Source organism: Neorhizobium sp. NCHU2750, assembly GCF_003597675.1.
Classification (GTDB): domain Bacteria; phylum Pseudomonadota; class Alphaproteobacteria; order Rhizobiales; family Rhizobiaceae; genus Neorhizobium.
Map to the genome: position 1 here is coordinate 2,657,838 of NZ_CP030827.1, position 55,630 is coordinate 2,713,467.

The window sequence follows — 55,630 nt, forward strand, 5'->3', positions numbered from 1 at the left end:
AAATAAGGCATGGCAGCGCGGCAGCGGATCATCCCGATCCGGCGGGATTATAACCGCTGGGTGGCGAACCAGACACTGGAAGACTATGCCCTGCGCTTCACCGCCAAAAGTGCGCGCCGGTTCTCCTCAAGCCGCATCTCGCAGACGGCGATCGGCGCCATCTCCTTCCTGGCACTGGAAGCGATCGGCGGGGCGATCACCCTCTCCTACGGCACGACCAATGCCTTTTTCGCCATCATCGCCGCAGCGGTCGCCATGCTCGTCGTCGGCCTGCCGATCAGCCGCTATGCCATCCGCCACGGCGTCGATATCGACCTTCTCACCCGAGGCGCCTCCTTCGGCTATATCGGCTCGACCATCACCTCGCTGATCTATGCGAGCTTCACCTTCATGCTGTTTGCCATCGAGGCCTCGATCATGACCGGGGCGCTCCAGATGGCTTTCGGCATACCGCTATGGATCGGCTACATCATCAGCGCCGTGGTGGTCATCCCGCTGGTCATCTATGGCGTGCAGCTGATCTCGCGCTTCCAGCTTCTGACCCAGCCCTTCTGGATCGTCCTCAACGTCCTGCCCTTCGTCTTCATTGCCATGCTAGACTGGCAGAAATTCGATCTCTGGCGGGCCTTTGCCGGTGTCGGCCATTCCAATGCCCAGGTGGGCGGGGCCGCCCCCTTCAATCTCGTCGAGTTCGGCGCCGCCTCCGCCGTCATCCTGGCGCTGATGCCGCAGATCGGCGAACAGGTCGACTTCCTCCGCTTCCTGCCGCCGGAAGGTCTGCGCAAGTGGCGTCATAAGCTCACCGTCTTTCTCGCTGGCCCCGGCTGGGTGGTCGTCGGCGTACCGAAACTGCTCGCCGGCTCGTTCCTCGCGGTACTGACGCTGTCGACCGGCGTGCCGATGAAGGATGCAGGCGACCCGGCACACATGTATTTCGCCGCCTTCGGCTACATGATCCCGAACGACAAGGCGGCACTGCTGCTGATGGCGGCCTTCGTCGTCGTCTCGCAGTTGAAGATCAACGTGATGAACGCCTATGCCGGCTCGCTCGCATGGTCGAACTTCTTCTCGCGCCTGACCCACAGCCATCCGGGTCGCGTCGTCTGGCTGGTCTTCAACGTGGCGATCGCCCTGCTGTTGATGGAACTCGGCATCTACCGGCTGCTGGAGGAAACCCTCGGCATCTTCTCGATCGTCGCGATGAGCTGGCTCTGCACCATCTCGGCGGATCTCTTCATCAACAAGCCGCTCGGCCTGTCGCCTCCCGGCATCGAATTCAAGCGCGCCCATCTCTATGACGTCAATCCGGTCGGGCTGGGTGCCATGTTCGGCGCGACGGCGATCGCGCTAGCCGCCCATTTCGGCCTGTTCGGCCAATTGATGGCCTCGCTCGCCACCTATGTCACGCTGAGCTCCTTCCTCATTTCGCCGGCCATCGCCTTCGCCACGAGAGGCCGCTACTATCTCGCCCGCAAACCCCGCAAAAGCTGGAAAAACCTCGGCTCGATCACCTGTTCGGTCTGCGAACATCCGTTCGAACACGAGGACATGGCATGGTGTCCCGCCTATGCCGCGCCGATCTGCTCGCTCTGCTGCTCGCTGGATAGTCGCTGCCATGACATGTGCAAGCCGAATGCAAGGCTGAACACCCAGGTCGGCACGGTGGCGCGCTCCTTCCTGCCGGAACACGTGATCGCCAAGCTGACGAGCAGGCTCGGGCGCTATGCGATGACGGCCGTGCTGTCGATTTCCGCGATCGGCGCCATCCTCTCCTTCATCGCCTTCCAGGTGGGCCAGGCGGCCCCCGCCAATGCCGATGTCATCTACGGCACGATCCTGATCGTCTTCTTCGTCTTCGCCATCATCACCGGCATTTTCTCGTGGTTCTATGTGCTGGCCCATGACAGCCGGGTCGTCGCGGAAGAGGAGTCGTCGCGCCAGAACACCCTTCTGTTGAAGGAAATCGCCGCCCACAAAAAGACCGACACCGCCCTGCAAAAGGCCAAGGAAACCGCCGAAGCCGCCAACCGGGCCAAGAGCCGCTATGTCGTCGGCCTTTCCCACGAACTGCGCACGCCGCTCAATGCCGTACTCGGCTACGCCCAGATCCTCGAGCGCGACGACACCATCCCCGCCCCACGCCATTCGGCAATCAAGGTCATCAAGCGGTCTGCCGACCACTTGTCCGGCCTGATCGACGGGCTGCTCGATATTTCCAAGATCGAGGCCGGCCGCTTGCAGGTCTATTCCAACGAAATCAACATCCAGGATTTTCTCGACCAGATCGTCGAGATGTTCTCGCTTCAGGCGCAGGCCAAGGGACTGGAATTCGAGCATGTACGCGCGAGCCTTTTGCCGAATTACGTGCGCACCGATGAGAAGCGCCTACGCCAGATCCTCGTCAACCTGCTCTCCAACGCCATCAAGTTCACCGATGAAGGCAAGGTACGCTTCGAGGTGGCCTATCGCAGCCAGGTCGCCACCTTCACCGTTTCCGATACCGGCCGCGGCATCGCCGAAAAGGATCTCGCCCGTATCTACGAGCCCTTCCAGCGCGGCGAGGCGGAAACGATCAAGCCTATGCCGGGCCTCGGCCTCGGCCTCACCATCACACAGCTCCTGACCAACACGCTGGGCGGCGAGATCTCGGCAAAAAGCATCAAGGACGAAGGCTCTACCTTCCGCGTACGGCTGATGCTGTCTGCCGTCGAGCGGCCGAACACGACGCCTGCCGCCGAGCGCAAGATCGTCTCCTATACCGGCCCGCGCCGCACGGTGGTCGTCGTCGACGACAACCAGGATCATCGCGAACTGATGCGCGAAGTGCTTTCCCCGATGGATTTCGTCGTTCTGACCGCCGATGGCGGACCGGAATGCCTGACGCTGATCGAGGGCATAAAGCCCGATATCTTCCTCATCGACATCTCCATGCCCGGAATGAATGGCTGGCAGCTCGTTACCCGCCTGCGCGAACAAGGACAGGCGGCCCCGATCATCATGCTCTCGGCCAATCTGGGTGACGGCGCCACCGCCGACATGTCCGGCGAAGGCCATAATGATGCGCTGTCGAAGCCGGTGAACCTGAGACGGCTCGCCGACAAGCTTGCCTCCCATCTGGCACTGACCTGGATCTACGAGGACGAAGCGCCGCCACCGGCAGCACCCGCGGCAAAACAGCCGCTGAAAAGTCCGGGGACGAACCACCTGCAGGACTTGCTGCGGCTGGGCGAGATCGGCTACGTGCGGGGCATAGAAGCAAAGCTTGCCGACCTTGCCGCCGACGAGGCCCACCGCCCCTTCGCCGACGAGCTCGGCCACTACGTCAAGGCCTTCGACATGGCCGGCTACATGAAATTCCTCGAACGGCTGGACAGGGAAGAGACGAGCGATGGCTGAGAGCGCAACGCCCCGCGACATCGTCCTTCTGGTCGATGACAGCCCCGAGGCGCTCGGTTTTCTGACCGAAGCACTCGAGCAGTCCGGCTTTTCCGTGCTGATCGCCACATCGGGACAGGCGGCGCTGAATATCGTCGACAAGATCACCCCCGACCTCATCCTGCTCGATGCCGTCATGCCCGGCATGGACGGGTTCGAAACCTGCCGCCGCCTGAAGACCAATGCCGGCGTGGCACAGGTGCCGGTGATTTTCATGACCGGCCTGACCGAGACCGAACATGTCGTCAATGCGTTGGGATCGGGCGGCGTCGACTACCTGACGAAGCCGATCAATATCGACGAATTGCGTGCCCGTATCCGGGTTCATCTCGCCAATGCGCGCTCGGCCCAGAGCGCCCGCGTCGCGCTCGATGCCGCCGGCCGCCACCTGCTTGCCGTGCGTGCCGATGGCAGCATCCAGTGGTCGACCCCGCAGGCGACCCGCCTGATCAACGCAGCGACCAATCGCGACGACGGGCTTGAACTCGTCACCGCCCGCGTCGCAACCTGGATGTCGGAACGCGGCCGGCCGGGCTTTTCGCGCGAGGCGGCATTCTCGCTTGCCGACGGCGACGAGAGAGGCCTGCAGCTTTCCTATCTCGGCGGCATCGGCGCCGACGAATTCCTGTTTCGCCTCACCGCCAGCAGCCGCCGCCCGGATGCCGAGGTTCTGCGTCAGCATTTTCCGCTGACGACACGGGAATCCGAAGTGCTGCTCTGGATTGCCAAGGGCAAGGCCAACCGCGATATCGGCGAAATTCTCGGCCTGTCGGCCCGCACGGTGAACAAGCATCTCGAGCAGATCTATGTGAAACTCGGCGTCGAAAACCGCGCCTCCGCCGCCGTTCGCGCCGCCCATGTGCTTCGCGGCGACGACTGAGAGCACCATGCGCAGCGCCGGTCACATCTGCCCCATGAGACCGGCGGCATGATGCAGTTGCGCAACATGAAAATGCGCGCTTGAATTACATTCACCAATTAGAATATAGTCATGCTGCAGTGCAATCTGGCATAGGTTGCGAGCGCAAGGCGAAGCAGTTAGGGGTCGATGCATCCAAAGGTTTGCACTAGATGACTTCAGACACGAAAAGCCCCTCCCTCGTCTCCCTCCTCGGCTTGGTCAAGACGCTGAAACGCGACGATGACGGCCCGAGCTTTTCGCCGGCCGAAAAGGCTGCACGCGTTTCAGCCCTGCTGAATCGACTGGTCAATTACCCGCACCCGCCTATCATGGCTCACGGCGCGCCGATGACCTTGAGCGCCGAAGAAAGATAACGCGCAGCCAGCTCGTTCCCCTCACGCTGGGCAAGTTCAAGCGCCGACCGGCAATAGCCGGCCAGCGGATTGTCCAATGCGGCAAGTTCGGACGATGATACTTCCATGATCGTTCCGTTGTAGATGAACGGCACGCCGGCCGCGTCCTTGAGGCAGCGCCCGACCGAAATCACCTCCACCGGCCCTCGCCCACCGTGGTTGATCGAATATTGCTGCCGATAGAGCGAGCCACTGGTGATCGCGCTGTGAATGGAAGCCGCGACACGGGCGCGGTCATCGACGGAGATCTTCTCGATCAATGACAGGATCGGCATCCCGGCCGCCATTTCGGCCGGACCGACATCGAAAAGCGTGGCAAGCGGCGCATCGCCGTAAACCCTGTCATTCGCAAGGTCCCAACTGTAGAACGCCATGCCGGAAGACAGAAATGCAGCGCCGAGTTCCGTATTCAGGGGAAACATGCGAATCCTTCTCGGAAAATATCTACACCCCTTATTTTAGAACATGCTAACTACGTAAATTACTGTTTCTGACCTGTTATCTTTTGGGGCTTCGATCGCCACCCTCGTCCCGAATTGACATGAGGGGAGCATTCTGGCCCAGCCGGCCTCTACATCGCGTGGCCGCGATCCATCTGAAACCGGATCGTACCGCCGCGCAAGGCTCCCTTGCCCCACATCCGGCCCCTTCCACTGTGCCGAAACGAAAGAAGCCCGGCAATGCCGGGCTTCCTCGTCTGAACTTCGGAGAGAAGAGATCAGCCTTCCTTCGGGAAGTAGCTGTACTGGCCGTCCGGGCCCTTCTTCCATTCGTACATGATGTAGCCCGGCAGCTTCGGGTCGCCCTTGGCGTCGAAGCCCATGTCGCCGAGAACGGTCTTGAACGGACCCTTTTCGTGCAGTGCCTTGGCAACGGCCTGCGCGTCGTCGGCGCTGCCTGCGGCCTTGATGCCGGCTGCGATGACCTGAACGGCTGCATAGGAATACAGCGTGTAGGCTTCCGGGTTGAAGCCAGCAGCCTTGAACTTGGCAACCAGATCCTTGTTGGCCGGGTTCAGCGTCGGGTCGGGACCGAAGGTGTTGAGCGTGCCTGCGACGGCATCGCCGGCGATCGAGGCGAGTTCGTTGGAGACGATACCGTCACCCGAAACGAGCGTTGCCTTGAGGCCCTGGTCCTTTGCCTGACGGATGATCAGGCCGGCTTCGGTGTGCAGACCGCCCCAGTAGATGATCGAGACGCCAGCCTGCTTCATCTTGGCGATGAGAGCCGAGAAGTCCTTGTCGCCGACATTGACGGCTTCGCGCATGACTTCCTTCTTGCCGGCAGCAGCGTAAGCCTTGGCGGTTTCATCAGCGAGACCCTGACCGTAAGGCGTCTTGTCGTCGATGATGGCAACCTTCGCATCGGCGAAATGGTCGGCCAGATACTTGCCGGCAACGCCACCCTGCTGGTCGTCACGGCCGCAGGTACGGAACGTGTTCCACAGGCCGGCATCGGTGAAGACCGGGTTGGTTGCAGCAGGCGTGACTTCGAGGATGCCGTTTTCGGCATAGACCTGCGATGCCGGGATCGAAACGCCCGAGTTGAAGTGGCCGACCACATACTTGACGCCGTCAGCAACGAACTTGTTGGCAACCGAAATACCCTGCTTCGGGTCCGACACGTCGTCGCCGAGTTCGATCGTCAGCTTTTCGCCGTTGACACCGCCGGCAGCGTTGATGTCAGCGATTGCCTGTTCAGCACCCTTCTGCAGCTGTGCACCGAAAGCAGCGTTCGGGCCCGTCAGCGGACCGCCGACGGCAATGATGATGTCGGCGCGCGCGACGCCGCTGAAGGCAACGATGGCCGTCAGCGCAACCGCGGAAAGAAGAGACTTCTTCATGGATTTACTCCCAATCTAAAGGTGAGCTGATTGTTGGAACCGTACGCAATACCCACCACCACTGCGCCGGAAACTGTTCCACTCCGGGTTTTCTTAATTGGCCCCGATATTTGTAATCTGATTGCAGATTTCTGCAGGTGTCAATCTTTCTTCTTCCACGAGAAGGCCGAGGCCGGCTCGTAGAGCCAATAGTAACTTTGCACCATTTGTTTCGTACGACGGATGCGGTATCCGGCGGTCGAAAAGATCAACAGGAAAACGAAATCGATCACGTAATAGAAAAGGCTGAGGAACGGCCCCTCGAACAGCGCGAAATGCAGAAACCGCATCCCGACGGCGAGCAGCAGCGTATAGACGATCACGGTCGGGTACTCAGCCCACCCGTCTGCCGCAGACTTTCCCGACCGCCAGGCGGTCCACAAGCCTGCGATGAACACCAGCGCCCGAAGGACGTTGTGCACTCCGTCGCCGCCTTCAAAAAACAAACCCTGCATGTCAGCGTCTCCCGGAAAGGTCGATCAGAGGCGTTATGGTCGAAAGGGCGCGGGTCAATGCCGTCCCCCCTCGAGATAGGCCGCCCGGACTTCCGGGTTCGACAGAAGCTCCTTGCCGGAACCCGACATCGTCACCTTGCCGTTGACCATGACATAGGCCCGGTCGGAGAGCTTGAGCGCGGCAAAGGCGTTCTGCTCGACGAGGAAGACGGTAAGCCCCTCTTCCTTGTTGAGCTTCTTGATCGCCTCGAAAATGCCCTTGACGATCAACGGCGCCAGACCGAGCGACGGCTCGTCCAGGAGAAGCAGTTTCGGACGCGCCATCAGCGCGCGGCCGATCGACAGCATCTGCTGTTCGCCGCCCGAAAGCGTGCCGCCGCGCTGGGCCTGCCGCTCCTTGAGCCGCGGGAACATCGCAAACACCTTCTCGACGTCCTCCTTGAAATATTTCAGGTTGTCGAGATTGGCACCCATCTGCAGGTTTTCCAGCACCGTCATGCGCGGGAAGATGCGCCGGCCTTCGGGTGACTGGGCGATGCGCTTTCGCGCGATCATGTGCATGGGCAGCTTGGTAATGTCTTCGCCATCGAAGATCACCTGTCCGACGCGCGCCTGCGGGCTGCCGCAGATCGTCATCATCAGCGTCGACTTTCCGGCACCGTTGGCACCGATAAGTGAGACGATCTCACCGCGATTGACCTCGACATCCACACCGGAAAGAGCCCGGATATTGCCGTAATAGGTCTCGACGCCCTGCACTTTCAGAAGAGTTTCAGCGGCCATTATGCGGCTCCCCCATCGGTTGAACCGGTGCCGGCGGCCCCTTCGTCAAGCTGTTCCTCAATTTCTTCAAGCTCTTCGTCCTCGACGCCGAGATAGGCTGCAATCACCTTCGGGTCGTTCTTCACATGATCCGGCGTGCCATCGGAAATCTTCTGGCCATATTCCAGCACCACGACGTGATCGGAAATTTCCATGACGACGGACATGTCGTGCTCGATCAAGAGCAGCGACGTGCCTTCGTCGCGGATGCCGCGCAACAGCGTGTTGAGCGTCAGCGATTCTTTCGGGTTGAGACCGGCCGCAGGTTCGTCGAGGCAGAGAAGCTCCGGCCCCGTGCACATGGCGCGCGCAATCTCCAGACGACGCTGTGCGCCGTAGGAAAGATCGCCCGCCGGATCGTCGGCGCGATCGATAAGATCGGCCTTCTCCAGCCAGTAGCGGGCCTTCTCGATCGATTCCGTCACCGCCTTCTTGTAGCCCGGTGCTCCGAGCAGGCCGAGGATCGTATATCCGGACGCCCGCATCAGCGCGTTGTGCTGCGCCACCAGCAGGTTTTCCAGCACGGTCAGGCCCGAAAACAACCGGATGTTCTGGAAAGTACGCGCCACGCCGGCCTTCTTGTTGATCTCGAAATCCTTGAGGCGTTCGAGCAGCAGCGTGTTGCCGTTCTTCCGGTTCAGCGTGATCATGCCCATCGTCGGCTTGTAGAAGCCGGTGATGCAGTTGAACACCGTCGTCTTGCCGGCACCGTTCGGGCCGATCAGCGCAGTGATCTCGCCGCGCTTGGCTTCGAAGGAGAAGTCGTTGATGGCCATGAGGCCGCCGAACTTCATCGACAGGTGGTCGACCCTGAGGATCGTATCTGTGCCTGCGGCACTGTTCATGGAGGTCATTGTATTCGTACCCGGAGCCATCAGCCGTGGCCCTCCTTGGTAAAGCTTCCGGATACGGCCCTGCGCTCCTTGAGGAAGGCCGTGGGTTCACGAGAGCCGACGAAACCGCGCGGCTTGAACAGCATCACGATGACCATGGCCAGCCCGAACAGCAGCATGCGGTAGAGTTCCGGGGTGAAGTCCGGTCCGAAGATGATCTTCAGGAACGACATGTCACGCAGGAGTTCCGTACCGCCGACCATGACGACCGCGGCAATCGCAATGCCCGTCAGCGAGCCCATACCGCCGAGGACGACGATGGCGAGGATGACCGCAGATTCAAGGAACACGAAGCTTTCCGGCGACACGAAACCCTGGCGGGCGGCGAAGAACGAGCCGGCAAAACCGCCGAACATCGCACCGGTCGCAAACGCGGTAAGCTTGGTGGCGACCGTGTTGATGCCGAGAGAGCGGCAAGCGATCTCGTCTTCGCGCAGCGCTTCCCAGGCCCGGCCGATCGGCATGCGGCGCAGCCGGATCGTCACATAGGCCGTCAGCATGCACAGCGCCAGGATGACGTAGAACAGGAAGACCTTGTAATAGACCGACGACATGGGCAGGCCGAAGGCCTTGGCGAAATTGTTGGATGCACCGACATCGAAGGACCAGAGGCCGAAGACGGATGCCTTGGCGATGCCGGAAATACCGAACGTGCCCTTGGTGACGACCGTCCAGTTGATCAGCACCAGCCGGATGATTTCACCGAAGGCGAGCGTCACGATGGCGAGATAGTCGCCGCGCAACCTCAGGACCGGGAAGCCGAGCATGATGCCCCAGAGCGCTGCGAAAATACCCGACAGCGGCAGGAGGATCCAGAAGGACAGGCCGAGATAGGACGACAGCAGCGCGTAGGAATAGGCACCGACCGCGTAGAAGGCGACATAGCCGAGGTCGAGCAGGCCGGCGAGACCGACGACGATATTCAGTCCCCAGGCCAGCATCACGTAGATGAGGATCTGGATACCGAAATTGTCGACATATTTCAGCGAGCCCTGCTTGCCGACGATCATCATCGCCAGGAACGGATAGACGAGCAGGAAAACCAGCGCGATCTTGAGGAAGTGCCTGTGGAAGAAGCTCTTCTTGTCGGAAATCTCCAACACGCCGCTCTTGGCCTTGGCAAGCTTTCGGCGGTTGAGATGCGGGCCGATGACCGCGATCGTCAAGAACCGGCCGATGGCCGATACCGCCACGAACACGGCAAGCAGAACCCAGCGTGTGCGCCAGACCAGCGTGTTGTTGATGTCCTGATATGTCTCGATACCAACATAGAGCAGGAACATGAAGAAGGCGACGACACCGGCGATCACCGCTTCCTTGACGGCCTTGGCCATCAGGGAACCGTCATTGTTTACAGCAGGCTGAGCCATATCAGACCTTCTCCACTTCCGGACGACCGAGAATGCCGGTCGGCTTGAAGATCAGCACGATCGCAAGGATGGCGAAGGTCGCGACGTCCTTGTACTCGATCGAGAAATAGGCCGACCACAGACCTTCGATGAGGCCGATCAGCAGGCCGCCGATAACGGCACCCGGCAGAGAGCCGATACCGCCGAGAACGGCCGCGGTGAACGCCTTGACACCGGGAATGAAGCCATCGGTGAAGCTCGCGACACCATAATACATCAGGTACATGCCGCCGGCGACGGCTGCGAGTGCCGCACCCATGACGAAGGTGACCGAGATCGTCCGGTCGACGTCGATGCCGAGCAGCGCCGCCATCTTGCGGTCCTGTTCGGTGGCGCGCTGGGCGCGGCCAAGCGGCGTCCTATGGACGATATACCAGAAGGCGGCAAGCAGGACGGCGGTCACGACGAAGATGATGATCTGCTTCAGCGAGATCGTCAGCGCACCGAAATGATAGACATCGGTGACCAGCTGCGGGATCGGCTTGTTGCGCGGGCCCTGCGTGACCTGGATGAAGTTCGACAGCGCGATCGACATGCCGATCGCAGTGATCAGCGGCGCCAGACGGAACGATCCGCGCAGTGGCCGATAGGCGACACGCTCGATCGTCCAGTTCCACAGGCCGGTCACCAGCATGCCGACCAGAAGCATGACGAGCAGAAGCAGCGCCACCGGAATGCCGGCAAAGAAGGTGGTCAACACCAGAAAGACGATCAGGGCCGCGAAGCCGCCGAGCATGAAGATATCGCCATGGGCGAAGTTGATCATGCCGATAATGCCGTAGACCATCGTATAGCCAATAGCGATGAGGCCATAGATGGATCCAAGAGTCAGCCCGTTAAGGAGCTGCTGGACGAGATATTCCATATATTTTCCCCTAGGATGCGGTCCGTTCGGCCACATCGTTCTTTCGAAGTTCCTGATGGGATCTTCAATTTTTTTGATTCCTATCCGTTTCGTTAAAAATGTGAAGTGCAAAATTAATAGGCAGATCAATTTTCACGAGCTTTTGCTCGCGATGACGCAAATACGCTCAAGAATGCCAGAAATGCGGCATTACCGTCACAAAAATTGAGCGCCTGAAGTGTGGAAATCAGGATATTTCAACGACCGCTTTTCTATATAGTTTACAACTATCAAGAGCGCATCCGCGACCCGTTGGAATCGAACAGCGGCTGCGGCTGCAATCTGGCGGGACGCATTTCGCCCAAGATCTCGATCATCCATCCATCGGCGCGATCGGCGATCTCCTTCGGCACATAGCCCATCGCCACCGACACGCCCGACGCGTGGGCATAGCCGCCGGACGTGACCCATCCCTTCACCTCTCCATCGAGAGAGATCGGCTCATCGCCGATCACGTCGGCATCATGCGCATCGACGATCAGCGTGATGAGCCTGAGCGCACCGCCGCTCGCCTTCTCCCCGATGGCCGCCTGCTTGCCGATGAAATCCGCCTGTTTGCCATAGGCGACGAACCGGCCGAGCCCTGCCTCCTGAGGCCCATAGAGCGGCCGGTATTCCCGTGACCAGCTGCCGAACGATTTTTCCACGCGAAGCGCGTTGAGCGCCCGCAGGCCGAACAGCGAAATGCCGTATTCCTCCCCCGCCTGCATGATCGCCTCGAACAGATGACGCTGGTATTCCGGCTTCATCCAGATCTCGTAGCCGAGATCGCCGGTATAGCTGACGCGGCCGAGAATGACCGGTGCCATGCCGAGATCGATCTCCTTGACCGACATGAAGGGCATGGCTTCATCCGACAGGTCGAGATGGGTGAGTTTCTGCAGCACCGCCCGCGCATTCGGCCCGGCGACAGACAGACCGAGCAGGCCGAGATTGAGCGCATCGACCTCGACCGATCCGTCTTCCGGCAAATGCTGCTCGAACCAGCGCATGTGATAATCCTCGGCGATACCGGAGCCGATCAGCAGGAACTCGTCGTCCTCCAAAGTCGCCAGCGTGAAATCGCCGATCAGCTTGCCGGCCTCGTTCAGCATCGGCGCAAGCGCCATCCGCCCGACGGGCGGCACCTTGCCGGCCAGCATTCCGTCCAGCCAGTGGCGCGCCCCCTCCCCGGCGATCAGATATTTGGCAAACCCGGAAGTCTCCATCATCCCGACCGAGGCCCGCACGGCCTTTGCCTCGCGGCCGACATGGTCGAAATCGGTCGAACGACGCCACGAGAAGGCGTCTTCCACGCCTTCGGGCGCAAACCAGAGCGGCGTTTCCAGCCCGTAGGACGCGCCGAACACGGCACCGGCCGATTTCAGCCTGTCGTAGATCGGCGTCGTCAGAAGCGGCCGCGCGCCCGGCAGTTCCTCGTTCGGATAACGGATCGAGAACCGCCGCGAATAATTTTCCCGCACCTTGGCATTGGTATAGCCGAGCGTCGCATAATCGCCGTAGCGGCAGACATCCATGGCGAACACGTCAAAACCCGGATCGCCATTGATGATCCACTGCGCCAGCGCCAGCCCGACGCCGCCGCCCTGGGAAAACCCTGCCATGACGGCACAGGCCGACCAGAAATTCGTCATGCCCCGCACCGGGCCGACAAGCGGATTTCCATCCGGCGAGAAGGTGAAGGGGCCATTGATGATCGTCTTGATGCCGGCATTGTTGAAGGCCGGGAAATGCCTGAAACCCACTTCCAGCTCGCCGGAAATCCGCTCGATATCCTCGGCCAGAAGCTCATGGCCGAAGCTCCAGGGCGTCTCGATCGGCGACCACGGACGGCAGTCCTTCTCATAGGTGCCCATCAGCATGCCGTTGCGTTCCTGGCGGATATAGATCTCGCCGTCGAAATCGACGCAATGCATCAGCTCGCGGCCGCGCGTCCTGTTGAAGTCGATCACCTCCGGCATGTCCTCGGTGATCAGATACATGTGCTCCATGGCAAGCACCGGCAGTTCCAGCCCGACCATGCGGCCGACCTCGCGCGCCCAAAGGCCCGCCGCATTGACGACATGCTCGGCGCGGATCTCGCCCTTGTCGGTCATCACCCGCCACATCCCGTCCGGCAGCTGGATCAGCTCCTCGACCTTGGTGTGGAGATAGATCTCCGCCCCGTTCTTCTTCGCCGATTTCGCATAGGCATGCGTCGTGCCGTAAGGATCGAGATGGCCCTCATGCGGATCGAACACGGCACCGACGAATTCCTTCGGATCGATGAGCGGCATCATCTCATAGGCCTCGTCGACCGAGACGAGCCGCGCCTCGCCGCCGGCATATTTGCCCTTGGCGAGCAGCGACTTGAACCAGTCGAACCGTTCGTTGGTTGCCGCCAGCATCAGGCCGGACGTCATGTGCAGGCCGATATCCTGGCCGGAATAGGCCTCGATCTCCTTGTAGAGCTCGACCGTATATTTCTGCAGCTTGGCGACATTCGGATCGCCGTTGATCGTGTGCATGCCGCCCGCCGCATGCCAGGTGGAGCCGGAGGTGAGCTCCGAGCGCTCGACCAGAACCACATCAGTCCAGCCGAATTTCGTCAGGTGATAGAGGATGGAACATCCGACGACACCGCCGCCGATCACGACAACCCGGGCATGGCTCTTCATGCAACTTCTCCGCTCGAAATGACGAAAGATCAGGCGAGCCTAGAGTGTCTCGACAATGGTCAATAGCCTGTTCTGCGAACTGCGATTTGTCGTTTCCGACATAGCCAGTGTTCGTTTCGCGCCATTTCGATCAGACGCGTGAAACTTATTTTGCGGCCGTCCCGTATAGGAGTTCACAAGCGCCAACACACAATAGGACACAAGGGGCCACACCATGACGAACATAGTCAGTTTCGACGATCTGGTCGGCAATGTTCTGACCTCGGCCCGCGATTTTACGCCCAGACACGCGATAGAATTTGGCGTCATCCATGGATTTTGCCGTGATTTCGCCGAAACACAGGCGCCGGGCTACATCGATCTCCTGAGCCGGGTGGAAGGTTTGCAGGCCCTGCTGCCGGCGCTGGAAAGACGGCCCGACCTTGTGGTCCCGGCGACACCCGAAAAAGCCCTGTGGTACTTTGTGCGCAACGGCCTCTGAATCTAGACCTCCGAAAACGCCGCCGTCAGCGCAAACTCGCGACCCATCTCCATCATCTCCTCGAACAGCGATCCGCTGGAGGGAACGTGGCGAGACGATCCTGAACCGGTCGGCGCCGGCCCTCACCGGATTGACTCCCTCTCGTATCGGTGCATGATACCAACCGGGAGACGAGAACGTGATCCGATCGTTCAGGGACAAGCTTACGCAGTCGATATCGGATGGCTCGGTGCGGAAAGGCTTTCCGGCCGATCTCGTTCGGCGGGCTCAGCAGCTTCTGACGGTGCTGGACGTCGCAACCTCGATCGAGGATCTGCGATCTCCGCCGGGTAACCGGCTCGAAAAACTCGCGGGCGATAGGGAAGGACAGTATTCTGTCCGGATCAACAAACAATGGCGGATCTGTTTCCGCTGGACAGAAGCAGGGCCTGAACAGGTCGAAATCACGGACTATCATTAACGTGCCGCGCGGTTCAGCCGCTAGGAGTAAAATTCAAGAACTTATGAGGCCACGAAATGGCAACGACCGGACTACCGGCAATCCATCCCGGCGAGATCCTCAGGGATCTCTATCTTGAGCCATCGGACATGACGCCCTATGCGTTGGCCAAGAAGCTCAAAGTACCCCGTACCCGGATCGAACGTATTGTCGCCGAAAAGACCGGCATCACCCCCGATACCGCGCTCCGGCTGGCAAAATTCTTCAAGACCTCTCCGGAATTCTGGATGAACATGCAGTCGAGCTACGACCTTAAGAAACAGGCCTCCTTTCTCGAAGAGGAACTGGCAAACATCGAGGAATATGCGATGGCGGGCTGATTGCTCCGCCTCACACCTCCGAAAACGCCGCCGTCAGCGCAAACTCGCGGCCCATCTCCATTATTTCCTCGAACAGCGATCCGCAGAAGGAACGCGGAGCGGCGATCTCGAACGTGTCGGCATCCGTCCGCGCCAGATTGATCGCCACATGGCAGCAGGCCATGTTGGCGGACTGGCCGATCGCAAAGACGTCCGGATGAAGATCGACGGCGACGCATTTGGCGAGGATTTTTCTCACACTCGGACTGGAAATCCGGATGAGCAACCGGCCGTCGCTCTGGTCGATGGCGGAGGCGCCGGCGATCTCCAGCAGCAGGTTCTCGATGGCCGAGGCACTCGATGCCGTCGACACGACGAGCCATTCGCCCGGCGCGCAGTGTCTCAGCTGAACGCCCTCGACGGCAGACAGTGCTGCCTTGACGGCAGCCTCATGCCCCCGATGCGCCAGAACCGAAAAGATCGCCGGGCGGCGGAAGACGACAAGATGATTGGGATTGGCCTTGGTGCCGAAACCGGAAAGATGATCTTCCAGCACATGCCGGTGAAACAGCGTGAGCGACATGGCGGCCTACCCGTTGAGCTTCTGGTTGTTGGGATCGACAAACACCGGCGAGCAAACTTCCGCCAGCACTTCCTTGCCGCGCAGGCCATCCCACACGACGACCTTCTCGCCGTAGCGCTCGCGGCCCGATTTCAGCATCGCAAGCCCGATCATGTGGCCGAGCACCGGAGAATGGCAGACGGAGGAAACCCAACCCTGGTCATGCGCCATGGACGGGCTCACGCCTTCCTTCAGCAGATGCGCGCCGGCGGAAAATTCCTTGTCCGCCTCGACCGGCTTCAGCCCGATGAGCTGTGCCCGGTCGGCCGCTGTCAGGCCGAAGCGGCTTGAAAGACGCTTGCCGATGAAATCCGGCTTGCTCATCGCCATCATCCGGCCGAGCCCCAGATCGTCCGGCGTCGTGCGCCCGTCGATCTCGCTATGGGTGATGAACCCCTTTTCGATACGCAGCACGTTGAGCGCCTCGACGCCATAAGCGCAGATGCCGTGATCGCGTCCGGCCTCCATGATTGCATCCGCCACCGCCTCGCCATACCCGGCAGGCACGGCAAGCTCATAGGCGAGCTCGCCGGAAAACGAGATGCGGAACAGCCGCGCGCTGAGCCCGCCGCGCAGCTTCACCGTCTTGGCGCCAAGATGGGGGAAAGCGGCGTCGGAAATGTCGTCCTCGACAATCCGGCTCATGATCGCCCGCGCCTTCGGCCCGGCAAGCGACATCTGCGCCCACTGGTCAGTGACCGAAACGAAGCGGACATCCAGCTCTGGCCAGAAGGTCTGGCTGGCAAATTCCAGATGCGTCATCACCTCGGCCGCATAGGCGGTCGTCGTCGTCATGATATAATGGTTTTCGGACAGACGGCTGGTCGTGCCGTCGTCGAATACCATGCCGTCTTCGCGCAACATCAGCCCGTAGCGCGCCTTGCCGACCGGCAGCTTGAGGAAATTGTTGGAATAGATGCGGTTGAGGAATTCCGCCGCACCCGTACCGAAAATGTCGATCTTGCCGAGCGTCGAGACATCGCAGAGCCCGGCATTCTGGCGCACGTTCAGGACTTCGCGATCGACACTGTCGCGCCAGCCCTTCTCGCCTTCGCGGGCAAACCAGGCGGAACGATACCAGAGCCCCGCCTCGACAAAGGTGGCACCATTCTTCTTCGCCCATTCGTGCAGCGGCGAGGTCCTGACCGGTGCAGCATGCTCGCCACGGCCGGTTCCCGCCAACGCCCCGAAAGAGACCGGCGTGTAAAACGGCCGGAATGTCGTCGTGCCGATCTCGGCGGGTGACACCCCGCGCATGCCGGCAACGATGCCGACCGTGTTGACATTGCCGAGCTTGCCCTGGTCGGTCGCCATGCCGGCGGTCGTATAGCGCTTGGTATGCTCGATATGCCGAAACCCTTCACGCTGGGCGATGCCGAGATCGCTCACGTGAACGTCGTTCTGGAAATCGACAAAAGCCTTGTCCTTGGGCCCAGGCACATACCAGAGCGGTGCGAAAGCCGGATCATATTCGCCCTCGACCTCCGGAATGTTCATCTCATAACTGACAAGATCAAGATCGCGGACAAGCGCATTGGCCTTGGCTGCACCATCCTTCAGGCAGGCGGAAATCGTCGCCTCGCCCGCAGCCGAGCCCGCGGCAACGAAGGCCGCACCGACATCCGGCACCATGAAAGCCTGATGCTCGTCCGACCAGACCGGCTTGGAACCCCGCTGGCACATCAGATGCACGACCGGTGACCAGCCGCCCGACATGGCCAGCGCGTCGCAACTGATCTGCTCCTGGAAACCGGAACGCTCGGCAATCAGCGCCTCGATGCGCTTTGCACCCTTGGTCCCGACGACACCGCCATTGCGGATCACCCGGACACCTTCCGGCACGACATCTGCCGATGTCGCTCTCGCATCGATGATGGCCGTGACATCGACGCCCGCGGCAACGAGATCCGCCGCCGTGCGATAACCGGATCCGCCATTGGTGAACACCGCGACCTTGCCACCCACGGCCACGCCATAGCGGTTGGCATAGCTGCGCGCAGCACCCGCCGTCATCACGCCGGGCTTGTCGTTGCCGCCGAAGACGAGCGGCCTCTCCTCGGCACCGGAGGCGAGGATGGCGCGCCTGGCGGCAATGCGCCACAGCCGTTCGACGGGCAGGTCGGGAGATGGCGTGCCGACATGTTTCTGCACCCGTTCCACCGCGCCGAACACCATGTCGTCATACCAGCCGAACACGGTGGTGCGCGGCATCAGCGTGACATTGGGAAGCGTCGCCAGTTCATGGATCGTCGTTGCGGCAAAATCGCTCGCTGGAACGCCGCCGATCGAGGCGCTCTCCGACAGGATCGAGCCGCCGAGGCGAAATCCTTCATCCGCCAGAATGACGCGCGCGCCGGCGCGGGCCGCCGCAAGCGCCGCCATCAGGCCCGCGGGACCGGAGCCGATCACGAGCAGGTCGCAATGCGCCCAGGCCTTTTCATAGCGGTCGGGATCGGCCTGGTTCGCAAGCTTGCCCAAACCTGCCGCGCGGCGGATCACCGGCTCGTAGAGCTTTTCCCAGAACATCGCCGGCCACATGAAGGTCTTGTAGTAGAAGCCGGCACCGAGCAGCGGCGACATCAGGCTGTTGACCGCCCCGACATCGAAGGACAGCGACGGCCAGCGGTTCTGGCTGACAGCCGCAAGGCCATGATAAAGTTCGGCAACGGTGGCCCGCACATTGGGCTCGGCGCGAGAACCCGCACCGATGGTCACCAGCGCGTTGGGTTCGGAAGAACCGGCCGTCACCGGCCCGCGCGGGCGGTGATACTTGAAGCTGCGGCCCATCAGCATCTGGTCGTTGGCGAGAAGTGCCGAGGCGAGCGTATCGCCCTCGAAACCCTTGTAGCTCTTGCCATCGAAAGTGAAGGTCAGCGGCTGGGCGCGATTGACGCTGCCGGCGGATCCGGGATTTGACGTTCCAAGACGGTAGGACGTCATTCGCCCGCCTCCCCCTGCCGCAGCGACGCATCGGTCACGCCAAACACCTCGTGGGTCATGTTGTCCCGGTCGACCACCAGCCAGCGGCGGCAGCCGGCGGCGTGATGCCAATATTCCTGGTAGCGCCCTTTCGGATTGTCACGGACATAGACATAGTCCTGCCAGACGTCCTCGCCGGCCGCGGGCTCCGGTCGCCTCAGCGCGGCGCCGCGGATGGAAAACTCTTCCTTGGGTCTTGTCCCGCAATGCGGACAGGTGATCAGGCTTGCCATGTTTTATCTCAGGGAAGTTTTATCTCGGGGAAGATCAGCTTCAGTGAAGGTTCGGTTGCGGGCCTTTGCCGCCCTCGTCGATCATGTGGCCACGCTCGAAACGGTCGAGCCGCATGAAACGCGAGACGTGATGGCTCTCGTTCTTGGCAATCAGGTGCGCAAAGCAGAAGCCGGAGGCCGGCGTTGCCTTGAAGCCGCCGTAGCACCAGCCGCAATTCAGGTAGAGATTGTCGATCGAGGTGCGGTCGATGATCGGCGAACCGTCCATCGACATATCCATCACCCCGCCCCACGCGCGCAGCACCTTGGCCCGCGACAGGCCGGGGATCATCGACACGCCCTCCTCCATCGTATGTTCGACGGTGGCAAGATTGCCGCGCTGCGCATAGGAGGAATAGTAGTCGATATCGGCGCCGAACACCAAGCCGCCCTTGTCGGATTGCGAGATGTAGAAATGGCCGGCGCCATAGGTGATCACCTGGTCGATCACCGGCTTCAGCCCTTCCGAGACGAAGGCCTGCAGCACATGGGTCTCGATCGGCAGCGACAGATCCGCCATCCGCCCGACGGTGGTCGTGTTGCCGGCAGCCGCCAGCGCCAGCTTGTTACAGCCGATGAAGCCCTTCGTCGTCTCGACCCCGGTCACGACGCCATTCTCGCGGCGGATGCCGGTCACTTCGCAATGCTGGATGATATCGACCCCGCGGCTGTCGGCACCGCGGGCATAACCCCAGGCCACCGCGTCATGCCGCACCGTGCCGCCACGCTTCTGCAACAGCCCGCCCATGATCGGGAAGCGCGCATGGTCGAAATTGAGATAGGGTGCCAGCCGCCGCACCTGCTCGCGGTCGAGCAATTCGGCATCGACGCCATGCATGCGCATGCCGTTGCCACGCCGCGCATACTGGTCGCGCTGGCCATCGGAATGGAAAAGGTTCAGCACGCCGCGCTGCGACACCATGGCATTGTAGTTGAAGTCCTGCTCGAGGCCTTCCCACAGCTTCAGCGACAGTTCGTAGAAGGGATTATTGCCCTCCAGCATGTAATTCGAGCGGATGATCGTCGTGTTGCGGCCGACATTGCCGGAGCCGATATAGCCCTTCTCGATCACCGCGACATTGGTGATGCCGAATTCCTTGGCGAGATAATAGGCGGTCGAAAGACCATGCCCGCCGCCGCCGACAATGATCACGTCATAATGCGGCTTCGGCTCCGGCTCGCGCCATGCTGGCGTCCACAGCCGGTTGCCCGAAAGCGCCTGCTTGATGATTGAATATGCAGAATAACGCATCCATCCGTCCCGTTCATTGCCGCCCCACATTCGCATATGCGGGAGAAAGGACAAGCGCAATCAGGACATCCGCAGTCCCGTCCGCGACACGGTCTTGTTCGCCGTCAGCCGTTGCAAGGATGCGACGGGGATCATGGCAAAGATGGGGATCACGGGAAACAGCGATAGCCCGCGCCTGCAAGATGGAAACATGAAGGCCATTTCATCCCCGCGGTCTCAGGCGGCCTTACACTTCGGCAAACAGGATCACCGGAGACGACCATGAGCGACCAGACCGCAAATCTCGAAATGCCCTTCATCCTTCCCTCCCAGGCACAGAAACACGTGACCCATAACGAGGCATTGTTGCTGCTCGACGCGGTGGTGCAATTGTCCATAGCGGCGGAAATGGCCGCTCCACCCGCCTCGCCGGTGGCCGGCCAACGCTTCCTTCTTGCGGCAAGCCCTTCCGGCGCGTGGACCGGCCATGCCGGCGAAATCGCCATCTGGCAGGACGGCACCTGGGCCTTCGTCGAGCCGAAGACCGGCTGGCAGGCCTGGTTCGAGACAGGCGACAAGCTGAAGGTCTTCGACGGCGCCTCCTGGCAGGATGTCTCCATGCCGGAAAACGCCAGCGCCACAACGCTCGGCATTTCCGCCTCGGCGGATGCCACCAACCGGCTCGCCGTTGCCTCCCCCGCCAGCCTCTTCACCCATGCCGGCAACGATCACCGCATGAAGGTCAACAAAGCCGCCGCCACCGACACCGCCTCGCTGCTCTTCCAGTCCGGCTGGACGGGCTATGCGGAAATGGGACTGGCCGGAAACACCGACTTCTCGATCAAGGTCAGCAACGGCACCGACTGGAAGACCGGGCTTGCGATCGACAGCGCCGGCCGGGTGACGCGCCCCAGCCAGCCGGTCGCCCGCGCCTATCGCAGCGGCACCACCTTCACCCCCACGGCCGGCCAGCAGAGCGGCGTGACCGACCTCGCTGTCAATCAGGGTGGTTTCTCCCTCGGGGCGGCAGCAGCAGGCGGCGGCAATGCTCTCGTGGTGCCGGCGACGGGCCTCTACCTTCTCGCACTGACGGTTTCCGTCACGACGGCGTCTGCCGCATACAGTGTGACACTTTCGCGCAATGGTAGTCAGACCTTGCTTTTCCTGAATGGCGCGACCGGTTCCGCCACCATCCTCTCGGCAACGGCCGTCGCGCAATTGCAACAAGGGGATACGCTGACTTTCATCCATTCGGGATCGGCCACGATCGGGCTTGGCCAAACAGGAACTAATCTTTCTGCGGCAATGATTTAGCGAAAAAACTTCAAAAAAAGATGCATCCGCTGTCTCATTACCGGACAGGCATGCGGCCGGGATGCCCCGTTTCGCATCTCGCCCCCTGCCCCGATCGCCTTGTTTCTCAGGGGCTTTGCCCACATTGCGGCGAAAAAATACGACCATTGCGGGTTAGGTCACATTTGAGGGGGCGATTTAGTCAAATGTTAAAACTGCCGGACTAGGCTCTCCGGCGTGGTCTTGTGTTGTGTAGAGAGTTCCAATGACCGAAATGATCCGTCCACGAGTTAAATATGTCATCGGCCCCGATGGCAGCCCGCTTACGATTGCGGACCTTCCGCCGGCCAATACGCGCCGCTGGGTCATCCGTCGTAAAGCAGAGGTTGTCGCGGCTGTTCGCGGTGGCCTGTTGAGCTTGGAGGAAGCCTGCGAGCGTTACACGCTCACCGTCGAAGAATTCCTGTCCTGGCAGGCGTCGATCAACGATCATGGCCTTGCCGGCCTGCGTACGACCCGCATCCAGCAATACCGCCACTAAGGCGCCTCTGGCGAAAAGCCGCCCTTTGCGGGTGCCGTGACCAGCGTTGCGGCATCCTTTATTTTATCCCTTTTCAGGCAGTCGCCCGTCTTTCGAAATCGCCTTTCGTTCAGAAACGCTCTCCTTTCAGAGTGGCCGTCTTTCCCAGTTTGACCACAGAGGGCAGGATGGCGGCGATCACGGCAGACGCCGCATAGCACCAGAAACCGGGAAGGGTTACCGCCTTCGCCAGTCCACTCGTCTTCGCCGCGAAGATGACCATCGCCACCAGCATGACATCCATCAGGGACCATCTGGCCAGGTGCGGCATCACGCGGCGCAGCATATCCGATCGCGATCCGTCCGCCACCAGTTCATAACCGAGAGCTGCAAGTTTCAGGATCGGAAAGACGATCGACAACAGGGCGACCGTGATTGCCAGTGCCACGCTGCCGTCACCCGCAAGCCCGCCGATCAATTGCCAGAGCGACGGTTCCTCGCTGAAGAAATACAGCCTCTCGAACCGCATGATCGGCAAAGCGACACCGAGTGCGAACAGCACCATCGCCGTGACGAGCAGTAAAAACGCAAGGATCCGGGCCAATCTCTCTCCCGCTTCAGGAACGTATCCGTTCGTTCAGATGTCAGCCGACATTGCCATGACCGTTTGCGACCCATAGCATGAAGCAAAACGGGATTGGAGACACGATGCAGATCGATCGCGAAACGACGGCATCCGGCGGAATATACATCGCCGACATCGAGGGCCATCGTGCCGAAATGACCTATTCCCGTGCCTCGCCGCATCTGATCATCATCGATCATACCGGCGTGCCGGACGCTCTGCGCGGCAAGGGCGTCGGTCAGGCCCTGGCGAATTTCGCGGTCGAAGACGCCCGCAGCGGCGGCTGGAAGATCATCCCGCTCTGCCCGTTCTTCAAGGCCCAGGCAATGCGCCACCCCGAATGGCAGGATGTCATCAACGGTTGACGCCCAAGAAGAGGTGGATCGAACCGGCGCAACCGTCCAGAAAATGGAAAAAGGGCGCCGCCCCTTGCGGGTCGCCCTCTTCACTCCCTCATGCGTAGCCTGCGCTCAGGCTCTGGCGCGCATTCCGCCGTCGCGTTCTTCCAGCGCCGATGCCTTCGCGAGTTCCGCTTCGGCTTCCTCCAGTGCCAGTTCGGCACTGTCCTGCTGGACCTTCAGTTCCCGGATCGAGACCTGCAGGTTGTCGGCACGCTGGCGCGCCGCCTTGGCAAACGTCGGATAGGCGAAATGTCCGGGATCGGTAATTCCCGACTTTTTCTCTTCGAGCGTGATCTGGTGTTCCAGTTCCTTCGCCATTCGCTCGAATTCTGCCATCATCATCTGCAACTGCTGCAGCTGGCGGCGCTTTTCGTTAACCTGAAATCCTTTCAGGCGAACAAGGCTGTCACGCGACTTCATACGCAATACTCCGTGGATACAAACACCCCGGCCCGCCATCCGACCTGTTACAGACCAGACCGAAAAACTTCCGCGACGTTAATAAATTTGACATCGCGTTAACCTTTCGTTTACGGGCATCATTAATGATAAAGACGATCGTTTAAGGGTCGGTAAATACCAAGTCCAAATCGGACAGCGGCAATGTGTCAGTCGCAAGAATCACTTAGCGAAATTTCCTCTTTCGCTGATTCAACATGGTGATGTCCAATCCTCGAAGGAAAACAGGCGGCTACTAATTTTGCTTAATGAATTGATGCACCTTGCCAAATCAGGTCACAGTTTGTTAACCAATTGGTGGCAGCTTCCAAATCAGGCACAGTCTGGATCCGTAACGAGTGAGGGGGCAAAAGGTAACCTTGCGCGGCGGTAAAGGGGAAAATTATGCGGGTTCTACTCATCGAAGATGACAGCGCGACAGCGCAGAGCATCGAGCTGATGCTGAAATCGGAAAGCTTCAACGTCTACACCACCGATCTCGGTGAAGAAGGCGTAGATCTTGGCAAGCTCTACGACTACGATATCATTCTACTTGACCTGAACCTTCCCGACATGTCGGGCTACGAGGTTTTGAGGACGCTTCGTCTCTCCAAGGTCAAGACACCGATCCTCATCCTGTCCGGCATGGCCGGCATCGAGGACAAGGTTCGCGGTCTCGGCTTCGGCGCCGACGACTACATGACCAAGCCCTTCCATAAGGACGAGCTGGTTGCCCGTATTCATGCGATCGTCCGCCGTTCGAAGGGCCATGCCCAGTCGATCATCATCACCGGCGAACTGATCGTCAACCTCGACGCCAAGACCGTCGAAGTCGGCGGCCAGCGCGTTCACCTGACGGGCAAGGAATACCAGATGCTGGAGCTTCTTTCGCTCCGCAAGGGTACCACGCTCACCAAGGAAATGTTCTTGAACCACCTTTACGGCGGCATGGACGAACCGGAATTGAAGATCATCGACGTCTTCATCTGTAAGCTTCGCAAGAAGCTCGCCAACGCAGCCGGCGGCGCCAACTACATCGAAACCGTCTGGGGCCGCGGCTATGTTCTGCGCGAGCCGGATGGTTCGGAATACGCCGAAACGGCTTGAGCCGCTTCGCTTATCCCCTTTGCCTTGAACCCGTCTGGCTCGCCAGGCGGGTTTTATTGTGCCCGCGGCATACAAACCCTGCCGACGAGCCAAACAAAAACGGCGACCGAGGCCGCCGTTGCATTCTTCATCGACAAGACAGTGCCCGCCCTCAGGCGGCTTCGGAATAGGGTGAAAAGACCGAGGTCAGGATCTTGCGGTCGAAAGGCTTCAGCAGAAACTCGTCGGCACCTGCCCGCTTGCCTGCCATCATCTTCTTCAGATCTGCCTCGATCACGCAGTAGAAGATCTTGACGCTTTTGCCATCCGGCAGCGCCCGCACCGCGGCAATCAGGTCCAGCGCGCCGTCGAGCGCGGCATCGACGATCAAGAAATGCGGAAGTTCGGTCTGGCAGCCGCGCAGCGCATCGTGGGAATCGCCTGCCTCGGCAATCAGGAAGCCGAGCTCGGACAAAATTCGCTTGCCGACCTTTCGCACGATATCGGAACTGTCGGCGATCATCAGACGCTGCATTGGCCACCCCCTTCTGCGACCATCTGGAGGGTCGACCCAGAAGATATAGACCGTCGCAGCTAACGAATCGTTACAGGCATACGCCGCATTGCAGGTTTCGCCGCAGTAGAAGCAGCCATCCGGCAGGCATATCCACCTGCCGGGAGTGCCGCACGGCTACCTAAATCAGGCAGTGACGATTTCTGCAATGAAGGTAATCTTGTCTTCCGAGACGACATGCTTGAGTTCCATGTCGCACTCCTCGGCCAGCAGCACGGTATAATAGGGCTGGATCGAATGTGCATCGACCGCTTCTTCCAGCGTGCCGCTGCAGATCTCGACGAATTTCGCCGGCACGCGCATCATCCGTCCCTTGACGACGATCTCGAACCTGGCGGCGCCTTCCGGATCGATCAGCGTCACGTCTACCGAACCACCGCGCGGAATGCCGGCATAGGCAACCAGGAACAGGTTGAGCAGCAGCTTGACGCGGTTCTTCGGAATGATCGCCCGCGGACCGCTCCAGGAAACCTCGGTCTTCTTTTCGGCGATGGCAAAGTCCTTGGCGGCCTTTTCAGCCTCGCCCGTATCGATTGAAGCGCCGACCGAGCCCGATGCACCGAAGGCAAGCCGGGCGAATTTCAGCCGCACCGAGGCATTGAGCGCCGAGGTGCGGATCAGGTCCAGCGCGTCGGCATCCGCCGCACCTTCGTCGAGCAGCTCAAGGCCGTTGTTGATCGCGCCGACGGGCGAGATGACATCATGGCAAACGCGGCTGCACAGGAGTGCCGCCAGATCTGGACCGCTGAGGGTGAGATTGGGATTCTTCGGCATGCGTTACTCCTGCTGCATCTGGGTGCTTGCCCGCTCTTTGCCACGCCAACATTGCGTGGGGATGGATCAATAAGGCCGGCATAATGACACCAGCTTTGGTAAACTGACGATTAATCCGCAATCGCGATCCCCCCGATTCCGATAGAATTGTCCCGTTTGGGACCGGCAAAAGCCACCCGACCGCATTCCCGTGACCGTCAAACTGCCACACGCGATGCCCGCGCAGCACAGAACACAACCACTGCGGCGAGCATGCAGGCGCCTCAACAAAGCCCTCTTCTGACGCGACACAATGCTTAAGGCAGATGCGGCAACATGACCGGCGAAGACCGCCAAAACGACACTTCGCGAGATTTCAATATAAATAAATTCAAATACTTGCGATCTAAAATGCTTAACCGCTTGTTAATATCATAGCGCCAGAATACATCGCCTGAAGCATGATGCTACGCCTATGGACGATTAAAAAACGGACCTGAACATGCGCCGCCACAAAATCTCCGCTCTGATCCTGAGCCTGAAAGCCCTCCTCGCCGTCATGGCGGCACTGTGGCTATCGACCGCGCCGGCCGCTGCACAGCAGCAGGGCGGCAACCAGTATTCGCTTCAGGAAATTGTCGATGCGGGCAACGGGTTCTTCGGCTCCACCAGCGGCGGTCTCGCCAAGGTGGTCGAAAACGCGTTCCAGAAATTCGGCCTGCCGAACGGCTACGTTCTCGGCCAGGAAGGCTCCGGCGCCTTCATCGCCGGCCTTACCTATGGTGAGGGCAAGCTCTATACCAAGAATGCCGGCCAGCACCCCTCCTACTGGCAGGGTCCCTCGCTCGGCATCGATTACGGTGGCCAGGGCACCCGCGTGATGATGCTCGTCTATGACCTGCCTTCGGTCGATTCGATCTATGCCCGTTTCGGCGGCGTTTCGGGCTCGGCTTTCGTCGTCGCTGGCGTCGGCATGACCGTGCTGCGCAACGAAAATGTCGTGCTGGTTCCGATCCGCACCGGCGTCGGCGCCCGCCTCGGCGTCAATATCGGCTACCTGAAACTGACCCGTTCGCCGACCTGGAACCCCTTCTGATCCGGTCGCTTTCAGCTCCCGGCGCAGAACGCCGGGAACTATCCTTCGGGGAGGCTCACGTGTCTCTGGCCGGAGGGCATGCTTGCCGCGTCCCCGCTCGCATGCTTAAACGTGCATTCCGGCATAATGACACCAAGACGGCCCGATCGTGATCGAATTTGCTCTGCTTTTTGGCCTTGGTTTTCTCAGCGCTCTCCTGCTCGCGATGCTGATCGCGCCGGCAATCCATAGACGCATCGTCGCCTTCACCGAAAACAGGATCAGGGCGACGGTGCCGATCAGCCCGCAGGAAGTACGCGCCCAGCGCGACATGGCCCGCGCAGTCTATGCCGCCGAAAACGCCCGCACCAAGCAGGAGCTGATCCACGAGAAGGATCGTACGGTTTCGCTCATTCTGCAGACCGAGAGCCTCAAGGAAGAGATCCGCAGGCTGACGGCCGACAATCTCGATCTGAAATCGCGCGCCGAAGGGCTGGATGTGACGGCGGTCGATCTGCGCTCGCAACTGCGCCAGGAAGACGGCTATATCGCCGACCTCAAGGCCGCACTCGATGCGACCGAGGAGCAGAAGATCGGCAAGGACCTCGATATCGAGCGCTTGCGGCAGGAACTGCAACTCGTATCCGCCAAGAGCGACAATGCCCGCATAGATCTGTCGACGCGCGAGACGGAAGTCGAGAACCTGAAATTCCGCGTCAGCGCCCTGCGCGAGGAACGCGACAATCTGCGCAAGGATATCCGCGTCCAGTCGACCCGTGCCAAGGACGCCGAGACGCGCCTCGCCCAGGAAGAATACCGGTCCACCAAACTGGAAGACAAGCTGACGCGCGAGGTTTCGCTGCGCACCGACAAGGAAACGGCGCTGGAGCGCCGCAACGAGGAGATTTCCCGCTTGCGCGAAAAGATGACCGTCACCCCGCCAAGCGAGCCGTCGCCGAATTCATCATCGAAGACGCCTGCTGCCGTGACGGCAGGGGCCGCCTCCAAGCCGGCACCTGCGAAAGCGCCCTCCGAGGCAGATATCGAGGCAAGGGCCTCGGCGCTGGCAGCGGATGCAAGGAACCGCGCCACCGCGCTCGCCGAGCGGATTGCCAACGGCAAGACCGTCACGAACGACGATGCGCTGCGCGAAGAGATGGCGACGATTGCCGCCGGCATGGTGGCGATGACGGCACTCAACGAAGGCCGTACCTCCCCGGTTCATGCGATGATCGCCGGCAAGCCCGCCGGGACAAAAGGCCAGAGCCTCGCCTCGCGCGTGCGCACGCTGCTCTCGACGACGGGTACTGCCGCCGATCGCTAACCCTGTCGGAGCACGGTGACTGCGGGCCGGGTTCAGATCCGGCCTTGCGCGCCGGCGATCTGGTAAAGCGCGATGCCCGTCGCTGTTGCGGCATTGAGGCTGTCGAGCCCCGGCACCTGGGCAATCGAGGCCGTCTCGATCCTGCCCATCAGCGCCTGCGGCAGGCCATTGCCCTCGCTGCCGGTCAGAAGCGCCATGCGTGGCGACGGCGGCACGTGGCGGATCTCCACCCGCCCGGCCGGTGAAAGGCCCCAGAGCGCAAACCCGCCCTCCACCAGAGCCGAGACCAGTTCCTGCACCGTGCCGCCCCGCGCATAGGGAACCTGCAGCACGGAACCGACGGAAACGCGCAGCGACTTGCGGTAAAGCGGATCGCAGGAGGTTTCGTCGAGCAGGATCGCATCGACGCCGAAGGCCGCGGCATTGCGGAAGATCGAGCCGACATTGTCATGGTTGGATATGCCAATCGCCGCCGCCACCAGCGCCCTTTCGGGCAGTGAGGCCAGAAGCTCTAAGGCCGACGGCTCCGCCGCCCGCCTGCCGATCGCCAGGATGCCGCGATGCAGGTGGAAGCCGACAATCCCGTCGAGCACCGCGCTGTCGGCGACATAGACCGGCACGTCTGGAGGAAACTCGGCGAGAATATCGGCAACGCCCGCCAGCCGGTTTTCGAGGATCAGGATCTTCTCGGCAGAAAACGCTCCGCCCCGCCGGTGTGCCGCCGCCAGCATGCGCAGGACCACGGTCCCTTCGGCGATGAAGCGGCCATAGCGGCCGACAAGGTCCCGTTCGCGGATAGAACGGAATTCCTCGATCCGCGGATCCTCCGCATCGACGATGCGGATCACCTCCATCAACGACCCTGACCGACAGTCACGTCGGCAACGATGCGCTGGACGGAGAGATCGAAGATATAGACCTTCGGCATGCCGTTCAGCGCGCCGTAGAACAGGATCTGGTTGCCCGAAAGCGAGACCTGCTGGATATCGAAACCGGGCGGCAGCGCCGCCGTTGCGGCCAGCGGGCCATCGGCGGGCACGGCATAACCAGCGGTGGTGGCCGTCGTTGCCGGTGCGGCGGGACGCAGGGAGATCTTGTAGACAATGGCAGCGATGACCGCCATAAAGCAGACCAAGAAGATCCCGCCCGAAATGAGCTGCAGGCGCACCATCTTCCGGCGGATTTTCTCCATTGCCGGATCAAGTGGCTGTTCCTGATCCTCGAAATCGGCCTGGGGCATGGACTGTCCTTGTACTGAACGGAATGATTGAATGAGCGAGACCATTAGCGAAGCCGGGCTGCCAAGGAAAGTCCTCAATGCGGGCGAGGACGATGGCGGCCGGCTGGACGCGTGGCTGACGGCACAACTGGATGGAGAACTGTCGCGCAGCCGGGTCAAGGCCTTGATAGAAGAAGGCGCGATCAGCATCAACGGCAAGATCGTCACGGAAGCCAAGAAGAAGGTCTCTCCCGGCGATGTGATCGAACTCGTCCTGCCCGAACCGGAAGACCCCGAACCCAAGGGCGAAAACATCCCGCTCGAAGTGCTTTACGAGGATGACGACCTGATCGTCATCGCCAAGCCCGCCGGCCTCGTCGTCCATCCCGGCGCCGGCAACTGGACCGGCACGCTGGTCAATGCGCTGATCTATCACTGCGGTGCAAGCCTGTCCGGCATTGGCGGCGTCAAGCGGCCCGGCATCGTCCACCGTCTCGATAAGGAGACGAGTGGCGTCATGGTCGCCGCCAAGAACGATATCGCCCATCGCCATCTCGCCGACCAGTTCGCCGACCACGGCCGATCGGGCGATCTGGAGCGCGCCTACCAGGCCGTCGTCTGGGGCCGCCCAAGCCATCTGCACGGCACGATCGATGCGCCGCTCGGCCGCTCCAGCGCCGACCGCACCAAGCGGGCGGTCAAGCGCGAGGATTCTGCCGATGCCCGCCATGCCGTGACCCACTACGAAGTGGTCGAACGTTTTCAGGAAACGCCCGACGCCACGGCGCTCGCATCCCTGATCGAATGCCGGCTCGAGACGGGCCGCACCCACCAGATCCGCGTCCACATGGCCCATGTCGGCAATCCGCTGATCGGTGATCCCGAATATGCCGGCGGCTTCAGGACCAAGGCCAATCGCCTGCCGGAACCGGCAAAGAGCGTCGTCGGCGCCTTTCCCCGCCAGGCGCTGCATGCCTTCCTGCTCGCCTTCGAACACCCCCGCACCGGCGAGATCATGGAATTCGAGGCGCCGATGCCCGACGACATGGACGCCCTGATCGAGGCGCTGCGGGGATAACCGTTACCGCATTGCCTCAGGCGCCGGCATCGCCGCAGACATTGCGGGAGGTCCGGTGGCCGGCGACGACATTGAGGCAGACGGCGGCAAACACGATCGTGCCGCCGACAAGGGCGTGAGCGTCGGGCGCTTCTCCGGCAAACAGAAAAACCCAGAGCGGCGCCAGTGGCGCCTCCAGCGAGCCGATCAGCACGCTCTCGACCGGCGGCAGCAGCCGCGAGCCGACCAACAGCATGAGAAAGCCCGCCGAGAAGCCGCAGACGCCGAACAGCAGGATCAGCACGACGTCATGCGCAGAAGCCAACAGCGGACTGGCGAAGGGCGCGATCATGACGGCGGCCATCACGGTCGGGAGGATCGTGCTCGGCAGCGCCGGCGTCTGCGGGTAGCGGCGCACCATCACCGTCCAGAGCCCGATCAGGCCCGTCATGGCGAGGGCGAGGAAATCGCCGGCCAGATCACCCCCACGCGTCCCCCCGCCCCCGCCATTCATCATCAACGCAATCCCCACAAGGGCAATTCCGCTTGCGAAGAGGGACATCGCATTCGGCCTTTCCTTCAGGACGACAAAGGCAAGCCCTGCCGCAACGAACGGGCAGAGTGCGAAGATGACCGACACATGCGCCACCGATGTCATGTAAAGCGCGTTGATGAACAGGATCATCGCCATCGCCGAGATGATCGAGATGAAGAAACCGACGCGGCCGAGGCGCAGGAATTCATCTATGCTGCGCCCGCGGGAGACGGTGAGAAGACAGGCCAGCAGAAACAACCCGCCGAAGAGGCCGCGCAGAAAGGTCAGCGTCGGCGCATCGACACCGACCAGCCGCGTCATCAGCCCGGCGGTGCTCAGCGCGACCGTCGCGGTCAGCACCATCAGCAGACCTTGAGCACGCGACGACAATGCCATGCCGGACCTCCTCCCGTTCAACCGATGCAGATCTAGCAAAACACTGCTGACAACAGGGCGTCAGCAGTGTTTTGCTACACTCGGAAAAGGGAGTGAGCGAAAGGGAGGAGGAGGAATGCCAAATTCGGGGCGCATGTTCGAGGTCGTGCAGCTGCTGCGGGCAAGCCGCCAGCCGATGACGGCCGAGGCGCTGGCGACCCGGCTGGAGGTGACCAAACGCACCATCTACCGCGATATCGCCGCCCTGCAGGCCGCCGGCATTCCAATCGATGGCGAAGCCGGGATCGGCTATGTCATGCGCCGCGGCTACGACCTGCCCCCTTTGATGTTCACCCCGGAGGAACTCGACGCGATCGCCGTGGGCCTGGCCCTCGTCGGCCGCACCGGCGACAAGAGCCTGACCATGGCCGGCGCCAATGCCTCTGCCAAGATCGCCGAGGTCATTGCGCCCGAAGCCTGCATGAGCGGTGACGATCCCTGGCTGTTTGCCTCCGCATGGCACGCCATCCCCGACCCGGTCATCGACACGCGCATCCTGCGCAGGGCGATCCGGCAGGAACGCAAGCTGCGGATGTCCTATCGCGACGGTACCGGCAAGGCGACGGACCGCACCATCCTGCCGCTCGCCCTCTCCTATTATATCGACGGCGTGATCCTGGCCGGCTATTGCGAGCTGCGGCAGGATTTCCGCCACTTCCGCCACGACCGCATTGTAAGCTGCGAACTGACGGATGACTGCTTTTCCAGCGTCGCGACGAAGCTGAGACAGCAATGGCGCCTGCTGCCGGACTTGTTTGCCGGCCCGCAGATACCTTGAACCACGCATGGCCCAATTGCCGTTTACCGTAGGTCGACACGATCCTTGCCCTCCGGCATTCAGGGCCATGCGGCCTGATCTTGTCCGGCTGCGCTTCAGACACTCAGCCCGACATCGGCCGGGGCCAGGCAGCATCTGCGATACTGTGCGCAGGAGGATTGCAAGAACTCAATAAAATAAAAACCGAGACCACAGGCCAAAAAATGCGACTGACTGTCATTTGTATTCGCACTTACCTCAGCTATTTTAATAATAAAGAAAGTTAATTACTCGAATTACGAAGTCGTATAATATCTATTTACCCGTATAAATCACCGACAAGACCAGGTAATCGCAAATTGATTTCTTCCATAGACTTGCTGCGCTGCAAAAACAGATCGGAAGAAGACAGGAAAAGACATGTAGCGCTGCTGCATGGCGGCCTGCAGGTGATCGGGATTTTCCCGCTTATCGGCCCTCGGTGCGAAGGCGCGCCGATATGAACGAGGATATCCGCAAATTCATCTTCAATGACCTGCAGACGATCGAGGGTTATATTGATCCTCCTGACGCCCTGGTGTTTCTTTCCCTCCTGCAGGCGCAGGAAAAGCACCGCCTGAAGGGCGGGGTGGCGGAGATCGGCGTCTTCTACGGACGCTCCTATTTCCTGTTTCGCAAGATCTGCCGCTCCGACGAGCGGATCCTCGCCATCGACCTCTTCGATCTCGAGCAGCAGGGCGGTGTCGCCGCGACGCAATACGACCGGTTTGTCGAGAACGGCGAGCGCCTCGGCCTTCCGGTCGACCCTGGCCTCGTCATCAGCGGCGACAGCACGAAACTGAGCCCCGGCGACATCACCGGAAAGATAGGCCGCACCCGCTTCTTCAGCATCGATGGCGGCCACATGCTGAACCATGTCTCCTCCGACAGCATGTTGGCGCTGAATACACTTGCCGGCCACGGGATCATCGTCTTCGATGACACGTTCAACCCGGCATGGCCGGAAGTGACGGTCGGCGTCGGTGATTTCCTGCGTGCGCGCCGCGATGAACTGGCCACTTTCTGCATGACCAAGTATAAGACCTATGTCTGCCGCAAGGAGTTTCACGGCTTCTACAGCCGCGTGATTTCCGGTGCCCGTGATCTTGCCGCCTTCGACCACGTGGAAACCGATTTCCTCGGCGCAAAAGCGATAAGATTGGACAATCCCATGGCCCGCCGCATGGTCTATGAACTGCTTGTCCGGCTTGGAATGCGCACGCTCTCTGAACGAGCCTATCGCAGATAGCGCAGGCCTGCCGAGATGAACAAAGCGTAATGATATAACGCCTTCGTGAGACCTTGAATCAAGGTTCCGCCGCACTTACCTGTTACACGCATTGGTGCGGGATCGGGAACGATCCGCGCCAATTTCGGTTCGCCTTGTAGCAAGGGACGTTTTACCAGAGGGAGCCGACAACGATCGGAAAGGGGTGCTTTATGGCCCGCAATACTTTGCCTTCCATTACCGCCGGTGAAGCCGGCCTCAATCGCTATCTCGATGAGATCCGCAAGTTTCCCATGCTGGAACCGCAGCAGGAATACATGCTTGCCAAGCGCTATGCCGAACATGGCGACCGGGATGCCGCCCATAAGCTGGTGACCAGCCACCTTCGTCTCGTGGCCAAGATCGCCATGGGTTATCGCGGCTACGGCCTGCCGATCGGCGAAGTGGTCTCCGAGGGCAATGTCGGCCTGATGCAGGCCGTCAAGAAATTCGATCCTGAACGCGGCTTCCGTCTGGCCACCTACGCCATGTGGTGGATCAAGGCCTCGATCCAGGAATATATCCTGCGCTCGTGGTCGCTGGTGAAGATGGGCACGACGGCCAACCAGAAGCGCCTGTTCTTCAACCTGCGTCGCCTCAAGGGCAAGATCCAGGCAATCGAAGATGGCGACCTGAAGCCCGACCAGGTGAAGGAGATCGCCACCAAGCTGAACGTCTCCGAGGAAGAGGTCGTGTCGATGAACCGCCGCCTTTCCGGCGACGCATCGCTCAACGCTCCGCTGCGCGCCGCCGAAGGCGAATCCGGCCAGTGGCAGGATTGGCTGGTGGATGACTCGGACAGCCAGGAAGACGTGCTGATCGAACAGGACGAACTCGATACCCGTCGGCGCATGCTGGCCAAGGCTTTGAGCGTGCTGAACGACCGCGAACGCCGCATCTTCGAGGCACGCCGCCTGACCGATGATCCGGTGACGCTCGAGGAACTGTCGTCGGAATTCGACATCAGCCGCGAACGTGTCCGCCAGATCGAAGTCCGCGCATTTGAAAAGGTGCAGGACGCGGTCCAGAAGGAAGCCCTCGCCCAGGCGCAGGCGCTTCGGGTCGTCGACGCCTAAGTGTCGAATATGTATCGCTAAATTAGAGGGACCGCGACGCTTGCGCCGCGGTCTTTTTTTGTCCGTTTCTGTCTCACTGATGCGACACATCCGGGAACTTTCAAATTCTGCGGAAACTGACTTGTATCAAGTTCGACATCCTTCGCTCCTACTACGGTGCTGTATCCCAGTCAGAGTCTAGAGGAGATGGACGGATGAAAGCAGCACGCTGGTACAGCGCCAAGGATATCCGCGTCGAGGAAGTCACCGAACCGAAGCCGACCGCGGGCCAGGTCAAGATCAAGGTCAAGTGGACCGGCATCTGCGGCAGCGACCTGCATGAATACGTGGCAGGCCCGATCTTCGTGCCGGTCAAGGCGCCCCATCCGGTCAGCCATGACATCGCACCGATCATCATGGGTCACGAATTCTCCGGTGAAGTGTCGGAAGTCGGTGAAGGTGTGGAGCGCGTCAAGCCGGGCGACCGCGTCGTCGTCGAGCCGATCCTCGCCTGCGGCAAGTGCGATGCCTGCCTGCATGGCAAATATAACCTCTGCGACAGCCTCGGCTTCCACGGCCTCTCCGGCGGAGGCGGCGGCTTTGCCACCTATACGACGGTCGGCGAGCGCTGGGTCCACAAGATGCCGGAAGGCCTGTCCTACGAACAGGGCGCCCTCGTCGAGCCGGCAGCCGTCGCCCTCCACGCCGTGCGCATTTCTAGCCTTAAGGCCGGCGGCACCGCAGCCGTCTTCGGCGCCGGCCCGATCGGCCTTCTCGTCGTCGAGGCGCTCAAAGTGGCCGGCGCCTCCGCCATCCATGTCGTCGAACTGTCACCGCAGCGCGGCGCCAAGGCGATCGAGCTCGGTGCCACCAGCGTCATCGACCCGTCGAAGGAGAACGCTGCCCAGCGCATCCGCGAACTGACGCCCGGCGGCGTCGACGTGACATTCGAAGTCACCGGCGTGCCTTCGGTCCTGCAGCAATGCATCGACGCGACCCGCTACGAGGGCGAGACGGTGATCGTCTCGATCTGGGAAAAGGAAGCCCCCTTCCAGCCCAATACGGTGGTGCTGAAGGAAAAGAGCCTGAAGGGCACGATTGCCTACCGGGATGTCTTCCCAGCCGTCATGAACCTGATGGTCCAGGGCTATTTCTCCGCCGACAAGCTGGTGACCAAGCGTATCGAGCTCGACGATATCGTGCCCCAGGGTTTTGACACGCTGGTGGCTGAAAAGAGCCAGATCAAGATCCTCGTCCGCTCCCCCGATTGATCCTCCCAAGATTGATCCTCCCAAGATCATGGAGCGAAGAGCCCGCGGCACCGCCGCGGGCTCTTTTTTTGTACCGTTTACCGGACGCCCGGCGGCAGGCCCTGCTGCCTGTCGGCCGACAGGATTTCCGAAAATGCCGAGCGGATAAGATCCAGGAACAGCAGCAGCAAAAGGCTCGCCCCCATTGCCGGCAACGCGACGCCGAGTGCGACGGCAACCACAGCCGTGACGATCTTCGCCGCCGCCGGCAGATAGGAGAAGGCCTTGAGCAGCGTGCGCGGCGAACCTCCGGCCTTCGGCCGACGCAGCCACCACATCCGGTAGCCATAGACGATCGAGGCCATCAGCCCGATGCCGAGCGCGGCCATGACGATCTGGTTTGCCACACCGAACAGCACCCCCATATGAGCATCGATACCCCAGCGGATCAGCTTGGCGATGATCGGAAAGGTGGCGAAATCGGCACGGCTCGTCACCTTCATGTCGGCGGGATTGATGGCGATCGTATCCACCTGCGTCGGCCAGCTGCGGTCATACTCACTGACGCGAAACGCCTGGTCGACCGTCCGTGGCGGCCTGATCTCCATCAGCGGCGAATTGATACCCGCCGCCCGCGCGGTCTCGGCCACCCTGTCGATCTCGGCCAGCACCTCGGCCTCCGGCTTTGGTGGCGCGCTCGGAGCCATCACCATGCTCATATGGTCGGCATGTTCGCCCAGCGGCTTCGGCGCCTCGCCCTTGCCGAGATCGATGGTCACCGAAGGCGTAATCCAGCCGACACCGTTGCGGAACTGGTCGATATTGTTGCCCGCCCAGCGCGACCAGGTGAGCCCCGTCACCGACAGGAACAGCAGGCCGATCGACAGCCATAGCCCGATCAGGCTGTGCAGCCGCCGCTGCGGCGAAGCCCTGCCTGCGGTTTTCGGCAAATGCCGCTGCCAGAACCACAGGCACAGACCACCGAGCACGGCGACCCACATCCACGAGGCGGCAAGCTCGCTGTAATTGCGACCGATATCGCCGAGCAGAAGCGTGCGGTGCAGATAGTCGAGGGTAGTGCGAAACGGCAGGACGCCACTCGTCCCGTAGGTGATCATCTCGCCCTGGACGGCAAGCGATGCCGGGTCGACGAACACGGTGCGGGTTTCGGATTCACCGAGCCCTGGCTCTGTGAACATGACCCGCGTCGTACGCCCTTCCGCCGTCGCCGGCCGGATGGCGAAGAAGCGTGGCCCTTGCCCGATGGCCGTGCGGGCAACCGCGATCTGTTCGGCCAGCGATCTGGCCGGCCCGGCCGCTTGCGCCACGAGTTGATCGCGATAGAGCCAGTTCTCGATCTGCGGTGTCAGCACGTAGAGCGTGCCGGTCAGTGCCGCGATGAAGATGAAGGGCGCAATGAAAAGCCCGACATAGAAATGCAGCCGGGTGATGAATTGACGAATGGCGGCAACGCCCGCTTCGGCATTTTTCGGCGCCGAGACGGAGGGGCTCTGCCCCCGGTCGTCTCCAGCTTGAGGCGCGCGTGATTGACGCGCCGGAGGCGCGGATGTGTGAAGGTTCATGATCTTCTCCAATAGACGACGGCCGGTGCGAGGCACCGGCGACAACAGTGACGTCAGCTTGGAAGAACAGGCGGCCCCCGTGCGCGGCGATGATCATCGAAATGCCTCGGTGGAACCGATGCGTCGCGCAGCACCTGCAGAAGCAGCGGGCGGGCGGCCGCCATGACGACAGGCAGAGGGGCCTTGGCGAGCAGGCCGATATGAACGGAAGCGTTGATCTGGCAGGATGTCAGGCAACAGTCATTGCCGCGTTCAGGATGTGGCGCATGACTGGCACCATGGGCTGTACCCCTGCTGTCGTCATCGCCATAGGCGTGAAGCCGATCGTCGTCATCCAGAAGCCGCGAGGAACCGTCGGAGGCACAGATGACCTGTCCGGACATCTCGGCAAGCGCCATCGCGCCGCTGCCAAAGCCGCCGACCAGCGCCTGCATGGCCATCAGCACGCCGATCAGGGCGGCCAGCGGGCCGCCGCATAACCCTTCGTCGATGAGCCGCCGGAACATACGCATGGTGGCAGTTCATCACGGTGAAACTGATGATTGTCAATGCGACAATCTTGCCGGATGCATTTTCAGCGTGCTGCCCTGCGACACCGGGACGGCACTAAAAAAGCCCGCAAACCATTGGCTTGCGGGCTTTCGGTATTGTCGCCTCAGCGGCGGTTAATTGCTCGACTTGGCAGGACCTGCCTGAGCCCATTCGCGCATTGCATCGTCGAAGGCCTTCTGGCCGTCCGGCCCCTTCTGCAGGGTCAGGAGCGCACGGCGGCCGTTGCGATAGGCGAGCGGAATGTCGATCCAGTTCCGCGTCTTCAACAGGTCCAGATTGGTCTTTTCAGCATCCGGGAAGTCGTTGAGGGCGATCATGTGAAAATCGTCAGTAATCTTCGCCGGAACCGCAACCAGGGCATTTCCGCGATCCTGCTCCGTCGATTTCATCGCGATCCTCAGCACGCTGTCGATCGCGCCGCCTTCAAAGTCCGGGGGAACAGCAAACACGATCTCGATCAGGTGGCTGGCCGGCAGCGATGGGTCGTTGTTGCGCTTCAGCGTCAGAAGAGCCGTCAGACCACGTCCCGGAACGGTGATGCGTCCCTGAACCTCGGCTTCCGGCGGCCCGCCATTCGGCGAGGCCTCATGCTGCAGCGACCAGGAAACCGTACCATCGATGGCAGTCGGGGCAGACTGGCCGATACGCTCCTCATAGAGGAAGATCTTCTCTCCTGACACGGCTGGCGTATCGGAGGGAGAGGCCGGCGGTATGGCTGGTGCCGCGGGCGTAGCCGACGCTGCGGTCGAGGCATCAACCGGAGCCGTTGCCGGTGCAGGTGTCTGCGCCGCAGTGGAAGCACCCGGAGTGGCCGGCGAAGGCGTGGCAGGCTGGGTGTTGAGCTGCGCCACCGACTGGCCCTCGGCATTCTGCGCCAGGCTGCTTGCGTCGCCCGGACCGGCATCCACCTCGGAGCCGTTTTCCTGCAGCCGCTGGGTGAACTTGGTGCCCGTCGCAGCGCCATCCGCCGGCGGCGGCGTATGCTGCGCGGCAGGCGTCGAAGCATTTTGCTGCGGCTGGGCGGCAGCAGTCTGCTGTGATGAACCGGCAGGCGTTGCCGGCGTCGTCGCTGCAGGCGTCTGCGTTGCCGTCTGTGCGCCGCCGGTGCTCTTGGCAATCAAGCCGCCGAACATGTCGTTCAGCGAGCCCCGGTACATCCAGACGCCGTATGCGCCACCCGCCACGATCAGCAGGGCGACAAGGCCAAGGATCATGCCCATGTAGTTGCGCTTGCGCACCGGCGTAACCCGGTAGGGCTTGGCCGGCGGCGACAACAGGTCGCTGAAATCGTCTTCCGCGACAGGTGCTGCGGCCTGCGATGCCGCGGCAGTGGCTGGCGCGTCCTTGTTGTAGCCGATCAGGTCTTCCAGATCGCTCCACGGATCGCGCTCGTCCTGCTTGTCCAGCGGCTGGCTGACCTGCGACTGGGCAGCAGGCTGCGCATTGACATAGGCTTCGAAAGGATCCTCGGCAGTCTCTTCCGCCTTGGGGGCAGGCTGGGGGACAGCGTGGGCCGCATCCGGAATGCTGCTTGCGGCAGGCATGCGTGCGGGCTGAGCGGCAGCATGCATTTCCGGGCTGAAATGCGCTTCGACCGGCTCATGACGATAGCCCTGATCGAGATGACGGGTAAGATCGTCCACCTCGTCCCACGAGCTGGCAGGCTTGCTCTGGGCAGCCTGCTGAACCGGCTCATGATCCTGCACGGCCCACTGTTCGGCCGGCTCTTCGTGCTGCGGCGCATGGGGCTGCGTGGCAGGCTCTGCCGGCCAGTCGAAGGAAGGCGGCGTCCGTATGGCTGCCGCGGGTTCGTCATGCGCATGCAGGTCGGAATGGATGTCGGCGGGCGCTGAAACCGGTTCCGGCTCATAGGCAGCCGGTCGGTGATCGGCATGTTCGGCGGGAACATCGTCGCGCCAGTCGCCGTAACGCTCGACCTTGGGCTCCTCGTGATGGGCAACCGGCTCCGGCTCGTGCCGAACTTCGCTGTGGATTACCGCTTCGGGTTCCTCGTAGCGTGCCGCGGATGGCGGTTCGTGGACGACAGGCGCCTCAACGGACGCATCCGGCCAGCGATCCTCGGACGGCTGATTCGCCGGCACCACGGGTTCCGGCTCGACCGGTTCCTCGTCCTGATAGACCTCGGCGTGATGCACGGGCTCCGGCGCAACCGCTTCCGGTTCGGCTACAGGCTCGGCTGCCGGAACGGGCGCGGGTGCCTCGGGCTCCACATGCTGCTCGACGACCGCAGGCTCGTGATACTCTTCCCGCGGAACAGCAGCAGCCACCTCCGGCTCGGCCGGAAGTGCCTCGGAATGCTCGGTTTCCACCGATGCGATGGCCGCCTCGAGCTTGTCCAGCTGCCGCCGGAGCATCTCTTCCGGCGGGCGGGGCTTCATGTTCTCGAGCTGACGCTGAACCGCGCCGCGAGCCTTCTCGTACACTCTCTCGCGCGCTTCAGGCGTATTGGTCGCCAAACCATCAACAGCGCGGCGGATTACCGCTACAAAATCAGCCATCAGAACTTTCTCATGGTCGCCGGCATCCGCCAGCCGAATGGATAATCAATTCTTGACATTAGTCCTCAAACGGATCGGTCACAAGTATGGTGTCGTCGCGCTCGGGGCTTGTGGACAACAGTGCGACCGGCGCACCGATCAGTTCTTCCACCTGCCGGACATACTTGATCGCCTGGGCAGGCAGATCCGCCCACTTGCGCGCACCGACCGTCGATTCCTTCCAGCCTTCGAGCGTGACGTAGATCGGCTCGACGCGGGCCTGGGCGGCCTGCGATGCCGGAAGGTAGTCGATCGTCTGGCCGTCGAGCTTGTAGCCGACGCAGATCTTCAGTTCGTCGAGACCGTCGAGAACGTCGAGCTTGGTCAGCGCAATGCCGGTAATGCCGTTGGTGGCAACCGACTGGCGCACCAGTGCCGCATCGAACCATCCGCAACGGCGCTTGCGGCCCGTAACCGTGCCGAATTCATGGCCCTTCTCGCCGAGGAACTGGCCGATTTCATCGGTCAGCTCGGTCGGGAACGGACCTTCGCCGACGCGAGTCGTATAGGCCTTGGTAATGCCGAGAATATAGCCGAGCGAACCCGGTCCCATGCCGGAACCGGCCGCGGCCTGGCCGGCAACCGTGTTCGACGAGGTGACGAACGGATAGGTACCGTGGTCGATATCGAGCAGCGAGCCCTGCGCGCCTTCGAACAGGATGCGCGAACCCTTGCGGCGTTCCTTGTCGAGCAGCTGCCAGACGCTGTCCATGAACGGCAGGACGGTATCGGCGATGGAGGTCAGTTCCTCCATGATCGTCTTGTGCTCGACTTCGGGAGCATTGAAGCCACGGCGAAGTGCGTTGTGATGGGTCAGGATACGCTCGACTTTGGCTTCCAGCGCATCGCGGTCGGCCAGATCCATGACGCGGATGGCGCGACGGCCGACCTTGTCTTCATAGGCCGGGCCGATGCCGCGGCGAGTCGTGCCGATCTTGGTGCCGCTGTTGGAAGCGGCATCTTCGCGCATCCCGTCAAGCTCGCGATGCAGCGACAGGATCAGCGTGGCGTTTTCGGCGATCCGCAGGTTCTCCGGGGTCACGGTGACGCCCTGGGCTGCCAGACGGCCCATTTCGGCGATCAGCGCATGCGGGTCGACGACGACGCCATTGCCGATGACGGCCATCTTGCCCGGACGAACGACGCCCGACGGCAGCAGCGACAGCTTGTAGCTCACGCCGTCGATGACAAGCGTATGGCCGGCATTGTGGCCGCCCTGATAGCGCACGACGATGTCCGCCCGCTCGGAGAGCCAGTCGACAATCTTGCCCTTGCCCTCATCACCCCACTGCGAACCCACGACTACACAGTTCGTCATATCTGCTTCCTGCCCTTCGGACACAACCTTGACGCCTGGGGCAGCCCTTTGACCGGCCCGGCTCAGGTTCGACACCATTTTCTTCTCAAGGCACCGGACGTCTCAATCCGCCGACACCACAAACGCGCGCATCTATAAAGCCTTGGCCAAAGGAAAGCGACCTGTTTGTGACGCCGCCAAGGTTTTTGCGTGACAAAGGCAGAAACCCCACGGTATTTGCGGTTGTATAACGAACAACATCGCGTCGCCGGGACGATGCGCGGAGGAAACCCATTGCATCGTCAGGCTTATCTCTGCCTTGTCGTCGCAACCTTGTGCTGGGGCGGCAATGCGGTCGCCGGCAAGTTGGCGCTCGGCCATATCAGCCCGATGATGCTGACATTCTGTCGCTGGCTCTTCGCCACCATCATCATCTTCGCCATCTCGATGAAGGAGCTTCGCCGCGACTGGCCGGTGATCCGCCGCAGCATCCCTGTTCTCGGCTTTCTCGGCGTCATCGGCTACGTCGTCTTCAACGCCGTGCTCTATACCGCCGTCACCTATACGAGCGCGATCAATGCCACGGTGGAACAGACGCTCATTCCGGTGCTGATCTTTTTCATCAATTTCGTCCTGTTCCGGACGCGCGTGACATTGTTGCAGATCGCCGGCTTCAGCCTGACGGTCATCGGCGTCCTCCTGACAGCCTCGCATGGTGACCTGAACACGCTCCTGACCCTGACGGTCAATTTCGGCGATGCGATCATGATCATCGCCATCGCCGCCTACGCATTCTATACGATTGCGCTCCGTTGGCGTCCGGCCATTCACTGGAAAAGCCTGATGGCGGTACCAGCCCTGTTCGCCCTGATCTTCAGCATCCCGCTGCTCGGCTGGGAATATGCCGCAGGCAAGACCATATGGCCCGATCATTCCGGCTGGCTGCTTGCGCTCTATACGGCGATCTTCGCCTCGCTGATCGCCCAGGTTCTCTATATCCGGGGCGTCGAAACCATCGGCGCCAACAGGGCCGGGCTCTTCATCAACCTCGTCCCGGTCTTTGGCACGCTTCTTTCCATAGTCGTGCTCGGCGAAGAACTGCATCTGTTCCACATCGCGGCACTGCTTCTGGCGCTCGGCGGCATCGCCATTGCCGAACGCGGAAAGCCGAACTCCGCCTGAAGCCCGGTTCGGCCAATGCTTTCATCGATCTGCCCACGAAAATACGCAGATCGGCGAAGCGGCAGGCTGGATGGGACCCCCGCTTACTGCGCGCGGAACAAGTCCAGATAGGAATCGAAGCCGCCGATCGCCTCGCTGGCTGCGGCGCTGATACCGCTGACGTCGTGATCGCGCGCCGATGTAATACCGTCGATATCGCTTTCGTCCGGCTGCGACTGCACCATGGCGGCGTGCGCGGTCACTGAGAAGGCGAGATCACGCGCAAAGCCGCCTGGACCGGCGGCGCTGGCTTCCTTGCCGTGAATAAGTGCGGCCAGAACGGCCGCCGAAATGATAAGCTTCCTGATCATTGCCCGAACCCTGTCTTGCGGACGGCTCTCCGGCCATCGCGTTTCGTTATGGCACGACAATAGGCGACACAGCTTTTCGGCGGGCTTAAACTGAAAGATGCAATTTTAGCGAAATCGGCTTTTTTCCCGGCTTGGCACAGCCGGCAGTCGCCGCGAGCACAAAAAGGCATCGCCGCAGGCGGAAATTGATGCTTTTCGCGGCCCGCTCGATTTCCTACCCCTGATCCGAACAGGGACGAAGGCGAAAACAGCATGAGCAAGCCGTTTTACTGGAATGAACTCAACACCCATGATTTCGCCGGGCTTATCCCCGAAAAGACCATCGCGATCCTGCCGATTGCCTCCACCGAGCAGCACGGGCCGCACCTTCCGATCGCAACCGACGTCGCCATTGCCAACGGCATGCTCGCCGAACTGAAGAACCAGCGGCCGGACGATCTCGACTTCCTGGTGCTGCCGACGCAGGAAATCGGCAAGGCCAACGAACATGTCTATGGCCCCGGCACGCTCTCCTTCGGCCCGGAGATCCTCATTCCGGCATGGACCGCAATCGGCGCCAAGGTGGCCGAGGCGGGCCTGCGTAAGATGGTGATCGTCAATTCCCATGGCGGCAATCTCGACATCATGAGCATCGTCGCCCGCGAATTGCGGGTACGCCACAGGATGGCCGTCGTCGCCACCCAATGGGCCCGTTTCGGCAGTCCCGAAGGCATGATCTCCGAGCACGAACAGAAATTCGGCATCCATGGCGGCGAGGTCGAAACCTCCCTGATGCTGCATTTCCGCCCGGAACTGGTGCATATGGAAAAGGCAGAGGACTTCAGGTCCAGGGCCGAATGGATGAAGAGCCAGTCGAAATATCTTCAACCGCTGCCGCCCCATTCGCTCGCCTGGATCGCCCATGACCTCAACCCGAACGGCGTCGTCGGCAATGCGGCGGCAGGCACGGCGGAAAAGGGCAAGGCCATCTGCCGCCATCAGGTCGCCTGCTTCGTCGAATTGCTGCGCGACCTCACGGCCTATTCGCTCGACAATCTTTATGTGAAATAGACCGCCTACTCGATGTGATCGTCGAAGACGGCAAGCGCGTCCTGCGCGGAGGACGGTCCGTTGCTGTATTTCGCCTTGAGAGCGGCAAGCCTGGCATCGGTGCCGCGACAGTAGCGCTCCAGCGCCGCCGTGATCTCGGCATGCCGCGCCGGATCGCTGGCATCCTCGCCGCGAAAATGATCGCATTGCTGCCGCTCGGCGATGAAATCCGCGACATCTGAAGGCAGGTCGTCGGCAAAGGCTGACGTGGCATGGGCCAATGCCAACGAAAGGATTGCGAGCCACCTCATCATGCGCCGACCTCGGCCCGCGCGTTGTCATGGCGCTCGTTTTCATGGCGCTCTGCCTGCCGCTGAAGCGGTACATGGCCCTTGGCCTCCAGTTCCGCCACCAGTTCCACCAGTTCGGCCAGCAGGAATTCGATGAACAGGCTGGTTGCCGTATCGAGCGTCGAACGCGACCGGGCAAAAAGCTTCATCGGCTGGTGGCGCGGATGCGGGCCGGCAAGCGGCCGGAAGACAAGCTCGCCCCGCCGGCATTCCGGCAGGACGTCGAGCGGGTTGAGCAGCGTCAGGCCGGTGCCGAGCTTGACCAGCTGCTTCAGCATGTCCGAGGCATTGCTCTCGACCACCGGCTGGACCGCGACCGAAAGCGGCGCGAATGCCAGGTTAATGACGGTGCGCAGGCTGGTGCCCGTCTGGGCCAGCACCAGCGGTTCCTGCGCCACATCCGCCAGATCGATCGGCCCCTCCCCTGCCAGCCGGTGCCCCGGCGGCATAACGGCCCCGATCGGAATGTCGAAATTGGCAAGCGTGCGGATACCGGGCGTTGCCGGAATATTGAAGCCGAGGCCGATATCCACCTCGCCCGCCAGTACCGGAGACAGCGTCGTCGACGGGCCGTCATTGCGTAGATGCACATGCACCCGCGGGTGCTGGGCGATAAAGCGGGCGATGATTTCCGGCAGCGGCCCGGCGGCAAGCCCGACGGTCGCTACCAGCGAAACCTTGCCCGCCTGCGGCATTTTCAGCCCGCGGATACGCGATTCCATCCGCTCGTAGGTTTTCAAGACCTCGCGGATATGTTCGATGCACAATTCGCCCGCGGCCGTCAGCTTCAGGCCACGCGGCATGCGCTCGAAGATCGGCGCCCCCAGCTCCTCCTCCAGCGCCAGGATCTGCCGGTTGATCGCCGAGGAAGCGACGTTGAGCCTCGCAGCCGCCTTGCGGATCGACCCGCAGCGGGCGATCTCGTCGATATAGTGCAGTTTGCGCGAATGCAACATGTCCTGAAAAATCCCCGCGATATGGCATTTTGAGCCCCCTGGCGGCACCAGCGGACCATTTCCATGAGCGATGCCTGAAAGGCATCGATGCGAACGAATTTTGATGCTTTTCAAAGATCAAGGCAACAGCTCAAATGCACGGTAACGGGCACTCCCACGATGCCGTCGGGTTTAACAGGGGAACGAAGCGAAATGTCCAATCCATTGACGATGAAGAGCTTTCTGACGGCGTTCGGCCTGTCTGCCGCCGCAATCGCCGCTCAACCGGCATTCGCTCTCGATCAAGTGACCTACGGCACCAACTGGCTGGCCCAGGCGGAGCATGGCGGCTTCTACCAGGCCGTAGCCGACGGCACCTACAAGAAATACGGCCTCGACGTGAAGATCGTCCAGGGTGGCCCGAACGCCGCCAACCGCGCGCTGCTGATCGCCGGCAAGGTCGATTTCTACATGGGCGGGCAGTTGGGCGACATGGATGCCCGCAAGGAAGGCATTCCGCTGGTCAGCGTCGCCTCGATCTTCCAGAAAGACCCGCAGGTGCTGATGGCACATCCCGATGCCGGCATCGACAAGTTCGAGGATATGACCAAGCTGACCACGATATTCATGGGCCAGGAAGGTTTCTCGACCTATTTCGAATGGATGAAGAAGCACTATCCGGGCTTCAAGGAAGACCAGTACAAGCCCTATACCTTCAACCCCGCCCCTTTCATCGCCGACAAGAAATCCGCCCAGCAGGGTTACCTCACCTCCGAACCCTATGAAATCGAGAAACAGGCCGGCTGGAAACCGAAGGTCTTCCTTCTGGCCGATGCCGGCTTCGCCCCCTATTCGACGATGATCACCGCCATGCAGAAGACCGTCGACGAGAAGCCGGACATGGTCCAGCGCTTCGTCGATGCCTCGCTGGAAGGCTGGTACAACTACCTCTACGGTGACAACAAGGCCGCCAACGATCTGATCAAGAAGGATAATCCGGAAATGACGGATGGCCAGATCGCCTTCTCCATCGCCAAGATGAAGGAATACGGCATTCTGGAATCGGGCGAAGCTGCCACCAAGGGCATCGGCTGCATTACCGACGAGCGCTACAAGAAATTCTTCGACGAGATGGTCTCGATCGGCGTCGAGCCGAAGGACCTCGACTACAAGGCGGCTTACACCACCAAGTTCGTCTGCAAGGGCGTGGGCATGGCACTGAAGAAGTAGGCATGTGAATGGCTGGGCAAGCGGGTAACCCCGCCCCTTTTCCGGCTGCGTCCTTCGGACCCTTCTCCCTGCCTCAAGCGGGGGGAAGGGATAAAAGCTCTCTCGGCAGCCTCGCTCAGATGCGTGGTATCCCTCTCGCCCGGCACGCGTCGGCAAGAGTAGGATGAGGGGCAATTCACCCCAATTCCGTCAAGGCCTGCAATGACACCGTCGCCCGATCCGCCAGCCTCCTCTTCCGAAGCCCGCAAGCGGCCGCTGGTTGCCATGCGCGGCATCTCCAAACAGTTCTCCAACGGCACCGTTGCACTCACCGATATGTCGCTGACGGTCGAGAATGGCGAATTCGTCAGCCTGCTCGGTCCCTCCGGCTGCGGCAAGTCGACGGCGCTGCGCATCATCGCCGGCCTCGGCGGCGCCTCTTCCGGCACGATCGACTGGCCGAGCTCGCGCATCAACTCCAAGGGCCTGCCCGACGGCGATATCTCCTTCGTCTTCCAGGAACCGACGCTGATGCCCTGGCAAACCGTGTTCGGCAATGTCCACCTGCCCTTGAAGCTGCGCGGCATCTCCAGGGCCGCCGCCCGCGACGAGATCTTCAAGGCGCTGGAGACGGTCGGCCTCAAGGACTTCGCCGAGTCCTATCCGCGCGAACTCTCCGGCGGCATGAAGATGCGCGTCTCGATCGCCCGCGCGCTGGTGACCAGGCCGAAACTGCTGTTGATGGATGAACCCTTCGCGGCCCTGGATGAGATCACTCGTCAAAAACTCAACGACGATGTTCTGAAGCTCTGGAAGGACACCGGTATCACCGTCGTCTTCGTAACCCATTCGGTGTTCGAAAGCGCCTATCTGTCGAACCGCATCGTGGTCATGAAGGCACGCCCCGGCCGGGTTCATGCGGACTTTCCGCTCGTCACCTCGATGGAGCGCGACGCCCATTACCGCACCTCGGAAGATTACCGTCAGGCCTGCGAGAAGGTCTCCAACATGCTGATCGAAGCGATCGGCGGAGAGGAACATTGATGGCCGGCCCAGTGCCTTTCAAGACCGATATCCTTCTGCGCACGCTGATCCCGATCGCGGTCGTCATCTGTCTCATCCTCATCTGGCAGGCGATCGTCTCGATCTATGCAATCCCGCAATATATCCTGCCCGGCCCGGCCGCCGTCTGGGCTTCGCTCACCAAAGACTGGGGCACGCTCTCGCCGGCTTTGCTGGTGACGGCAACGATCACGCTCCAGGCGCTGGCATTGGCGCTGATCGGCGGCGTCGGCATCGCCGTCTTTCTCGTCCAGTCGAAATGGATCGAACTCGCCTTCTACCCGATCACCGTCATCCTGCAGGTGACGCCGGTCGTGGCCATTGCGCCGCTAATCCTCATCTATGCCCCGACGACCCAGGTGGCACTTTTGATCTGCGCCTTCCTCGTTGCCTTCTTCCCGATCCTGTCCAACATGGTGCAGGGCCTCAAAAGCGTCGATCATAATCTCCTGAACCTGTTCGACCTCTATGGCGCCTCCCGCTGGCAGACGCTGATCTACCTGAAACTGCCCGCCTCGCTGCCCTATTTCATGACCGGCTTGCGGATCGGCGGCGGGCTGGCGCTGATCGCCGCCGTCGTCGCCGAGTTTGCGGCAGGTTCCGCCGGCGCCGGCTCAGGCCTCGCCTTCCGGCTGCTCGAAGCGCAATACCGTCTCAACATACCCCGCCTGTTTGCAGCGCTTGTCCTGTTGTCGCTGCTCGGCGTCGTCATCTTCTGCATCACCTCCTTCATCTCCTGGTTCTTCCTGCACCGCTGGCACGAGAGCAGCCTGAAGAGGGAAAACTGATGGCCAATGAATTCATGTCCCTGCCCGAGGCAGACCGCTTCGCTCTGACCAATGTGACGCTACCGGCCGTCTGCGTCGAAGGCTTCGATGCGCCCCAGCATCAGGGCCTGATCTCCGTCGATCTCGTCATCGCCGACGGCAGGATCGAGGCGATCCTGCCCGCCAGCACCGCGCCCGCCGACCTTCCCTATGCGGATCTCCGCGATGGCATGGTCTTCCCCTGTTTCATCGATATGCATACCCATCTCGACAAGGGTCACTTCTGGGACCGCCGGCCGAACCCGGACGGCACCTTCATGGGCGCGCTGGAAAATGTCCGCGCCGATCGCATGGCCAACTGGTCGGCGGAAGACATGCGCGCCCGCATGGAATTTGCCCTGAAGAGCGCCTATGCCCACGGCACCAAACTGATCCGAACCCATCTCGACAGTATCCCGCCGCAACCGGACATTTCCTTCCCGCTGTTTTCCGAGATCAGGGAAGAATGGAAGGGCCGCATCGAACTGCAGGCGGTCGCCCTTCTGCCGCTCGAAAGCGTGCTCGATGAGGCGATCTTCGCCCCGATCGTCGCCACCGCGAAACGGCACGGCGGGCTGCTCGGCGGTGCCACCCGCCTCCTGCCGGATTTCGATCGCATCCTCGAAACCCATTTCCGTGCCGCAGCCGATAACGGTCTCGATATCGACCTGCATGTCGACGAGACCGAGGAGCGCGAAGTCCTGACGCTCGAAGCCATCGCCGATACCAAGCTGCGCCTCGGCTTCGAGGGTTCGGTCACCGTCGGCCATTGCTGCTCGCTCGCCAGACAGGACGACGACACGGCAAAACGCGTCATCGACAAGGTCGCCAAGGCCGGCATCTCGGTCGTCTCGCTGCCCATGTGCAACATGTATCTGCAGGACCGCCACGAGGGCCGCACGCCGCGCTGGCGCGGGGTAACACTGTTCAAGGAGCTCGCGGCCGCCGGTGTTCAGACCGCCGTCGCCTCCGACAATACCCGCGACCCCTTCTATGCCTATGGCGATCTCGATGGTGTCGAGGTGCTGCGCGAGGCAATCCGCATCCTGCATCTCGATCATCCGCTGGATGAGGCCGCGCGCGTCGTCACCACCTCGCCGGCAAACATTCTCGGCCGGCCGGATATCGGCCGCATCGCGGTGCGCTTGCCTGCCGATCTCGTCCTCTTCAGCGCCCGCCGCTGGAGCGAATTCCTCTCCCGTCCGCAGGCCGACCGCATCGTGATGCGGAATGGCAAGGGCATCGACCGTCGCCTGCCGGATTACCGTGACCTGGACCCGATTTTGGAAAAGTGAAAATGCCGGATTACGAACAGATCAAGAAGGATCTCGAAGGCATCGCGCTGGAGGATAACCCGGCCCTGGTGCGCCAGAAGAGCCGCGACTTCTACTGGTACTCGCCGGTCCTCAAGCGCCAGCTCGACACGGTGGCGGCCGATCTCGTCGTCTCGCCGAAAACCGAGGAAGAGGTGATCCGCACGTTGAAGGTCGCCTATGCCCATGGCGTGCCCGTCACCCCGCGCGGCGCCGGCACCGGCAATTACGGCCAGGCCATGCCGCTCTCCGGCGGCATCGTCTTGAACCTCATCAACATGAACAGGGTCAAGGAGATCCATCCCGGCCGCGTCATCGCCGAGCCGGGCATCGTCATTGCCGAACTCGACCGCCAGACCAAGGCTCATTCCGGCCAGGAACTGCGCTTCCATCCGTCCACCGCCCAAACGGCGACGATCGGCGGCTTCATCGCCGGCGGTTCCGGCGGCGTCGGCTCGATCCACTGGGGCGGATTGCGCGATCTCGGCAACATCCTGCGCCTGCGCGTCGTCACCATGGAGGCCGAGCCGAAGGTTCTCGAACTCACCGCCTGGGACCTGCAGAAGGTGACCCACGCCTATGGCACCAACGGCATCATCGTCGAGGTCGAAATGCCGCTCGCGCCTGCCTATGACTGGGTCGATGTGCTGGTCGGCTTCGACGACTTCATGGATGCGGTCCGCTTCGGCGATGCCGTCGCCCACAAGAACGGCATCCTCGTCAAGGAAATCGCCCCGATCGCGGCCCCGATCCCTTACGACTATTTCCCCCGCCACAAGCCCTTCATCCGCCACCGCGACCAGTCGATCTGCGTCTTCATGGTCGCGCCGCATTCCATGGACGCCTTTGCAGCCTTCGCTGAACGCCAGAAGGCCGAAATGCTGTTCCGCTCCGACAAGGTGGAAAGCATGAAGGGCATTCCGCATGCCTATGAACTCGCCTGGAACCACACGACGCTGCGCGCCCTCAAGGTCGATCCGGGCTTCACCTATCTTCAGGTCCAGTATCCGGGGCCTGATCACGTGGCCAAGGTGCAGACGATGACCGAGATCTTCGGCGACGAAGTGCCGGGCCATCTCGAATTCCTGAAATTCGACGGCCGCATCCAGTGCTCCGGCCTGCCGCTCGTCCGTTTTACCACCGAGGAGCGGCTGGAAGAAATCATAAAAATCCATCAGGACAATGGCTGCCCGATCTTCAATCCGCATCGCTATACGCTGGAGGAAGGTGGCATGAAGCAGACCGATGTGGTGCAGCTAGGCTTCAAGAAAGAGACCGACCCGAAGGGCCTGCTCAACCCCGGCAAGATGATCGCCTGGGAAAACCCGGATTTCGATTTTTCCACCGGCGAGAACTATCTCTTCCCCGGCCTCGCATCGGCAGGTGGATGATGAAGGTCCTGCTCCTCCACGCCCACCCGGTCGAAGAAAGCTTTGGCGCCGCCCTTCACGTCGAAACCCGCGAAACGCTGAGAAAAGCCGGGCATGAGGTGGATGACTGCGACCTCTATGCCGAGAACTTCAACCCGATCCTGTCGCGCGAGGAACGCCTCGGCTACCATACGGTGCCTGACAATATCGAGCCGGTGCGCTCCTATGTCGAAAGGCTGAGGGCAACCGAGGCACTCGTCATCGTCACGCCGGTGTGGAATTTCGGCTGGCCGGCCATGCTGAAAGGCTATTTCGACCGTGTCTGGCTGCCCGGCGTCACCTTCGACATGGAAGGCGGCGACCGCGGCAGACTGACCCGCAAGCTGACCAACATCAGGAAGCTCGCTGTGGTGACGACCTATGGCGGCAACCGGCTGAGGGCAATTCTGGCCGGCGACCCGCCCCGCAAGCTCGCCACCCGCGTGCTGAGAGCCACCATCAACCCCGCCCGCGGCGTCACCTATCTCGCCCATTACGACATGAACAACTGCACGGAAAAGACCCGTGCCGCCTTCCTGGCCAAGGTTCGCCGGGAGATGGAGGCGTTCTGAGAAGTATTTCCGGAAATCCTGGCTCTCTTCCACCGTTCCGGGTGATGTCGAGACAGAATAGCCTGCCCGGCCCCAACTATTTGTCTGTGGCTACTTGCTCCCGATCATAACCGTTGGCAAAACGAGGCGAGCAACTCGAACCTGTGGAGCAAGATGACCGACGCCCCTCAATCGCCGTTTAGACTTGTCCGCCCGCAAAATCCGCGCGATCCGCATGAAAAGCATCGTGTCGCGACGCCGCTCGAACTGCTCTTCGATCTCGTCACCGTCATCGCCGTGGCATCGGCCGCCGTCGGCCTGCATCACTCCATTGCCGAGGCCCACGCTCTGCAGGGCCTGATCACTTTCGCCATGGCCTTCTTCGCCATCTGGTGGGCCTGGATGAATTTCACCTGGTTCTCCTCGGCCTATGACAATGACGATGTCGTCTACAGGCTGCTGACAATGCTCGCCATGGCCGGCTCGCTGACGATTTCGGCCGGAATTCCAGCACTCTTCACCGAAGCGCCCGACTTCACGCTTGTCATCGTCGGCTATTCGGTGATGCGTCTGGCGATGATCGCCTTCTGGCTGCGCGCGGCCTATCATGATCCGAAATGCCGGGCGACGGCGCTGGGCTACGCTGCCGGCATTTTCATATGCCAGCTCGTTTGGATCACTTTTGCGGCCCTGCAGCCGCTGACATCGGGCCTTTCCTACGCCTTCTTTGCCGTGGGCGTGGTCTTGGAACTCTCCGTCCCGGCGATCGCCGAAAGGCTCAGCGTCCATACAAGCTGGCATCCCCATCACATCGTAGAGCGCTACGGCCTCCTGAACATCATCGTGCTGGGCGAGACCCTGCTCTCCGGCTCCATGGCCCTGCGCCAGACGACGGAGCATTTCGACATAACCCTCATCGATACGGCAATCTCCGCGCTGGTGATCGTCTTCGCCATGTGGTGGGCCTATTTCTCGCGTGACGAACAGCACGGTTCCGATCAACTGAGCCGCTCGCTGCAATGGGGCTATGGCCACTACCTGACCTTCGCCTCGGGTGCCGCAACCGGTGCCGGCTTCGCCGTCGTGGTCGATATCGCCACCCATCATGCGCATGTCCCGATGACGGTCGGCAACTATGCCGTCGCCATCCCGGTCGCGGTCTATCTGCTGAGCCTCTGGCTTGTGCGCGAGCGCTTTGCCTCTTCCGGCATTCGGCAATTCATCCTTCCGGCCTTTGGCCTTCTGGCTCTCCTCGCACCGGTGACCGGGCTCGACCTCAAGGGAATTGCGGCAGCGATCGTTCTCGGCGTGATCATCCGGAATACAGTCCAGACCGCAGAGAAATCACCACACCACTGAGCAGCCCCGGCTCAATCGCTGTGCTTGTTGCGGATATGCCGGACCAGCAGCCACATGGCCAGCACGACAACCGGCACTGCGGCACCGGTTACCGTTTCCGGCGCAAGCTCGATCCCCGTATAGTGGGTGAGCTTCGCCAGGTAGCCGACGAGCCCTATGACGTAATAGGAAATCGCCGCCACCGACAGACCTTCGACGGTCTGCTGCAGGCGAAGCTGCAAATGGGCGCGTTTGTCCATCGAGGCGAGGATTTCCGTGTTGAACTTCTGCAGATGGACGTCGATCCAGCTGCGCAATAGCGCCGTTGCACGGGTCAGCTTGCGCGACAGGTTGCCCTGCCGCTCTTCCACCGACTGGCAGGTGCGCATCGCCGGCGCCAGACGCCGATTGAGGAAGGCGCCGAGCGTCTCGTTGCCCGGCAATGCCTTCTCCGCCAGCATCGCCACACGGTCGAGAACGATATTGTTATAGGCGCGGCTGGCGCCGAAGCGATAGAGGCTGAGCGCCGCGTTCGCTTCCAGTTCGGCGGCAAGCGTGGTGATTTCCGACAGCATCTGGTCCGCTTCGTCGCGGGCATGCAGCTTCATCCGCTGGGTGATCGCGGTAAATCGGGCTTCGATATCGCGGATTTCCGGTGAAAGGCTCTGCGCCAGCGGCAGTCCCATCATCGCCAGCGTCCGGTAGGTCTCGATATCGAGAATACGCTGGGCCAGCATGCCGCGTGCCGCATCGTTCATACCGTGATCGATCACCAGAAATTTCGTCAGCCCGTCGCCATCCTGACGAAAGTCGGTGATCAGCGTCGCGTGGCCGTCCGCCACCATGCTTTGACAGAGGCTGGTCGGATCGAACCGGGCCGTCACATCCGACAGGTCCTCATTGGCCGACCTCATCTCGATCCGCACACCCGAGATGAACGGGCCGGGGGCGGAAAAGCTCGCTCCGAACGGATTGACCGGAATCTCCGCTCCATAGGTGGCCGGCGCCGGCGTATCCCAGAAATAGGTCGAGAACTCGGTATGCCTCTCCCAGCGCAGAGTGCCATTGCCCCAGGCCATCATGTGATGGCTGGTCTCGGGCGAAGGCGCCGGCACGCCCTGCCCCAGCGAAAGCTGGGCGAGAATGGCATGGTCGGCCGCGATATTCTCGTCGGTCAGGAAAGCCAGCTGGAAAATGACGCGCGGCAGCGGCAGAAGCGTATAGGGCCGCGCATGGATTTCACCGAGCGCACGCGCCCTGACATCTGCGACCGGAAACGAAAAACTGCGCTTCGACATTCATGGCTCCTCGGATTGCGCCACTGCGGCCAATCCTTCGGACTTGACTATTATCAAATACCCGTGAGCGCACGACGTGGCGGTTTGCCGCAGAAATCCGGCCAGATGCCGCGGCTGATCGCCATCCATGCGAAAATTCGCCGGGCGCCGCTGCGGTCCTTAAACTTTTCATTAAAATTTAAGAGTCATCTATCGGGAATGACCCGAGTTTCTGCGATGCGTATTGCGTTTTTCATCGCGCTCCTTTCCCTCGCCGGCTGCGCCACCGCACCGAGCAGGATCACGAACGCCTGCGCGATTTTTGACCAGCGCGACGGCTTCTTCAACAACTGGAAACGCGATGCTCGTGCGGCATCTGCCGAATACGGCATACCGGTACCGATCCTGATGGCGACGATCTACGTCGAATCGGGCTTCAGGCCCAATGCGCGCCCGCCACGCAAATGGTTCCTGGGCTTCATTCCGCTGAAACGTCCCTCCTCCGCCTTCGGCTACGCGCAGGCGCTCGACGGAACCTGGGATACCTACAAGCGCACGACCGGCCGCTGGGGCGCCCGCCGCAACGATTTCGGCGACGCCATCAAGTTCGTTGCCTGGTACCATTACCAGACGAGCGTCCGGAACAACGTTCCCCGCAATGACGCCTATAACCTTTATCTCGCCTATTACTCCGGCCATCAGGGCTATGACCGCGGCAATTTCAGCGGCAGCCTGAGGCAGACCGCCAAAAAATCCGCCGGCATGGCGGCTCGCTACGCCTCCCAGCTCCAGCAATGCGGCTACTGAGCCACCACTGAACCATCGGGGCAGCCGTAACAGAACAGCTACTATTCGCTCTTGGTTTGCGGCGGCTGGAATTCGGTCTCGATGACCACCGTCACATCATCGCTGATCGACTTGATCTCCGGTACCACGCCCCATTCGCTGCGCTTCAAAACCGCCTGTGCCGAA

Annotated in this window: 54 protein-coding genes (1 of these 54 running past the window's edge); 26 read left to right on the plus strand and 28 right to left on the minus strand. The window is 61.4% G+C overall.

The annotated features are described in order from the left end of the window. The first annotated feature begins 9 nt into the window (after positions 1–9). Both NCHU2750_RS13005 and NCHU2750_RS13010 read left to right on the plus strand, forming a co-directional pair. Positions 10–3,396, plus strand: coding sequence for a hybrid sensor histidine kinase/response regulator (locus NCHU2750_RS13005; protein ID WP_119940882.1), 3,387 nt, complete (start codon positions 10–12; stop codon positions 3,394–3,396). Then, complete coding sequence (locus tag NCHU2750_RS13010) at positions 3,389–4,315, plus strand: response regulator transcription factor (RefSeq protein WP_119940883.1); 927 nt, start codon at positions 3,389–3,391, stop codon at positions 4,313–4,315. Before NCHU2750_RS13005 ends, NCHU2750_RS13010 begins: the two co-directional genes overlap by 8 nt. 355 nt (positions 4,316–4,670) lie before the next feature. Here NCHU2750_RS13010 and NCHU2750_RS13015 read toward each other — a convergent pair whose 3' ends face one another. The 8 genes from NCHU2750_RS13015 to NCHU2750_RS13050 all read right to left on the minus strand — a co-directional run bounded on the left by NCHU2750_RS13015 (position 4,671) and on the right by NCHU2750_RS13050 (position 13,771). Then, positions 4,671–5,171, minus strand: coding sequence for a hypothetical protein (locus tag NCHU2750_RS13015; RefSeq protein WP_119940884.1), 501 nt, complete (start codon positions 5,169–5,171; stop codon positions 4,671–4,673). 296 nt (positions 5,172–5,467) lie between these two features. After that, positions 5,468–6,592: a branched-chain amino acid ABC transporter substrate-binding protein gene (locus NCHU2750_RS13020; protein WP_119940885.1), complete on the minus strand. Its 1,125-nt coding sequence runs from the start codon at positions 6,590–6,592 to the stop codon at positions 5,468–5,470. A 140-nt stretch (positions 6,593–6,732) separates the two neighbouring features. After that, positions 6,733–7,086, minus strand: coding sequence for a DUF6867 family protein (locus NCHU2750_RS13025; RefSeq protein ID WP_119940886.1), 354 nt, complete (start codon positions 7,084–7,086; stop codon positions 6,733–6,735). A gap of 54 nt (positions 7,087–7,140) precedes the next feature. Further along, positions 7,141–7,869, minus strand: a complete 729-nt coding sequence (locus NCHU2750_RS13030; RefSeq protein WP_119940887.1) for an ABC transporter ATP-binding protein — start codon at positions 7,867–7,869, stop codon at positions 7,141–7,143. Continuing rightward, positions 7,869–8,783, minus strand: coding sequence for an ABC transporter ATP-binding protein (locus NCHU2750_RS13035; RefSeq protein WP_119940888.1), 915 nt, complete (start codon positions 8,781–8,783; stop codon positions 7,869–7,871). The genes NCHU2750_RS13030 and NCHU2750_RS13035 overlap by 1 nt, the downstream gene beginning before the upstream one ends. Further along, complete coding sequence (gene livM / locus NCHU2750_RS13040) at positions 8,783–10,171, minus strand: high-affinity branched-chain amino acid ABC transporter permease LivM (RefSeq protein WP_119940889.1); 1,389 nt, start codon at positions 10,169–10,171, stop codon at positions 8,783–8,785. The genes NCHU2750_RS13035 and livM overlap by 1 nt, the downstream gene beginning before the upstream one ends. Before the next feature lies 1 nt (position 10,172). Next, a complete protein-coding gene (locus tag NCHU2750_RS13045; RefSeq protein ID WP_119940890.1) occupies positions 10,173–11,075 on the minus strand; it encodes a branched-chain amino acid ABC transporter permease in 903 nt (300 codons plus the stop codon). 269 nt (positions 11,076–11,344) lie between these two features. Continuing rightward, positions 11,345–13,771, minus strand: a complete 2,427-nt coding sequence (locus NCHU2750_RS13050; protein WP_119940891.1) for a GcvT family protein — start codon at positions 13,769–13,771, stop codon at positions 11,345–11,347. A gap of 214 nt (positions 13,772–13,985) precedes the next feature. On the opposite strand from NCHU2750_RS13050, the gene NCHU2750_RS13055 reads away from it, so the two are divergent. From NCHU2750_RS13055 to NCHU2750_RS13065, 3 genes are all read left to right on the plus strand, one after another. After that, positions 13,986–14,252, plus strand: a complete 267-nt coding sequence (locus tag NCHU2750_RS13055; protein ID WP_119940892.1) for a hypothetical protein — start codon at positions 13,986–13,988, stop codon at positions 14,250–14,252. Positions 14,253–14,430: 178 nt separating this feature from the next. After that, entirely contained in the window at positions 14,431–14,712 is a 282-nt protein-coding gene (locus NCHU2750_RS13060; RefSeq protein WP_119940893.1) for a type II toxin-antitoxin system RelE/ParE family toxin, read from the plus strand. 56 nt (positions 14,713–14,768) lie between these two features. Next, positions 14,769–15,071 carry a HigA family addiction module antitoxin gene (locus NCHU2750_RS13065; protein ID WP_119940894.1) on the plus strand — a complete coding sequence of 101 codons (303 nt, stop codon included), beginning with the start codon at positions 14,769–14,771 and terminating at the stop codon, positions 15,069–15,071. A gap of 10 nt (positions 15,072–15,081) precedes the next feature. Here the strand turns inward: NCHU2750_RS13065 and NCHU2750_RS13070 are convergent, their stop codons facing one another. From NCHU2750_RS13070 to NCHU2750_RS13085, 4 genes are read right to left on the minus strand one after another with little or no spacing between them, the layout of a single operon-like run. Beyond that, positions 15,082–15,633, minus strand: coding sequence for a sarcosine oxidase subunit gamma (locus NCHU2750_RS13070; RefSeq protein WP_119940895.1), 552 nt, complete (start codon positions 15,631–15,633; stop codon positions 15,082–15,084). 6 nt (positions 15,634–15,639) lie between these two features. After that, entirely contained in the window at positions 15,640–18,612 is a 2,973-nt protein-coding gene (locus NCHU2750_RS13075; protein WP_119940896.1) for a sarcosine oxidase subunit alpha family protein, read from the minus strand. Further along, positions 18,609–18,884 (minus strand): sarcosine oxidase subunit delta, encoded by a 276-nt coding sequence (locus tag NCHU2750_RS13080; protein ID WP_119940897.1) that lies wholly within the window; start codon positions 18,882–18,884, stop codon positions 18,609–18,611. The genes NCHU2750_RS13075 and NCHU2750_RS13080 overlap by 4 nt, the downstream gene beginning before the upstream one ends. A 40-nt stretch (positions 18,885–18,924) precedes the next feature. Further along, on the minus strand, positions 18,925–20,175 hold the full coding sequence (locus NCHU2750_RS13085) for a sarcosine oxidase subunit beta family protein (RefSeq protein WP_119943324.1): 1,251 nt from the start codon (positions 20,173–20,175) through the stop codon (positions 18,925–18,927). Between the two features lie 261 nt (positions 20,176–20,436). On the opposite strand from NCHU2750_RS13085, the gene NCHU2750_RS13090 reads away from it, so the two are divergent. Both NCHU2750_RS13090 and sciP read left to right on the plus strand, forming a co-directional pair. Beyond that, entirely contained in the window at positions 20,437–21,468 is a 1,032-nt protein-coding gene (locus tag NCHU2750_RS13090; RefSeq protein WP_119940898.1) for a DUF2793 domain-containing protein, read from the plus strand. Positions 21,469–21,712: 244 nt separating this feature from the next. Continuing rightward, positions 21,713–21,988 carry a CtrA inhibitor SciP gene (sciP, locus tag NCHU2750_RS13095; RefSeq protein WP_062455190.1) on the plus strand — a complete coding sequence of 92 codons (276 nt, stop codon included), beginning with the start codon at positions 21,713–21,715 and terminating at the stop codon, positions 21,986–21,988. A gap of 109 nt (positions 21,989–22,097) precedes the next feature. On the opposite strand, the gene NCHU2750_RS13100 is transcribed toward sciP, so the two are convergent. Next, positions 22,098–22,571 carry a paraquat-inducible protein A gene (locus tag NCHU2750_RS13100; protein ID WP_245480243.1) on the minus strand — a complete coding sequence of 158 codons (474 nt, stop codon included), beginning with the start codon at positions 22,569–22,571 and terminating at the stop codon, positions 22,098–22,100. Between the two features lie 104 nt (positions 22,572–22,675). On the opposite strand from NCHU2750_RS13100, the gene NCHU2750_RS13105 reads away from it, so the two are divergent. Next, complete coding sequence (locus NCHU2750_RS13105; RefSeq protein WP_119940899.1) at positions 22,676–22,957, plus strand: GNAT family N-acetyltransferase; 282 nt, start codon at positions 22,676–22,678, stop codon at positions 22,955–22,957. A 105-nt stretch (positions 22,958–23,062) separates the two neighbouring features. Here the strand turns inward: NCHU2750_RS13105 and NCHU2750_RS13110 are convergent, their stop codons facing one another. Next, positions 23,063–23,413 carry a flagellar export protein FliJ gene (locus tag NCHU2750_RS13110; protein WP_112454130.1) on the minus strand — a complete coding sequence of 117 codons (351 nt, stop codon included), beginning with the start codon at positions 23,411–23,413 and terminating at the stop codon, positions 23,063–23,065. Positions 23,414–23,836: 423 nt separating this feature from the next. Between NCHU2750_RS13110 and ctrA the strand changes: the two genes are divergently transcribed. Next, complete coding sequence (ctrA, locus tag NCHU2750_RS13115) at positions 23,837–24,538, plus strand: response regulator transcription factor CtrA (protein WP_119940900.1); 702 nt, start codon at positions 23,837–23,839, stop codon at positions 24,536–24,538. A 151-nt stretch (positions 24,539–24,689) separates the two neighbouring features. Here the strand turns inward: ctrA and NCHU2750_RS13120 are convergent, their stop codons facing one another. Beyond that, a complete protein-coding gene (locus NCHU2750_RS13120) occupies positions 24,690–25,052 on the minus strand; it encodes a response regulator (RefSeq protein ID WP_119940901.1) in 363 nt (120 codons plus the stop codon). Positions 25,053–25,217: 165 nt separating this feature from the next. Then, positions 25,218–25,865 (minus strand): histidine phosphotransferase ChpT, encoded by a 648-nt coding sequence (chpT, locus tag NCHU2750_RS13125; protein ID WP_119940902.1) that lies wholly within the window; start codon positions 25,863–25,865, stop codon positions 25,218–25,220. A 538-nt stretch (positions 25,866–26,403) separates the two neighbouring features. On the opposite strand from chpT, the gene NCHU2750_RS13130 reads away from it, so the two are divergent. Beyond that, complete coding sequence (locus NCHU2750_RS13130; RefSeq protein WP_245480406.1) at positions 26,404–26,940, plus strand: DUF1134 domain-containing protein; 537 nt, start codon at positions 26,404–26,406, stop codon at positions 26,938–26,940. A 148-nt stretch (positions 26,941–27,088) separates the two neighbouring features. Continuing rightward, entirely contained in the window at positions 27,089–28,243 is a 1,155-nt protein-coding gene (locus tag NCHU2750_RS13135; RefSeq protein WP_119940904.1) for a coiled-coil domain-containing protein, read from the plus strand. 32 nt (positions 28,244–28,275) lie between these two features. Here NCHU2750_RS13135 and NCHU2750_RS13140 read toward each other — a convergent pair whose 3' ends face one another. Both NCHU2750_RS13140 and NCHU2750_RS13145 read right to left on the minus strand, forming a co-directional pair. Then, positions 28,276–29,097 (minus strand): TrmH family RNA methyltransferase, encoded by an 822-nt coding sequence (locus NCHU2750_RS13140; RefSeq protein WP_119940905.1) that lies wholly within the window; start codon positions 29,095–29,097, stop codon positions 28,276–28,278. Continuing rightward, positions 29,097–29,483 (minus strand): hypothetical protein, encoded by a 387-nt coding sequence (locus NCHU2750_RS13145; RefSeq protein WP_119940906.1) that lies wholly within the window; start codon positions 29,481–29,483, stop codon positions 29,097–29,099. Before NCHU2750_RS13145 ends, NCHU2750_RS13140 begins: the two co-directional genes overlap by 1 nt. 31 nt (positions 29,484–29,514) lie before the next feature. Between NCHU2750_RS13145 and NCHU2750_RS13150 the strand changes: the two genes are divergently transcribed. Continuing rightward, complete coding sequence (locus NCHU2750_RS13150; RefSeq protein ID WP_119940907.1) at positions 29,515–30,540, plus strand: RluA family pseudouridine synthase; 1,026 nt, start codon at positions 29,515–29,517, stop codon at positions 30,538–30,540. A 16-nt stretch (positions 30,541–30,556) separates the two neighbouring features. Here the strand turns inward: NCHU2750_RS13150 and NCHU2750_RS13155 are convergent, their stop codons facing one another. Then, complete coding sequence (locus NCHU2750_RS13155; protein WP_119940908.1) at positions 30,557–31,450, minus strand: DMT family transporter; 894 nt, start codon at positions 31,448–31,450, stop codon at positions 30,557–30,559. A gap of 115 nt (positions 31,451–31,565) precedes the next feature. On the opposite strand from NCHU2750_RS13155, the gene NCHU2750_RS13160 reads away from it, so the two are divergent. The 4 genes from NCHU2750_RS13160 to NCHU2750_RS13175 all read left to right on the plus strand — a co-directional run bounded on the left by NCHU2750_RS13160 (position 31,566) and on the right by NCHU2750_RS13175 (position 35,878). Further along, complete coding sequence (locus tag NCHU2750_RS13160; RefSeq protein ID WP_162939616.1) at positions 31,566–32,267, plus strand: helix-turn-helix transcriptional regulator; 702 nt, start codon at positions 31,566–31,568, stop codon at positions 32,265–32,267. A 478-nt stretch (positions 32,268–32,745) separates the two neighbouring features. After that, entirely contained in the window at positions 32,746–33,534 is a 789-nt protein-coding gene (locus NCHU2750_RS13165; RefSeq protein ID WP_119940910.1) for a class I SAM-dependent methyltransferase, read from the plus strand. Between the two features lie 191 nt (positions 33,535–33,725). Then, positions 33,726–34,628: an RNA polymerase sigma factor RpoH gene (rpoH, locus tag NCHU2750_RS13170; RefSeq protein WP_119940911.1), complete on the plus strand. Its 903-nt coding sequence runs from the start codon at positions 33,726–33,728 to the stop codon at positions 34,626–34,628. Positions 34,629–34,822: 194 nt separating this feature from the next. Further along, positions 34,823–35,878, plus strand: coding sequence for a 2,3-butanediol dehydrogenase (locus NCHU2750_RS13175; protein WP_119940912.1), 1,056 nt, complete (start codon positions 34,823–34,825; stop codon positions 35,876–35,878). 77 nt (positions 35,879–35,955) lie between these two features. Here NCHU2750_RS13175 and NCHU2750_RS13180 read toward each other — a convergent pair whose 3' ends face one another. The 4 genes from NCHU2750_RS13180 to NCHU2750_RS13195 form a co-directional block, all read right to left on the minus strand. Further along, complete coding sequence (locus tag NCHU2750_RS13180; RefSeq protein ID WP_119940913.1) at positions 35,956–37,440, minus strand: PepSY-associated TM helix domain-containing protein; 1,485 nt, start codon at positions 37,438–37,440, stop codon at positions 35,956–35,958. A 53-nt stretch (positions 37,441–37,493) separates the two neighbouring features. After that, complete coding sequence (locus NCHU2750_RS13185; RefSeq protein ID WP_119940914.1) at positions 37,494–37,952, minus strand: DUF2946 family protein; 459 nt, start codon at positions 37,950–37,952, stop codon at positions 37,494–37,496. Between the two features lie 153 nt (positions 37,953–38,105). Then, positions 38,106–40,511 carry a hypothetical protein gene (locus tag NCHU2750_RS13190; RefSeq protein ID WP_119940915.1) on the minus strand — a complete coding sequence of 802 codons (2,406 nt, stop codon included), beginning with the start codon at positions 40,509–40,511 and terminating at the stop codon, positions 38,106–38,108. A 58-nt stretch (positions 40,512–40,569) separates the two neighbouring features. Beyond that, complete coding sequence (locus NCHU2750_RS13195) at positions 40,570–41,868, minus strand: adenylosuccinate synthase (protein WP_119943328.1); 1,299 nt, start codon at positions 41,866–41,868, stop codon at positions 40,570–40,572. A gap of 273 nt (positions 41,869–42,141) precedes the next feature. Between NCHU2750_RS13195 and NCHU2750_RS13200 the strand changes: the two genes are divergently transcribed. Further along, entirely contained in the window at positions 42,142–43,029 is an 888-nt protein-coding gene (locus NCHU2750_RS13200; RefSeq protein ID WP_119940916.1) for a DMT family transporter, read from the plus strand. A gap of 83 nt (positions 43,030–43,112) precedes the next feature. Here NCHU2750_RS13200 and NCHU2750_RS13205 read toward each other — a convergent pair whose 3' ends face one another. Further along, on the minus strand, positions 43,113–43,379 hold the full coding sequence (locus tag NCHU2750_RS13205; protein ID WP_119940917.1) for a hypothetical protein: 267 nt from the start codon (positions 43,377–43,379) through the stop codon (positions 43,113–43,115). Positions 43,380–43,631: 252 nt separating this feature from the next. Between NCHU2750_RS13205 and NCHU2750_RS13210 the strand changes: the two genes are divergently transcribed. Continuing rightward, entirely contained in the window at positions 43,632–44,429 is a 798-nt protein-coding gene (locus NCHU2750_RS13210) for a creatininase family protein (protein WP_119940918.1), read from the plus strand. A 5-nt stretch (positions 44,430–44,434) separates the two neighbouring features. Here NCHU2750_RS13210 and NCHU2750_RS13215 read toward each other — a convergent pair whose 3' ends face one another. Together NCHU2750_RS13215 and NCHU2750_RS13220 are read right to left on the minus strand one after the other, a co-directional pair. After that, positions 44,435–44,722, minus strand: coding sequence for a hypothetical protein (locus NCHU2750_RS13215; RefSeq protein WP_119940919.1), 288 nt, complete (start codon positions 44,720–44,722; stop codon positions 44,435–44,437). Further along, on the minus strand, positions 44,719–45,714 hold the full coding sequence (locus NCHU2750_RS13220) for a LysR family transcriptional regulator (protein WP_119940920.1): 996 nt from the start codon (positions 45,712–45,714) through the stop codon (positions 44,719–44,721). The genes NCHU2750_RS13215 and NCHU2750_RS13220 overlap by 4 nt, the downstream gene beginning before the upstream one ends. 192 nt (positions 45,715–45,906) lie before the next feature. On the opposite strand from NCHU2750_RS13220, the gene NCHU2750_RS13225 reads away from it, so the two are divergent. From NCHU2750_RS13225 to NCHU2750_RS13255, 7 genes are all read left to right on the plus strand, one after another. Continuing rightward, positions 45,907–46,923: an ABC transporter substrate-binding protein gene (locus NCHU2750_RS13225; protein ID WP_119940921.1), complete on the plus strand. Its 1,017-nt coding sequence runs from the start codon at positions 45,907–45,909 to the stop codon at positions 46,921–46,923. 201 nt (positions 46,924–47,124) lie between these two features. Continuing rightward, entirely contained in the window at positions 47,125–47,946 is an 822-nt protein-coding gene (locus NCHU2750_RS13230) for an ABC transporter ATP-binding protein (RefSeq protein ID WP_119940922.1), read from the plus strand. Further along, positions 47,946–48,752, plus strand: a complete 807-nt coding sequence (locus NCHU2750_RS13235; RefSeq protein ID WP_119940923.1) for an ABC transporter permease — start codon at positions 47,946–47,948, stop codon at positions 48,750–48,752. The genes NCHU2750_RS13230 and NCHU2750_RS13235 overlap by 1 nt, the downstream gene beginning before the upstream one ends. Continuing rightward, positions 48,752–50,065 carry a cytosine deaminase gene (locus NCHU2750_RS13240; protein ID WP_119940924.1) on the plus strand — a complete coding sequence of 438 codons (1,314 nt, stop codon included), beginning with the start codon at positions 48,752–48,754 and terminating at the stop codon, positions 50,063–50,065. Before NCHU2750_RS13235 ends, NCHU2750_RS13240 begins: the two co-directional genes overlap by 1 nt. A gap of 2 nt (positions 50,066–50,067) precedes the next feature. Further along, a complete protein-coding gene (locus NCHU2750_RS13245; RefSeq protein WP_119940925.1) occupies positions 50,068–51,474 on the plus strand; it encodes an FAD-binding oxidoreductase in 1,407 nt (468 codons plus the stop codon). Continuing rightward, complete coding sequence (locus NCHU2750_RS13250) at positions 51,474–52,064, plus strand: NAD(P)H-dependent oxidoreductase (RefSeq protein ID WP_119943330.1); 591 nt, start codon at positions 51,474–51,476, stop codon at positions 52,062–52,064. The genes NCHU2750_RS13245 and NCHU2750_RS13250 overlap by 1 nt, the downstream gene beginning before the upstream one ends. Before the next feature lie 153 nt (positions 52,065–52,217). Beyond that, entirely contained in the window at positions 52,218–53,402 is a 1,185-nt protein-coding gene (locus NCHU2750_RS13255) for a low temperature requirement protein A (protein ID WP_119940926.1), read from the plus strand. An 11-nt stretch (positions 53,403–53,413) separates the two neighbouring features. Here NCHU2750_RS13255 and NCHU2750_RS13260 read toward each other — a convergent pair whose 3' ends face one another. Next, positions 53,414–54,679: a DUF3422 domain-containing protein gene (locus NCHU2750_RS13260; RefSeq protein WP_119940927.1), complete on the minus strand. Its 1,266-nt coding sequence runs from the start codon at positions 54,677–54,679 to the stop codon at positions 53,414–53,416. 216 nt (positions 54,680–54,895) lie between these two features. On the opposite strand from NCHU2750_RS13260, the gene NCHU2750_RS13265 reads away from it, so the two are divergent. Then, entirely contained in the window at positions 54,896–55,465 is a 570-nt protein-coding gene (locus NCHU2750_RS13265; RefSeq protein WP_119940928.1) for a transglycosylase SLT domain-containing protein, read from the plus strand. A 41-nt stretch (positions 55,466–55,506) separates the two neighbouring features. Here NCHU2750_RS13265 and NCHU2750_RS13270 read toward each other — a convergent pair whose 3' ends face one another. Beyond that, positions 55,507–55,630, minus strand: the final stretch of a protein-coding gene (locus tag NCHU2750_RS13270) for a YceI family protein (protein WP_119940929.1). Its footprint extends 506 nt past the window's final position; only the last 124 of its 630 coding nucleotides appear in the window; its start codon lies beyond the right edge, outside the window — the gene reads right to left on this strand; it ends in the stop codon at positions 55,507–55,509.

What these genes read in the sequence shown, in the direction of transcription:
- NCHU2750_RS13005 (WP_119940882.1), top strand. Translation starts at nt 10, where the DNA reads ATGGCAGCGCGGCAGCGGATCATCCCGATCCGGCGGGATTATAACCGC.
- NCHU2750_RS13010 (WP_119940883.1), top strand. Translation starts at nt 3,389, where the DNA reads ATGGCTGAGAGCGCAACGCCCCGCGACATCGTCCTTCTGGTCGATGAC.
- NCHU2750_RS13015 (WP_119940884.1), bottom strand. Translation starts at nt 5,171, where the DNA reads ATGTTTCCCCTGAATACGGAACTCGGCGCTGCATTTCTGTCTTCCGGC.
- NCHU2750_RS13020 (WP_119940885.1), bottom strand. Translation starts at nt 6,592, where the DNA reads ATGAAGAAGTCTCTTCTTTCCGCGGTTGCGCTGACGGCCATCGTTGCC.
- NCHU2750_RS13025 (WP_119940886.1), bottom strand. Translation starts at nt 7,086, where the DNA reads ATGCAGGGTTTGTTTTTTGAAGGCGGCGACGGAGTGCACAACGTCCTT.
- NCHU2750_RS13030 (WP_119940887.1), bottom strand. Translation starts at nt 7,869, where the DNA reads ATGGCCGCTGAAACTCTTCTGAAAGTGCAGGGCGTCGAGACCTATTAC.
- NCHU2750_RS13035 (WP_119940888.1), bottom strand. Translation starts at nt 8,783, where the DNA reads ATGGCTCCGGGTACGAATACAATGACCTCCATGAACAGTGCCGCAGGC.
- livM (WP_119940889.1), bottom strand. Translation starts at nt 10,171, where the DNA reads ATGGCTCAGCCTGCTGTAAACAATGACGGTTCCCTGATGGCCAAGGCC.
- NCHU2750_RS13045 (WP_119940890.1), bottom strand. Translation starts at nt 11,075, where the DNA reads ATGGAATATCTCGTCCAGCAGCTCCTTAACGGGCTGACTCTTGGATCC.
- NCHU2750_RS13050 (WP_119940891.1), bottom strand. Translation starts at nt 13,771, where the DNA reads ATGAAGAGCCATGCCCGGGTTGTCGTGATCGGCGGCGGTGTCGTCGGA.
- NCHU2750_RS13055 (WP_119940892.1), top strand. Translation starts at nt 13,986, where the DNA reads ATGACGAACATAGTCAGTTTCGACGATCTGGTCGGCAATGTTCTGACC.
- NCHU2750_RS13065 (WP_119940894.1), top strand. Translation starts at nt 14,769, where the DNA reads ATGGCAACGACCGGACTACCGGCAATCCATCCCGGCGAGATCCTCAGG.
- NCHU2750_RS13070 (WP_119940895.1), bottom strand. Translation starts at nt 15,633, where the DNA reads ATGTCGCTCACGCTGTTTCACCGGCATGTGCTGGAAGATCATCTTTCC.
- NCHU2750_RS13075 (WP_119940896.1), bottom strand. Translation starts at nt 18,612, where the DNA reads ATGACGTCCTACCGTCTTGGAACGTCAAATCCCGGATCCGCCGGCAGC.
- NCHU2750_RS13080 (WP_119940897.1), bottom strand. Translation starts at nt 18,884, where the DNA reads ATGGCAAGCCTGATCACCTGTCCGCATTGCGGGACAAGACCCAAGGAA.
- NCHU2750_RS13085 (WP_119943324.1), bottom strand. Translation starts at nt 20,175, where the DNA reads ATGCGTTATTCTGCATATTCAATCATCAAGCAGGCGCTTTCGGGCAAC.
- NCHU2750_RS13090 (WP_119940898.1), top strand. Translation starts at nt 20,437, where the DNA reads ATGAGCGACCAGACCGCAAATCTCGAAATGCCCTTCATCCTTCCCTCC.
- sciP (WP_062455190.1), top strand. Translation starts at nt 21,713, where the DNA reads ATGACCGAAATGATCCGTCCACGAGTTAAATATGTCATCGGCCCCGAT.
- NCHU2750_RS13105 (WP_119940899.1), top strand. Translation starts at nt 22,676, where the DNA reads ATGCAGATCGATCGCGAAACGACGGCATCCGGCGGAATATACATCGCC.
- NCHU2750_RS13110 (WP_112454130.1), bottom strand. Translation starts at nt 23,413, where the DNA reads ATGAAGTCGCGTGACAGCCTTGTTCGCCTGAAAGGATTTCAGGTTAAC.
- ctrA (WP_119940900.1), top strand. Translation starts at nt 23,837, where the DNA reads ATGCGGGTTCTACTCATCGAAGATGACAGCGCGACAGCGCAGAGCATC.
- NCHU2750_RS13120 (WP_119940901.1), bottom strand. Translation starts at nt 25,052, where the DNA reads ATGCAGCGTCTGATGATCGCCGACAGTTCCGATATCGTGCGAAAGGTC.
- chpT (WP_119940902.1), bottom strand. Translation starts at nt 25,865, where the DNA reads ATGCCGAAGAATCCCAATCTCACCCTCAGCGGTCCAGATCTGGCGGCA.
- NCHU2750_RS13130 (WP_245480406.1), top strand. Translation starts at nt 26,404, where the DNA reads ATGGCGGCACTGTGGCTATCGACCGCGCCGGCCGCTGCACAGCAGCAG.
- NCHU2750_RS13140 (WP_119940905.1), bottom strand. Translation starts at nt 29,097, where the DNA reads ATGGAGGTGATCCGCATCGTCGATGCGGAGGATCCGCGGATCGAGGAA.
- NCHU2750_RS13145 (WP_119940906.1), bottom strand. Translation starts at nt 29,483, where the DNA reads ATGCCCCAGGCCGATTTCGAGGATCAGGAACAGCCACTTGATCCGGCA.
- NCHU2750_RS13150 (WP_119940907.1), top strand. Translation starts at nt 29,515, where the DNA reads ATGAGCGAGACCATTAGCGAAGCCGGGCTGCCAAGGAAAGTCCTCAAT.
- NCHU2750_RS13155 (WP_119940908.1), bottom strand. Translation starts at nt 31,450, where the DNA reads ATGGCATTGTCGTCGCGTGCTCAAGGTCTGCTGATGGTGCTGACCGCG.
- NCHU2750_RS13160 (WP_162939616.1), top strand. Translation starts at nt 31,566, where the DNA reads ATGCCAAATTCGGGGCGCATGTTCGAGGTCGTGCAGCTGCTGCGGGCA.
- NCHU2750_RS13165 (WP_119940910.1), top strand. Translation starts at nt 32,746, where the DNA reads ATGAACGAGGATATCCGCAAATTCATCTTCAATGACCTGCAGACGATC.
- rpoH (WP_119940911.1), top strand. Translation starts at nt 33,726, where the DNA reads ATGGCCCGCAATACTTTGCCTTCCATTACCGCCGGTGAAGCCGGCCTC.
- NCHU2750_RS13175 (WP_119940912.1), top strand. Translation starts at nt 34,823, where the DNA reads ATGAAAGCAGCACGCTGGTACAGCGCCAAGGATATCCGCGTCGAGGAA.
- NCHU2750_RS13180 (WP_119940913.1), bottom strand. Translation starts at nt 37,440, where the DNA reads ATGAACCTTCACACATCCGCGCCTCCGGCGCGTCAATCACGCGCGCCT.
- NCHU2750_RS13185 (WP_119940914.1), bottom strand. Translation starts at nt 37,952, where the DNA reads ATGCGTATGTTCCGGCGGCTCATCGACGAAGGGTTATGCGGCGGCCCG.
- NCHU2750_RS13190 (WP_119940915.1), bottom strand. Translation starts at nt 40,511, where the DNA reads ATGGCTGATTTTGTAGCGGTAATCCGCCGCGCTGTTGATGGTTTGGCG.
- NCHU2750_RS13195 (WP_119943328.1), bottom strand. Translation starts at nt 41,868, where the DNA reads ATGACGAACTGTGTAGTCGTGGGTTCGCAGTGGGGTGATGAGGGCAAG.
- NCHU2750_RS13205 (WP_119940917.1), bottom strand. Translation starts at nt 43,379, where the DNA reads ATGATCAGGAAGCTTATCATTTCGGCGGCCGTTCTGGCCGCACTTATT.
- NCHU2750_RS13210 (WP_119940918.1), top strand. Translation starts at nt 43,632, where the DNA reads ATGAGCAAGCCGTTTTACTGGAATGAACTCAACACCCATGATTTCGCC.
- NCHU2750_RS13215 (WP_119940919.1), bottom strand. Translation starts at nt 44,722, where the DNA reads ATGATGAGGTGGCTCGCAATCCTTTCGTTGGCATTGGCCCATGCCACG.
- NCHU2750_RS13220 (WP_119940920.1), bottom strand. Translation starts at nt 45,714, where the DNA reads ATGTTGCATTCGCGCAAACTGCACTATATCGACGAGATCGCCCGCTGC.
- NCHU2750_RS13225 (WP_119940921.1), top strand. Translation starts at nt 45,907, where the DNA reads ATGTCCAATCCATTGACGATGAAGAGCTTTCTGACGGCGTTCGGCCTG.
- NCHU2750_RS13230 (WP_119940922.1), top strand. Translation starts at nt 47,125, where the DNA reads ATGACACCGTCGCCCGATCCGCCAGCCTCCTCTTCCGAAGCCCGCAAG.
- NCHU2750_RS13235 (WP_119940923.1), top strand. Translation starts at nt 47,946, where the DNA reads ATGGCCGGCCCAGTGCCTTTCAAGACCGATATCCTTCTGCGCACGCTG.
- NCHU2750_RS13240 (WP_119940924.1), top strand. Translation starts at nt 48,752, where the DNA reads ATGGCCAATGAATTCATGTCCCTGCCCGAGGCAGACCGCTTCGCTCTG.
- NCHU2750_RS13245 (WP_119940925.1), top strand. Translation starts at nt 50,068, where the DNA reads ATGCCGGATTACGAACAGATCAAGAAGGATCTCGAAGGCATCGCGCTG.
- NCHU2750_RS13250 (WP_119943330.1), top strand. Translation starts at nt 51,474, where the DNA reads ATGAAGGTCCTGCTCCTCCACGCCCACCCGGTCGAAGAAAGCTTTGGC.
- NCHU2750_RS13255 (WP_119940926.1), top strand. Translation starts at nt 52,218, where the DNA reads ATGACCGACGCCCCTCAATCGCCGTTTAGACTTGTCCGCCCGCAAAAT.
- NCHU2750_RS13260 (WP_119940927.1), bottom strand. Translation starts at nt 54,679, where the DNA reads ATGTCGAAGCGCAGTTTTTCGTTTCCGGTCGCAGATGTCAGGGCGCGT.
- NCHU2750_RS13265 (WP_119940928.1), top strand. Translation starts at nt 54,896, where the DNA reads ATGCGTATTGCGTTTTTCATCGCGCTCCTTTCCCTCGCCGGCTGCGCC.